The sequence below is a fragment of the Caldifermentibacillus hisashii genome, assembly GCF_039654145.1.
Taxonomy (GTDB): domain Bacteria; phylum Bacillota; class Bacilli; order Bacillales; family Caldibacillaceae; genus Caldifermentibacillus; species Caldifermentibacillus hisashii.
On sequence record NZ_CP155467.1, the window covers coordinates 1,147,672 to 1,205,342 of the forward strand.

The window sequence follows — 57,671 nt, forward strand, 5'->3', positions numbered from 1 at the left end:
GATCAATTCTGTATCGATTTGATACCGGGATGCAGCCTTTTTTGCACTTTTGATCATTTCAGCGCTAAAATCTACCCCTGTCACATGAACTTTCTCTTTGTTATAATGGGAAAAATTCGCGCCCACTCCAATACCAACCTCAAGAATGTTACCATAGGCCGAATTTATGATTTTCCTTCTCCTTGCAGCCATGTTTGGATTTTCCCGATTTTTTTCATACATCGTTACTTGCTTATCATACTTTTTAATTAAGTTTTTTTGTTTCATATGTTCCTCCAAAATTAAACCCAAACAGCAGTTATTGATAGATTATACCACAATATCAGAAATTTATTGGATATAATTATTTTTAAAAATTTATGAATTACAGAGGAATATGATAGACCATGTTTAAATAGAAGCATTTTTAATTAAGAGACAAGTTTTAAGCCAATAGTCGAACATAAAATAATCGCAATAAACAGGACCCTTTTCCAATTTCTCGACTCTCCATAAATAAACATTCCGATTAAGGTACCAAAAACGACACCGATTCCTGTCCAAATGGCATAAGCTGTTCCCATTGGTAAAAATCGTAATGAATAACCTAAACATAGCAGACTACAACCAAATCCAAGAATTAATAAAACGATCGTTTGCCAATTTCTCGTTTTCTGCAATTGATTGATCATCGCCACACCAAATGCTTCAAATAAGCCTGCCAAAATTAATGAAAACCAAGCCATCACATTTTTTCTCCTTCTTCAACTTGATGATCTGTGACTAATTTCAAGCCAATTACGCCGATTAATAATAGGAATATTAATAAGATTTTTTCCCACCTAAATGGTTCACTAAAGAAAAGAATCTCTGGAATCACCGTACCTACTGTTCCTAATCCGACAAAAACTGCGTAAACCGTCCCGGCAGGAAGAACTTGTGCAGCTGTGATCATTAGGTAATTGCTGAGAATTAGAGCCACTATTGTTCCTGTCCAAGTCCAAAAGCTATCAGCATGGGCTAAACCAATCACCCAAAATATTTCCAAAATAGCTGCTATAATGACTCGCATCCATTGTTGATTCATCAAAACGCACCTCCAGTTTTGTGCTACAAAAAAGCCCTGAGAGAAAACTGTTGAATTCAGTTTCTCCCGGGCTTTTATCCCTCCGTGGCACAGCTATAGAACTGTGAGTTTTCTCTCGGACCGGACCAACATAATCATTGCGGAACCCTAGAAAACAATTTTACCTATATACTTAAAAATTATTATACATGAAATTGAAGCATATTCAAGCGAAACTGGATTTCGTGAGTCCTTTTCATAAAATTCATCTTAGCTAAAACAACATAACAAATTTACGAATGAACATTGAAAGAATCCCGGGAAATAGGCAAACACACAATTCTTAGGTACAAGTTGATGGGTAGATGACTAAATGAATATGATGAAGTGAATGGAAAGGAAGAGGAGAGATGCTTATGTATCAAAGTTACAGCCCCTACTATGAGTATAATGAAAATAGTCGAACTGAGTATTACCATCCAATGTTGTACCCGATGGCAGACTATTTTCCGGCCGCCTATGATGAAAGACAATTTAATCTACCACCCTTTTTCCCGGGAGGAATTTTGGGACCACAGCAGGGTCCACCAAGCTTTTCGCCTCCAATCGGGCAACCTGGTGGGGGAGAACAGGGAGGCCCCCCAACTGGTGCACCTCCATCTTTTATCCCGACACAACAAGCGGGAGTATTTGCGGTAGATCCGGGTGGTATTCGTCGTTGCTTGTTTAGATACACCTATGTTTGGCTGAACAATGGTCAGCAATTCTGGTTTTATCCGATTTTTGTAGGTAGAAGATCAGTAGCAGGTTGGCGATGGATCGGGTTTACGTGGGTTTATTTTGGTATTGATTTGCGACAAATCCAATCTTTTACTTGCGTTTGAGAAAAATATGATTTTTCTTCAGCAAAAAGGTGCCATTCTGAAATAACGGATGGCACCCTTTTTACTTTATGTTCTTAAAGTATAAGATAAAGCTTTATCTGTAAATTTGGTTATAATGCTTTGGAATATTCGTGAACCATTTAACATAAATAAATCGAAACAAGACAATGGTTATAAGATGTAATATTGAAAAATAGAAGAGATTCCAATTTTCTGCTAGGAATAAAAGCTCCTTTTTTACTAAGAAATCATCTAGCAGCCATTTAAAAAATAACACTCCGGCAATCCAATACCATTTAAATTGAAACATTACCACAAATGTAATGAGGAACATGAATAAAAAGATGATTAGAGCATTTAGAGCCAAGGTATTTCTATAGGGATCGGAAAACCATTCAACTGAATAAAGATGGGTAGAAAAAACGACTAACAACAAGAATTGAAGGGTGTTGGAATAAACAGAGATCGTCAAGTACATAGTAATATATCGCACGACTCTTGTCGGATTTTTGAGCTTTTCATACCAGAACTTTGCTAAATAAAAACAAATAGGTAGTAGTAAAAAAGTAATCCATGTCCTCCACCAATGATGATCATATAGTTCAAATTTTATGAATAATTCCTCTATCCCTATAAATGATATGGTGGTGAGAATAATCATTACAAATGGATAATGAAAGGCAGCAATTACGCTGGCAGCTGTCGGTATGGCAAGTCCTTGTGAAACAATTGACCCAAGAGTGGAATCAAACCAAAAGGTCTTAATTAAATTTGGTTTATAATCATAGCCATGGAAGATGATCAATATAAAATAGTCGACAATATAGGCTAACCCGCTGATAAAAAAATAGGTTTGAACTAATCTTTTTTTCTCTTTATGTTTGATGATTGTAATGATAAAGACGATAAGGCTAATTCCTGATAATACGAAAAACCAAAAGTAATTGGGCGTATTCACGTCTAGCCTCCTATTGAATATTAAATATGGATGAATTTAACCAGTATTCTTAAGCAAATCGGAACTTTCCTAATTACTTATGCCAATTTCTGAGTAGATTATTGCAATATTTCTATTCTTTGTTATACAGACAAAAAATATCCTAACAAAAAACAGGAAAAACCGATTTATCAACGTTAAAAAATAGATTAACATGTCCAATTGACAAGGAAAATTGCCCTACCCTAATCACAAGAAACACGAATGTATGAACTATTCTAATCTCGAACCACAAGGACATATTTTAGTCACAAAGAAATAGCCTGTCATCAGAAAATTCACAACTAACCCTATCCAAAGAAACACATGCGGCTTGATTCCTTTATTTTGTTATCACAATCGCTTGTTTCCCCATCTGCTCCCAAGCTTGGATAAAAGCTTGTCTGTCCACTTTTTGATTCTTCGTTCCATAAGGGTTGTTCAAATATAGATATTCTTGATCAAATCCGGTTATGACCACACTGTGTTCGCTGAAGGTGATCTGTATTTCCCCTTGTGGCGTGTCCCAAGTTTGGAAATTATGTACCGGTTGAAATGTATTTGTTACAATTACCCAAACCGGCAACCCTTTTTGTAATTGCTTAATAACTTTTTCAAATGTTTCTCCTGTTAAATCTATGACTTTTTTGCCGGCATATTGAACAGCTAACTGATAAATCGGTTCGTGATATACAGCAAGCCCTGGTCCATCCTCCATATTGCCGACAAATCCGACATTTGGATTTCCGTAAAGACCATCGTCATATTGAAGTGGCACCTTAGCTATTTTTTCAGCCAATTCATTTTTTGTCACTTCTATACCGTGATAATTTAGTAACATGGCGAGACTTGTTACTTCACACCCATTGTATAGGCGGGGATGTTCCATTTGATTGATGAGTGGTACATCTATTTGAATTTTTTTAATGTCATCTGTGGCATTTTTTGTTGAGTCTTCCTGTGACTTGGTAAATAAGTTAATTTCTTCCACAAAATCAAATTTTTGATTGAAAATATATATGAAAACAATTAGGCAACCAATCACCAAGATTCCCTTTTTTTTCACCCAACTTCAACCTGCTTTCATCACAAATTCCCTTTATTTGTAAAGAGTTCATAAACTCTGCCTAAGGATTTTTATTCCCTTAATGAGGAGTCAAAATAATAAAAGTTTTAAAGGATAATTTGATCCGAGCCTATCCGAGGGATAACATGTTTTACGACTTGTATGGCCTCATCAATATTTTTTACATGTATTATTATTTTTTCCGAGTCAGGATATTGTGGCTCGATTTGTTTATAGCGTTTATCATAGTAATATTCCAAAAGTAACCGGACAGCTTGCTTATAATTTTCAGATTTAAGGTCTTGCTCAATTTGATTGGCAACCGGTGTGTGGATACGTGATTTTATTTTAAGAAAAGCGGCTAAACATTCCGATTGGTTATCCCATGGCCGATAATCTTCTAAAATTTCGTTGATTCGTTCTTTTATCGGTAATTCAATCATCAAAAAGTTACTTTTCCCTTTTAAATCCAATAAAAAATGCGGAAGGGTCACTTTACCAACCCGACTACTCTCAGATTCAAACATTATAAATGGTGCATGTTGTAATTCCCTTAGTCGATGGACGAGCAAAGCATCAAAGGTTTTCTGGTTGTTGGGACGCTGACCGATATGGCCAAAAATTGATCCTTTATGATTCGCCATTCCTTCCAGATCAATCACTGGATAGCCTTCCTTTTGTAAAGTCTGTAAAATTTTCGTTTTCCCGGTTCCGGTTAAACCGCTAAGAACATAAGCAACAGGTGGTAATTGGATATTCTCCAGCTGTTCGATTACCCATTTTCGGTAAGCACGGATCCCTCCGTCCAATCTATGGACATGAATATTCATTAAATCTAAAAGCGTTGCTGTAGTCCGACTCCGCATCCCGCCCCGCCAACAAAAGACCGTTTTTTCACCATTGATTGCCTTGAATTTCTTAATAAAATCAGGCAGTTTCGCCGAGATAATTTCCAAGCCGCGATCTCTTGCCGCTGTTTCACTAATTTGGGTGTAAATGGTACCGATTTCTGCACGTTCTTCATTCGTAAAAAAAGGAATATTGATACTAGTCGGAATGGAGAAATTTTCAAACTCAACGGGAGACCTGACGTCGATTAATGTCATCTGTTTATTTTCCATTAATGGGATTAATTCTGTGACCGTAATATTTGTAAACATTCGCTTTACCTCCAAAAAGGACCCTTCTATCCACTACTGTTAGTGAGTTAAAAACTCAGCCCGTTTTATGTTTTGCTCTACGGTTGTAACACTCTTTACACTATTGTTAGTGAGTTAAAAACCCTTCAATTTTTCCGGCAAGTAGAAAGGGGTTGTCCGTTATACGTTTGCATTGTAACTTTACAATCAGTGGGGGATATTGATTCCTCCACTGTTTGAAGTTGCATATTATTCAACAATGACATGTCCAACAGGTTCTACACTCACTTCACCGATTGTGTTTGCTTCCAAACCGGCATTTTTAAGGTCCGTTAATAATTGTTCTGCATCGTTTGCAGCTACACTCATCAATAAACCGCCGGAAGTAACGGCATCACATAATATATGGCGGTCGACTTGATCCATTGTATCGGGAAACGTAACCATATTTTGTACATGAGCGTAGTTATTTTTTGATCCTCCGGGAAGTACGCCTTGTTCCGCCAATTCACGGGCACCCTTAAGAATTGGAACTTGGTTTTTTCTAATTTTTAGACCAACTCTGCTTCCTTTAGCCATTTCAGTTGCATGACCCAACAGACCAAAACCTGTTACATCGGTACAAGCATGGACTTCATACTTTTTCATCAATTCTGCAGCTGTTTTATTTAAAGTAGTCATAACTTTAGTAACCCGTGAAATTTGTTCATCATTGAGTAAATCTCGTTTAATCGCGGTCGTTAATATTCCAACGCCGATCGGTTTTGTTAAAATCAGTTTATCACCGGGAACAGCTCCTGCATTTGTTTTAACTTGATCCGGATGAATCAAACCGGTTACAGCAAGACCGAATTTCGGTTCTTGGTCATCGATGGAGTGCCCACCAACCAACGTTACACCGGCTTCTTCCAGTTTTTCTTGGGCTCCTCGCAAAATTTCGGAGAGGATACTTTTGTCTAATTTACTAATTGGAAAGGCAACAATATTTAAAGCTGTTAAAGGTTTACCACCCATTGCATAAATATCACTAATTGCATTGGCAGCGGCGACTTGACCAAATGAATAAGGGTCATTAACGATCGGGGTAAAGAAATCCACCGTTTGCACAAGAGCGAGGTCATCGCTAATTTTATATACACCAGCATCATCACTTGTATCGAGACCGACAAGTAAATTGGGATCTTTTTTCGAAGGTGGCAATAATCGCAACACTTCTTCTAAATCACTTGGCCCAATCTTACAACCGCAACCGCCTTTTGTCGTTAACGAAGTAAGTTTTATCGCATTCATTTCTTTCATAACAATCCGACCTTCCAATAAATAATGAAATAAACACGCTTCTATTATACATCAATGTATCCGGATGATAAAAAGACTAATCAAAAGGAGGGGAATTATTTTATATCGATTAGGACAAGTTTGAGATAAAATGCTGATATTTATTTTTTTGAAATGAAGTGATGGGGACTAAAGATGCGTGAAATGGGACGGACGATTTCGCTGCATTGTTTTTGTATAATAATGAACCATTTGCAAACTCTATAAGTAGTTTCAAAAGGAAGGGGGAAAACGATGGATCAAACTAGAATAAAGCAAATATTATCTTCTCCAAATGATGTAGAAGTTACATATAATGGAGTTTCTGTCTGGGTTGATGAATTGAATGAAGACGGAAGAACGGCCACCGTCCATCTGAGAGGTCCTTTGGAAGAACGGACAGTGGTGGAAATTCGTGAATTAAAAGAGGAATCGTAATATTTTCTTCATAATTTTTTTATTTTACATGGGAATGATTTTTGAGAAAAAGATTCTGAATGTTACTTTTGGAAAAAAAGTTGCCGACGGATCATTTTGTACTTTTGATTGTTATAAATTGAAGAAATGAAAATAATATATTTTTTAATGGAGGTTCATGATATGGCACGCAATTTAAATGAAATTATGACATCAGATGTAGTAACGATTAAAGAATCACAAACGGTTCAAGAAGCCGCAGCATTAATGAGTGAGTATAATATTGGTTCACTGCCGGTCGTTAATAACAACGGGGAGATTGTAGGGATCATTACAGATCGGGATATCACGCTTCGTACAACCGCACAGGGAGAACATCCACAAACACTTGTTTCAGAAGTGATGACTGCACAACAAATTGTCAGTGGAACGCCAAATATGGATGTACATGAAGCAGCCGATTTGATGGCTAAGCATCAAATTCGCCGCTTACCTGTTGTAGAAAACGGCCAAATCGTCGGAATGGTGGCCTTGGGTGATCTTGCCACAGAAAATATTTATGCAAATGAGGCCGGAGAAGCACTACAAAGTATTTCTACACCTTCTGCACCGCAACAGTAAAAAGAGAGTTAAGTCAAAGGGAAAAAGGGGCTAACTGAATAGCTTCTTTTCTTTTGTGTTTGTTATCTGTAAAGACTACTATTTCGGTCCTGCGCTTTTGACTTCCCCTTTTATGCGGCAGATTGCTTAGTTGGTACATTTTTTTGTTTACGGAGCAGTGGAAAGAAGAACATACCGCTTGCCAATAAAATCATTCCAAAAAGAAATGTTTTTAAATCAGAGGTTCCGGCAAAAATGGCCCATGTCGAGTAAAGGGTGGCAAGACAGGCGATGATTCCATCCGACCACCTGCCAAAGTGATCCAAATATGTTTCCCCAGTCACAACTAATTTCAGTTGATATAAGGAGGAGATCAAATAAGGAACAAGAAAGGCAAGGGTAGCAATATAGATAACAAAATCAAAGGCGCTGGCCATCGAGTTTGAAATGGTTGAAAAAAGAAATACTTGGGTAAATGCGTTTGTCAGGATTAATGAAAAAACCGGCATTCCTTTTTTATTCTCTTTTGCAAAGGCCGGAATAAAAATCCCTTGTTTTGCTGCTTGATAAGGAACTTCGGAGCTTAATAAAATCCATCCAATGGTCGAGCCGAGTAAGCTGATAATGCCCAGGCCGGATAGTAAATAAGCACCAATTGGACCTAAAACTATTTCCATCGCATCAACTAAAGGCTTTTCTGATTGCACTAATTGATTTTGAGGAAGGATTCCCATTACTAATAAACTGATTCCGATATAAATAGCCAATGCCAACAAGAGACCGATTATTGTTGCCTTTTTAATATCTTGCTTTTTTTTCGCTCGTCCGGAAAATACGACGGCAGATTCAACCCCACAAAATGCCCATAACGTTGAAATTGCTGCGTGATAAACTTGGCCGCCTAAGCCAAGAGATAGACCTGTCTCCTCATATCTTGGGGCGTAAAGGGGCAATAAATTACTTTTTTCAAATGCAAATAAAGCAATAATGATAAACAGGAAGAACCCAATCACTTTTGCTGCGGTTGCAACAAAGTTCAGTTTTCCCGCACCATCCATTCCTTTTAAAATGATTATATGCAATCCCCATAAAAGGATTGAACAGACAAAAAATGTTAATAGATTTCCTGAATAAAGTGTGAATGGGCCAATTTCAACTATTACTAATTTACTATTCAATATTGGAAAGAATGTTGATAAATAGCTTGCAAAGGTTGTAATAATTGCTGCATTTCCGGCAAAATTTCCAATCCAATAACCCCATGAGGACATAAAACCGGATATAAGTGAGGTTTTTGAATTTTTCGGAAACAATTCCTTTGCGTAAATTTGCGGTCCTCCGTGTAACTCGGGCTTTCGTATCGCTAAATTTCCAACAACCAAAGCCAAGAACAAAACACCAAATCCGGTTACACCCCATCCGAGTAAAACACCTGCAGGGCTGGCGGCTTCCGAAAGTGTCCTTGGTAGCATAAAAATCCCCGAACCAACCATGTTTCCAACAACCAAAGCGGTTAAAATCCAGAAACTTATTTTATTTTCAGCCATTAACGGCAGACTCCCTTCAAGTTAAAAACCTGTTTCTCTATGCAAAATCCCTAATAATCATACAGAGTTTGCGAAACTCCGTCAATATAAAAATTTTTCCTGATTTAGAAGGATTTTTTTTACCTATGTCGAATTATTACTAAAAATGTCAGCTTAATGTCCCTCTCCAATAAAAGTGTGTAAGTTCATCCCCGTTTTTACAAGCACTTCTACAAATAAAATTTATTTAAAACTTCCATCATTCGTTTTTTAATACATGAAATTTTGTATAATAAAAATGAAAGGAACGAGTTAAGTTACGTATGGTTTATAAACTTCCGATTTTTTGGCTCAAACCAAAAAATGATTTTGTTTAAGAATTAAGAAAGTATAAAAATAAAAGTAAATAACTTGGGATTAGTTTTATTGTCTAGCTCCGAGCGCCAGCGACTGAGAAACTAGCTCCCCTTTAATGTGCTCCTGCGCCATAGCCTATTCGAGGAAGCGGATGTTCAGCTCGTCGCAAAGCTTCATGAAGTATATCAAGGAAGATTACTCATGAAGTTCACTCTAGGAGTAGCTTCACTACGATAAGTCAACATCGGCTCGTCCCTCACCGTGTTTCCTTTTCCTTAGAAAAAGCTACTCGCTTTTTCTTCGTGCGATGCTTATTCAAGGAAGATTATTCAAAGTCCTCGAAAATGCATTCGCATTTTCTTCGTGCGATGCCTATTCGGGGAAGCAAATCTGTTCTCATTGCGGGGCGCTCCAGTTTGTACGTCGCTAAGCGGACGCTCTACGCTTTTCTTATTAAATTCATTTTTGGTCGGGGCACGAAACAGTCAAATAAGTTACTGGAAATGCCGTTTGTCAGGGAAGGGAAAAATGGAAAACGTCCGGCGGAAAAAGGAGAAATGCAAGATTACTATAGCGGCATGCGGGACAGAAATTTTTTAGCAAGAACCTTCTCCACAATTAAAGAATATCGAAAATTCATTGAAGAACAGTACCATATTATTGCCGAAGAATGGGATAGCATTGTTAAAATCAATAGCTCAGAAGGCGGTGTAGAAGCTTTCTTTGATGATTGTAAAAGTACGAATCAATTATTCGACCGGCTGTTAATCCCAACAGTGGAAAACTCGATTGCCGGTCATGATCCGAAAATGTTTGCCGATATGTTTGAAAAGCGACATGAAAGCTTAAAACAATATAAAAAATTAAAGGAAACGATTGAAGAAAATAAACGCATTCAAGCTGAGTTGGAAAAGTATGTGGCAACCTTTGAAAAGCTTCATATAGCAAAACTTGCATACGACAAGACAAAGCAGCGAGCAAAAGGCATTTGGGAAGAAATCCAGATGCAAAAAAGCAATATGAATGAAGAACACCATGGAATGATGCAAACATTAGCAGAGTGGCAATCAGCTTATGATCATTACCAAGTTAAAAAAGCTTCCTACCAAATCGCCATAGAAAAATCGAAATTTACGGCGCTGGAAAAAGAATATGAAGAAGTTTATGCCAATTTTAGCCAAAGGGAAGAGGAGTTGGCCAATGTTAACAGGGACTATTATTCTTTAAAACTCGCCAAACTAAAATTGGAGTTAAAGAACTATCAAGACGAATTAACCATGATTGAAAAAGAAATCGAAAAGCTGGACCAAACAGAAGAATTGGAGGACCTTGAAATCCAGCTGGAGGAGGCAAAACGGTCATTGCTCGGCTACTTTGTTGAAACAATGGACGAGATTAAAAAAGAAATTTCTCAAGTTCAATACGAGTTGAACCCGATTCAGGAACAAATCGAAGCGATTCAAAAACAATTGGATGAAGCCGGGAAACTCGAATCGGAAAAACAAAAAGAAACAGCTGCGATTGAAAATCAGATTCGTACACGTCAAACGGATTTAGCAAAACTGGAACAATTGCTCCTTGCTAATCCGAAACAACAAAAGGTGGAAAGTGAATATAAACTTTGGCAAGACCGTTATCAATTTTTAGATGAAGAAGTCATCCGATTAACTGGAGAAATAAAACAATTGGAACATGAGCAAAAAGAAATCAGTAAAAGTATTGATGAACTGAAAACAGAACGGGAACAAGTGCAAAATTCTTTAAACATCATTGAGAATGACAGGGAAAGAATTGATTATGAACAGCGAATACTTATTGAAAAATTAAGTCTTCTCCGCCCCGGGTGGTCGTCTCTTGAGTCAATTTATGATCTGGAAAAATCAATTTTCTCTCGACTTGAGGAGTCGATTGATATTTTATCAAAAGAGAAAAAAGAGTTGCTATATAAAGAACGGATTGCATACCGATTGGTAGACGATTACGGTAAACAGCAACTGTTTTTCAGCGATTCCTATATTGATTCTCACATAAAATCGTGGAAAAACCAATTTGACTATCTTCTTACCGGTGTCGAGTACTTACAAACCCTTGATGAACATGAATACGAGAAAATGTGTTCCTATCCACTATGGTCACTTACACTCATCACAACGAATAAATCGAAACCGGCCTTACAAGAAAAATTGCAGATGTCAGCTGAACAATTGCATTTTCCAATCCAAGTAATGACGTTGGAAGAAGCAGCTACAGTTGATATCATGACGGATGACGTTCATACATGGGTGATTCCGCTTCATTGGCAAAAAGGAATGAACGAAGAGGCTTTTGACCATTGGAAAACAGAAATCAAGGAGCGGGCAAAAGCGGCAACCGATACTCGGGAAGCAAAAGAACAAGAACTGAAAAAATGGGAGACAGGCTTAAGAGATTTCCAACAATTTATTACCATGTACCCGTTTGAAAAAGTCCAACTATTAGATGAATCCCGTTCCGAACATATTCGAAAAATTGATGAAATGTCAAGAAAAATCAAGAATGAAGAGGAAAAGGGTGGGATCTGCCAAGAAAAAGGAAAACAATTTGCTGAAACGATTTCTGAATACAAAGAAGAAATGCAGGGATTGGAACGAAATTTGGAAAGGGCGATGGAATATTTTCAATACGTCCGTGAAGTAGAAGAGGCGAAGAAAAAGGAAAAACAACTAATGAATGAATTGGAAAATATTCAAAGAAAGATGACCCGTTGGAACCGGCAGTTGACTGATTATCAAATGCGGGAAAAATCACTGGTAGAACGAAAAAGGGATCTCGAGTCTAGTTTAAGATTCTATGAAAATCTTGATGAATATCAAGCTGTGCGTTCCTATAGTCCGATTTTTACCGGAGAAAGTAAACTGGCCATTCAAGAAAAAATGAACACGATTCAATTAAAATTGCAGAAAATCAGTAAAAGTTACGGAGAATGGAAAGCAAGACGGGAAAATGCCATTCAAAATATCAACCGAGTCCAATTAGATATGGACGAACTTCGGAAAGAGCAATCACAACTCAATGAAGAACAAGTTTTTCCGAGTGATGGCGAACAATTAATGGAAAACACACGCCGGCTAATGGTTCAATTAGCCAAAGAAGTTAAACGTTTGGACAAGATGAAAACAGAAAAATTGGCGGCAAAAGAAGGGCAAAAAGGAAAATGGCAATTGACGATTGACCAGTTTCAACGGAATTATCCTGATGTGGAAATAGTCGAGTTTACTGAAGCCACTCTCGATGAAGAAAAAGACCTTTTAGTACAAGAAAAACGGGATTTGGACGAAAAGAAACAATATATTGATACGCAACTGAGCCGTATTCAAAAAGAAATACAATCGATTAATGAAGCTGAACGGGAAATGGATCGTTTTATTGAAAAACATCATTTTGACGCACCTAATATTGAAGCGACTCCTTTAAATGCCGATGAGAAAATGGCGTTTACCTATCACCGAAAACCGTCTGTTCAATCGATAATCCGTGAACTGGAGTCGGCCCGAGAAAATGTTGACGGGGAAAATAAAAATGTCGGAAACGGGAAACAAACGTTCAGACAGTTTTGCCAAACCATTTCCGACTTTAAGATGCGAAAAATGGCGGAAAACGGCGTCGATTTTAAAGATACGTATGACGAATTACTCGAATTTCAGCGAAACATGGTCAAACGAATTGAAATAGCAATAAATTATGCCAACGAAAGTATTCGCAAAGAAGATGCCGCTCTTCAGGCATTTATCAACCAAATTCATACGCATTTAACAACCATTGTAGAAGAACTGCGGGAAATTCCAAGAAAAACAAAGGTCAAAGTAGGGGATGACTGGAAAACCATTTATTCGTTCTCGATTCCGGAATGGGAAGAAGAGGAAGGAAAAAAACGAATCAGAGATTATATCGAATGGATCCTAACTCAATTAGAATCAGAACGCTATATAAAACCGGATGGCAGTCAAGATGATATGAAAATAAGAAAAGATATCGAAATGTGGCTACAATCGAAGCAACTCTTGCAAAACGTTATGAAGAATGAAGCAATGAAAGTAAGCTGCCGAAAAGTAACGAATGAAAACAAGGTAACGACAAGATCGTATTCATGGGAACAAAGTAATGTCTGGTCCGGCGGGGAAAAATGGAGTAAAAATATGACATTATTTTTAGGAATTTTAAATTATGTAGCGGAAAAGAAAAAACAAAATCGCCCCAACACGAAACTTCATCGGGCCGTTATATTGGACAACCCGTTTGGTAAAGCTTCAAGCGATCACGTATTAAGTCCGGTGTTTTTTGTCGCCGAACAATTAGGTTTCCAAATCATTACGTTGACCGCCCATGCAGAAGGGAAATTTTTACAAGATTACTTCCCGATTATCTACAGCTGCCGGTTAAGGGAATCGAACGATAATAACAAACAGGTGATGACGAAGGAGCAATGGTTACACCGGGCATACTTCCAAGACCATGACCCGGTCGTCATCGAGCGACTCGGTCAAACAGAACAGTTGAGTTTGTTTGATATGTAGGGTGGATACGATTAATAAAGGACAACCCAAGCTAGGGTAGCGTTATTGGTTTATAGTTAAATATCTTTTGAGAACAACGTCAGGTATTCGTGTGATAAGGATGGAAGGGTTATTGGTTATTATCTTTTGAGAACAACATTGAGAAAAGTACTATCGGATTTGCTCTCTCTGATATGTACCTGTTTTATCCCGGCTTCTGTTTTGTGAAGTCGGGTCTTTATATGTTTGTTTGCCCCGGTAATTGTATTTATCGAAGCGATCTTTGAAGGGCTGATAAGTGAGAACTGCGGAGTGGTAATGGAGGGACTGAAGTGAATATTGGACTTCCCTATTGGCATACGTATACTTAGAGAATGGAAATTTACTAATATGAGGGGGATTCCATGGGTGATTCAAAGAACTTCAAGAAGTTGAGTGGGAATCGTAAAACAGATCAACTCAATCAGTTCCGTGTTACCAATAAAGGAAAGAGGCTAACGTCTAATGAAGGGGTAAAGATCTCCAACAATGAATATACATTAAAAGCAGGAGTTCGTGGTCCAAATTTAATGGAGGATATCCATTTCTTTGAAAAACAAATGCATTTCGACCATGAAAGGATACCTGAGCGAGTTGTACAGGCAAGAGGGTTTGGGGCGCATGGCGAGTTTGAATGTTATAAATCAATGCAGCAATATACAAAAGCTTGTTTTCTTCAAGAACGTGGGGCAAGGACGCCTGTTTTTGTCCGGTTTTCAAATTTGCAAGGAAATAAAGGGTCGAGTGATACAACACTAGGGCCACGTGGGTTTTCAACTAAGTTTTATACGGAAGATGGGAATTATGATTTACTAATGTTTTCGGTACCGGTCTTCATACTCCACGATGCCTATAAGTTTGCGGATGCGATTCATGCACTGAACCCAGAGCCCCATAATGATATCCCGCAAGCATCCTCTGCACATGATAATTTTTGGGATTTTGTTGTGAACAATCCGGAATCAACTCATTTCGTTATGTGGGCAATGTCAGATCGAACGGCTCCAAGAAGTTGGCGAATGATGCAGGGGTTTAGTATAAATACATTTCGTTTTGTAAATGAAAGTGGGAAATCAACATATGTCAGATTTCAATGGAAACCTGTCCTTGGTGTCCATTCTTTATTGTTAGATGAAGCACAAATCATTGCCGGTATTGATCCCGACTATCATCGCAGGGATTTGTGGGATGCGATTGAATACGGCGCATTCCCTGAATATGAACTAGGTGTGCAGATACTTGAAGAAGGGGGTTCGGCTGAATTTGATTTCGATATTTTAGATCCGACAAAGCTATGGCCGGAAGAGGTTGTCCCTGTAGACGTTATTGGTAAAATGACTTTAAATCGGAATGTAGATAATTATTTTTCAGAAGTAGAACAAGTGGCATTTAATCCGGCCAATGTCATTCCGGGAATAGATTTTTCAGATGATCCGATTTTACAAGGAAGATTATTTGCCTATAGGGACACACAAATGCATCGACTGGGTAGCCCAAACTTTAATGAAATCCCGATTAATCGTTCGGTTTGCCCGGTTCATAATTATATGCAAGGGGGATATATGAACCAATTCATTTCTGTTGACAGAGTAAACTACCAGAAAAATTCTCTGGCCAATAATTTTCCAGTTCCATCTCATCCAAGCGAAGGCGGCTATACGCATTATCCGGAGAAGGTCGAGGGCTATAAAGTTAAAGCTGTCCCTGATTCATTTAAAGATTACTTTTCTCAGCCAAAAATTTTCTGGAATAGTTTATCGTTTATTGAAAAACAACATTTGGTTCAAGCACTTTGTTTTCAACTCAGTAAAGTTCAAAGTCACTCAATTCGTGAGAAAGCTATACAAATGCTTAGCCATGTGGATGCAGGAATGGCCACCATGATAGCTGATTATGTAGGAATCGAGCCGCCAAGCGGAGTTAACCAAGTTTCAGTCACATCTCATTTCCCATCCTTAAGTATAGCAAATGCAACGAAATATCCAATAACGTTAAGAGTTGGCATTTTGATAGGTCATAATTTTGACGATGAAGAAGTAGGGGATATCATTCATGCACTCAAGAAACACGGCATCTTTATAGATTTTATTAGTGAAAAGCTGGGAACAATAACTGGAGTTGACGGAACAAAAATCACTGTCAGCCAAACTTTTTTAACAACAAACCCGAATTTATATGATGCACTTTATGTTGTTGGAGGAAGTTCGAAACGAGAAAAGAAATTCAACCAAGAGATGATGAATTTTTCCATAGAAGTATATAAACATTATAAACCAATCGGAGTTGCAACGAATGCTGAGAAATATCTTCCGGTATCGGGAGAAAATAATTTATTGGGCGTTGTATTTGCTAAAAATAATCCGAACTTTAAAGATGAATTTATTGCTGTCATTGCAGAGAGGCGATTTTGGGAACGGGTCTGACCCACGGTACAAGCTAGACCCGGCTAAAGGTGTCTGTCCCTTCGTACATGTAAATAGTTGAGGAAGACCGAATTTATAACTTCTGCGCTCATCAAAGTTCCTTAGCCACTTCGTACATGTAAACAGTTGAGACAGACCCTATCTACAAGAGCTGCAGTAATGATCCCTACCGTATATCGAAACAAATCCACAACAAGAAATCCTTTCCCTAAAATTAATGAGCCCAGTACAGTCCCCCGAATCTGATTAACCCAAACTGCTTGATACAGTTGACTAAATTCGATAGTATAGCTAAACAAAAAACTAAGAATAATAGCTGTTAACCGGCTCTTCCCCACGAATAGGAACCGAAAACCGAAATACACCATTCCAGCCCAAATTGTATCCCCGGCATTTTCTGCAATAAATAATGGGAGCAACTGACTGTACTTCCTCGATGCTAGCCCTAATAAGATGGTAATCACCACAGCAATCAAATAAGTGGATCGCGGGTGATGAGTAAAACGGTTCAAAAACCTCTTTTTTTTATGCAATTCGATTCCCCTTCGATATTGAGATTCCCACTATGTAAAATTTACTAATCACCTTAATCATTTGCCTGCTCCAGTCAGGCACCGCCGTATACTAATTGCTCATAAAATTTTTCATCTGTCCAATATGATGTTGATCATGCCAAATAAAATCGTTAACATATTGATGTATAGTAAATAGATTTCCGTCTGCATCTTCATGTGCTTTCATGAAATCTTCATCAGTAAATGATTTTAATAGACTTAAAATTTCCCTGCGATATTGAACCGCCTCCAATGATAATTCCTTCAAACAGCATTTTTAAATCGTTAATCCGTCTTTCTTTTTCTTTTGGCAACTTTACATAAACGCTACAGAGTATAATATTAACATAATCGTGATTCGAATTTTCAAAAATATTATATCATAACCAAACAAATGTTTCAATTAATTTCTGTTTATGTAAATATTTACACCATAGCTTCTTAAATATAATTTTAATCTGTTTCATTTGAACAAAATATTGCATCTGTGAGTCAAAATATATATAAATTATGAAATTTTGCTTAAGTTTTCATAAATGAATAATGAAATATGGCTTTAGTATTTGCCAAATTCAATTATAATGGAAGTAACAGATGTTTGGAAAAAAGTATGGAACGACAACAAGAAAGTGATTACACTAATATTATATATAACAATTGTTTATTGTGATTTATTGGGAAATGTAAATGATGATCAAATAAAAATAATTGAATAACTTTGTAGGGGTTTTAAAATGGAAACAGATAAACGGTTAATTGTAAATTCTAATAATGGCAATTTACTAAATGAATTAATCAAATCATTAAATGAGTGTGAATCTTTCTATTTTAGTGTGGCCTTTATTAATTTCAGTGGTCTTCAGTTACTTTTAGATTCCTTAAAAGAAGCGGAGTATAGAGAGATAAAAGGAAAAATAATTACTTCTACATATTTAAATTTCACCGAGGTCAAGGCGCTAGAGAAAATTCGTACCTTTAATAATATAGACTTAAAGGTATTTCATAATTTTGATGAAAAAGGGTTTCATACAAAAGTTTACATTTTTGAATATCAAGATACATTTAAAATAATCATTGGATCCGCAAATATTACGCAAAGTGCATTAAAAAGTAATATTGAGTGGAATGTTGAAATTGTCTCCAAAAATGAATCGAATTTTATAAAAGAAGTTTTAAAAGAATATAACTATTTGTGGAAAATAAGTGAAGAAGCAACTGATGAATTTTTAAACGAATATCAAAACTTCCTAAAGACAATAAACAAGTCAAGGCCAATGTCTCAATTAACATTTGAAAGAAATTATATTGTTCCCAATCGAATGCAAAAAAGGGCGATTGAAAGCCTTGAGCGATTGAGAAATTATGGAGAATCGAAAGCGTTGGTTATTGCTGCGACTGGAACAGGAAAAACATATATGTCAGCTTTTGATGTGAAAAATTATAAGCCTAAAAAACTACTATTTGTCGTTCATAGGGAAGAAATTTTAAAGAAAGCGCTGGAGACATTCAAATTTTTATTACCCAATGAAAATATTACTTTTGGATTGTTAACAGGAAATACAAAAGACAAGAATGCTGATTATATTTTTTCAACGATTCAAACTCTTTCTAGATGTTATCACGAATTTGGAAAAGAAGAGTTCGAATATATTATTTACGATGAGGCTCATCACACAACAAGTCCCAGTTATCAAATTGTTATGAATTATTTCATCCCAAAATTTATGCTAGGGATGACCGCAACACCTGAACGTAGTGACAATATGAATGTGTTTGAACTATTTAATAATAATGTGGCTATTGAAGTTCGATTACATGAGGCTTTAGAAGAAAATTTAATTATCCCTTTCCATTATTTTGGAATTACAGATATTGAGGGGATAGATTTAAGTGATGTGGATATTGACGATATTGCCGAAATAACAAAGCGGTTAAATGTAAATAAACGGGTAGATTTCATTATTGAAAGAATGAATTTTTATAGTCATGATGGGGACAAACGAAAATGTTTAGGGTTTTGCGCAAGTATCGAACATGCAAAGTATATGGCTGATGAGTTTACTAAGCGAGGTTATCCTAGTGTCTATTTACATGGTGAACATTCCCCTGATGAAAGAACTTATTTTATTAATCGATTAGAAGATGATAAGGATGAACTTCAAGTTATTTTTTCTGTAGATATTTTTAACGAAGGAGTGGACATTCCCTCAATTAATACCGTCCTCATGTTACGGCCGACAAGTTCTCCTATTGTTTTTATTCAGCAGTTAGGTAGGGGATTAAGAAAGCATGAAAGTAAGTCATTTTTGACGGTTCTTGATTTTATTGGCAATCACTCAAAGGTTTTCTTAATTGCAATAGCTTTGAATGGAAGTCGTTATTACGATAAAGAAAGCTTAAAAGTGGCAGTGTCTACAGGATTTGCCAATATGCCGGGTGCAACTCATATTCAAATGGATGAAATATCGAAAGAACGCATTCTCGAACAAATTGATCGGGAAAATTTTAATTCATTAAAATATTTACGTGAGGAGTATTTTGAATTTAAAAAAATGAATCAAAGGAAAATTCCTTATCTTTTAATGGATTATTTAAAATATGATGGCGCACCCGATCCAGTAAAATTTATTAATCGAGAAAAGACCTATTTACACTTCCTTGCAAAAACTGAGAAGAAAGAAGGAATCAAAAAATTATTACTGAATGATGCCTTTGAAAGAACTTTAAAAGATTTGTCAGCAAGACTACCTTTAAAGCGAATCTATGAGTTTGTTATTCTTAAAATTTTGCTTGAGCAACATGAAATTACGATGAAAGAGGCAAAAAGCGAGATTTTAAAACACGTTGAAAAGGTTGATGACGATAGTATTCGCCATGCTTTTGAAGTGTTGAACCAGGATTATTGTGATAGAGGACAAATTAATCGGGGTGCCAAACTTCTTGAAATTAAAAATGGTAAAGTGTCAAGAACAGAAATGTTTTATCTTGTCCTTCAACATGACCAATATCGTAAATATATAAAAGATGTCATTCATTATGGCATATTTAGATATGAGAAGGAATTCAAACGGGATTATTATGGTGTACCTCATTTCAAATTATATGAACAATATCAAATGATGGATGTCGCCCTTTTATCAAATTATCGCAAAGTATACAGTTCGTTTAGAGGATCCGGTCTCTTAACAAATGGAAATGAATATTTTCTTTTTATTGATTTGCATAAAGAAGCTAATATTAAAGAAAGTATTAATTACAAAGATAAATTTATTGATAGGCGGTATTTTCAATGGCAAACCCCAAATAGCACGGCACAATCTTCTGAAAGAGGGCAAAGTATTATTTTCAATCAAGTGCGGGGTATCCATCTTCATTTATTTGCTCGGAAATATCGGGAAATAGATGGAAAAACAGAACCGTATATTTACATTGGTAAGGGGAATACGGTTCATTATGAAGGAGAAAAGCCAATTACAGTAAAACTTGAACTGGAGCATGAAATTCCTGCCAATCTATATACTGAATTTACACAAATGGTATAGTCTTCTCGTATTTGAGAAGACTACTTTTCATTCATTAATAATTTTACTGCTGGGATATCTGCGGGTGCCCAAACAAGTGAATTTAGATTTTCCTTTTTTAGCCAAATGAATTTTGAATGTTCAACTGGTACAGGATTTCCTTCAATAATTTTTGCCTTTATTGCAATTAAATGAATAATAAAAGTTTCGTATTCATGAATGTTTTCATTATGAATATCAAAAGTCTCAATTTTACATTTAAATTCTTCTTCTATTTCTCGCTTTAGTGCCGTAAAAACATCCTCATCCGCTTCGACCTTGCCACCGGGAAATTCCCAATGATTTGAAATTGACATTTTCGGTGACCTTAATGCACAAAGAATCTCACCTTGGTCATTTTCTATAACGCCTGCAACTACTTTAATTTTCTTTTTCATAATAAATCTCCTCATAAAAAACTAGATATATTTATTATAATATACTCTTAGTTTCGTACCTAAAAATATTTGTGGTTAAAAATAAAAATAGCAATAAAAAAGCCGCATAAACACTGATTATTTGTTATGATTAGAGTACTAATCCAATGTTATGATTAGAGTACTAATCCAAAATAAACTAAAGGATATGTTTTATACAGGAAATAAGTAAGGAGATTTCAAACTCATGAGGTTTCCAATTATAGGGAGGCCATGTAAATTTTCAAATTCCGCTTCCTTTGCCACAAGGAGGGCTTTCCAAAATTATATGTTAATCGGAGGAAATCGACAAATAATATGAAAAATAAACGGACAAGGCCTATTTTCCTTATCCCGAAAATAATTATAAAGTTAAGAAAAGCAGGTGATATTCATGAGTGAGGAAGTCTTATCAATTCGTAATTTGCGTAAAAATTTTGGAGAGAAGGAAGTTTTGAAAGGGGTGGATCTGGACGTTTACCGTGGGCAAATTATCGGATATATCGGTCCAAACGGTGCGGGGAAGAGTACGACGGTCAAGATTTTGCTCGGTTTGGAAGGGGATTATTCCGGGGAAATAAAAATATTTGGCCGTGATATTTCTAATGGTGATATTAGCTATAAGAAAAAAATTGGGTATGTACCCGAGATGGCCGATGTTTATGATAATTTAACAGGTTATGAGTATTTAACATTTGTTGGCGAGCTATATGGGCTAAACCATGACTTAGTCGAATATAAGGCCAAAGGATTAATGGATCTGTTTGGCATTGGCGAGGTTTTTCATACGAGAATTGCTTCCTACTCAAAAGGGATGAGGCAAAAGCTGCTGATTATTTCAAGCCTTCTTCATAATCCGGAGCTGCTTTTTCTGGATGAACCGATTAACGGGTTAGATGCGAATAGTGTCATGGTCTTTAAGGAAATATTGGCTGAACTGGCTGCACAGGGAAAAACGATTTTTTATTCATCTCATATTATGGATGTCGTTGAAAAAATCAGCAGTCGTATTGTTTTGTTGAATGACGGACAGATTGTTGCAGATGGATCTTTTGCCGAGTTACAAAAGAAACAGGGCGGAACACTGGAAGAAATTTTCAATCAATTAACCGGGTTTCATAACCATGAAGAAATTGGAAGAAGATTCGTTTCGCTCGTTCAAGAGGTGTAATAATGGAGACGAGAGATTTTAAAAGATTAAAAGTGTTGGACAAGTTGCAATGGTTTTTTGACCGCATGGGTGTTAATTATTCGGTAATGAGGAAAATTTTACAAGTGAAGATGATTATGGATGAGCGTAGAGTCCCAACGATCTTCAACCAAAATAAGAAAAAAGACGGGACCGTGAAAAAAGAAAGCAATGGATTCATCAAATCGTTATGGGTCTACTTATTGATGAGTTTATTTTTGCTGCCGATTATTTTTTTAGGCGGGAATTATTTATTTCAAATGAGTTTGATTTTTGGGATCATCATGTTTATGGTGATGACGACGATGGTATCGGATTTTTCAACGGTGCTTTTGGATATTCGCGATAAAAATATTTTATATACAAGACCAATTGACCGAAAAACAATTAATATGGCGAAAAATGTTCATGTTATGTTTTATTTGCTGTTATTAACTGCTGCACTTGTCGGGATTCCGGTGCTGGCCGGTTTATTTCGGCACGGCGCGATCTTTTTCCTTATTACTGTTATTGAATTAATTTTACTAAATATGTTTATTGTTGTCATCACGGCGCTGATCTATATGGCAATTTTAAAGTTTTTCGACGGTGAGAAACTAAAGGATATAATTAACTATGTACAAATAATACTTTCGCTCTCGATTATGGTTGGCTATCAAGTTGTTGTGCGTTCATTTGAGCTTGTTAATCTTGATATTGTTTTTATTCCAAAATGGTGGCATCTTTTTATTCCGCCAATCTGGTTTGCAGCACCTTATGAAATGTTTTTAAATCACGTGTTCAGTCCGACAATGGTTGTTCTCAGTGTTTTTGCTGTACTGATCCCAATTGCTTCCTTTCTCCTTTATCTTCGGTTGATACCTTCATTTGAAAAAAGCTTGGAAAAACTGTCAGCACTTCAAGCGCAAAAAGAAAAGAAACGAGGGAAAATTGGAGAAAGTTTGCTGAAACTGATTTGCCGAGACCAAACGGAACGCGCGTCTTTTTGCTTTGCCGGCATCATGATGAAAACGGAACGCGATTTTAAGTTAAGAGTCTACCCATCGCTTGGGTTTTCAATTGTTATTCCATTTATCCTATTTTTTAACCAAATCGCCTCGCAACCTTTTGCCGAAACAGCTGCAAGCAACTTGTATCTTTCCATCTATTTTGCGATGATTGTCATTCCGTCTGTTGTACTAATGCTAAGTTTTTCCGGCAAATATAAAGGAGCCTGGATTTTTCAAGTGATTCCAGTTCAAAATATGGAAATGATCATTAGCGGGACATTAAAGGCGTTTCTGGTCAGGTTGTACGTTCCTATCTATGTCCTGTTAAGCGTGATTTTTGCCGCTATATTTGGCGTTCGTATTATACCGGATTTGGTCATTGTCTTTTTAACATCGTGTCTGTACACCTTAATTTGCTTTTTGTTCAGAAAAATTACCATGCCGTTTTCAGAACCATTTGAGGCAGCGAAAGAAAGTGATTCTTGGTATATTTTTGGCCTCATGCTCATCATTTTACCGTTCTTTGGTTTGCATTATTTAAGCTTATATCTTCCGTTTGGAATATATTTATATATGATTGTCTTGGCGGTGGCCCTCGTTTTTGGGTGGAGATGGGCGATAGGCTTGAAGTTGAAAAATGTCCGTGTGTAATCATGTATTTATTTGTGGAAAATATAAGGTTGATAAAAGCTAGTTCACTTAACTAAAAGATTTGGAGGGTCTGTCATCCAAATTTGAAGTAGAGACCCTCCCCGGGGTGTTTCAAAGCAACGGATTCCCTTTCATCCCTATCCATAGTTCAGACTGTTCTATTTGTGCGGCAAGTTGTAGGAGCCAGTCTTCTTTTCCTTTTGGCGCCATGAACTGGACACCGAGGGGAAGTCCGGCAGCAGTTAAATGAACCGGAACACTAATTGCCGGTTGTCCGGTTAGATTCGCCAGTTGAGTGAATGGGGTGTAAGTAAGACTGGCTTCGAACATATCATAGACAAGTTTTTGCTGTTCGACCTTAGTCAGCTCACCAACTTTCATTAGTTCGGCAATTTCTTTTTCTGTCTGGGTGAGTTCGCCTACTTTCGGTGCTGCGCTTGCTGTGGCGGGGGTTAAATAAAGATCATATGTACGATGAAACTCAGCCATTTGTGCTGCGGCCACATCCCATTCATCAAGGCTTCTAGTATAATCAGCTGCAGTCACCGATTTTCCTGCGACGGTCAAAACCCAGGCAACAATTTCCATATCCCCCGCAGTAATTGGCCTTCCGAGTGCCTCCTTGATTGACGCTACCATTCCGGCCATTTCACCACAATTCATGATGTAATAATTTTTTATTAAGCGGATTCCATCAACATTATTTGCTTTTTCTTCTACTTCATGACCTTGTTCTTCCAGCCATTTGATAGTTTTATACACGGCTAGACGCGCCTCCTCACTAACAGGGGTTCCAACAGGTGACTCCGTTGTGAACGCAATCCGGAATTTTCGCTTTTCCGGCTTTTCAACAACGTCCTTAAACTTGCCGGGGAATAACGGTGTTTGGTAGGCTGCTTCCGGTTGTACTGTTTGCAAAAGATCTAGAAGGGCGGCACTATCTCGAACAGATTTTGTTAAGGCAAAATCAATCGAGGCCCCTTGCCATTGCCGGCCGACACCGGGTCCAACCGGAGTTCTTCCCCTTGTCGGTTTTAAACCGAATAGCCCTGTAAAGGAAGCGGGAATCCGAATTGAACCGCCGCCATCACTTGCGCCGGCAATCGGAACAATCCCTGAAGCGATACTGGCAGCCGAACCACCACTCGATCCTCCTGGAGAATATTCGGTATTCCATGGATTCCGTGTTGGACCGTGGACTTCCGGTTCGGTAATATTTTTTAAACCAAATTCCGGCGTGTTTGTATGACCGATAAAAAGGAACCCGGCTTTCCGGAGCCGTGCAACAAAATTGGAGTCGCGTTTGGCGATATTATCAAGAAACAGTTTGGAACCGGATGTTAACGGCTCACCTTTAACAGCTTGAGATATATCTTTTAACACAATCGGAACCCCGGCAAATTCTTGCTCGCCAATCCGGAGTTCAGCTATTTCTTGAAATACTTTTTCTTTCCGTGTACGAATGACCGCGTTTAGCGTTGGATTAACTTCCTCTAACCGTTTAAAGGCGGCTTCAACTAATTCTTTAGGTGATACTTCCTTTCGTTTCACCAATTGGGCAAGACCAATCCCGTCCAAAGCCATATATTCATGCTTGTCCATATATTTTTCCCCCATCTTGCATTTTTGAAAAATCTTTCCAGTTCAATTGTAAGGGAAATGCATTACTTTTTAAAGGAAGGTGAATTTGCATATAAATGAAAACTCAATCAAAGCAAATTTTAGAGAAATTATTTGTCCCTCTCTGGCTTATGTTCCCAATGAAAACGAACACTTGCCTGACTAATATGAAATCGCCCGATAATCAAGCAATTCACACCTTCTACTGTTATTTAAAGTTTTTATTCTACCTTAACGGTTAAACAAATTTATGGGAAAAGTGAAACCAGCTTACATTTAATCCGTATTTTCGTTATATATACATAAACAATGACTTTTATAAAGGGAGAGGATAAAATTATTTAAAACTTTTAAATTGGTTAGCTTCCGATGAACCGTATTTTTCCTTAAAAAATATCAACTAATAAGGTTATATTATATTGTGCGGACCGAGTTTTAAACGAACGATCAGACGATTTGGAAGAACAATGTGAAGAACGATAATACGACAACAGAAGGGATAGTATAAATGAATAAACATAAAGAAAACGACTCTTTTTCTGATTTGAAGCCTTTTGAAAAGATTTTAGTTATTGTATCATTGATCCTTCTTGTAGTCTTGGCACTTTCCTTTATAATTGGAATTTTCTTTTTTGGCTTTGCCGGACTATTTCACATCTTTGGCGTTCATTATGAATCGATTCAGTCACTAATTCTTTTTGCAGTTGTATATTTTATAGTCGCTCTTATTCTAGATTTCCTATCGATTCTGCTTTTTGGTTTACTATCAACATATATAACAAACAAATTTAAATTATTTGTTACCCGGATGATTTTGGACTGTCTCTTTTCCTGGATTGCTCTCCATACAGTAGATGATGTAATGGAATCGATAACCATTCCACTAATGACTGAAATTGTTGTTGTGATTGTATTCTTTATTATTGAAGAAGCATTTGAAAATAAAAAAGACAAAAAGGAATAATAAAATAAAATTTACTTTTTTCCTAGATGATTGTGTTACTATATTTATTGACTTTTGATTTTTACATAATGCAGGAAGAAAAGGAGAAGTTCCATGAAGACAAAGTCGATTCAACTCAGTCATTTTCAACAAATGCTCTCTCAATTTATGGAAAAGCACCGTATTAAAGATTTAGTTAACGATTTTGATTTCCACCATGAAGCAAAGGTGTATCTTGGCAGCGGTCAGATGTTTAATGATTTTGGCCGACTAGGATTAGAATTGCTGGCAGATTTGTGTGAAGCGGTTCACTTAGATTATTATTTGCCGCAACATAATGATGAGATTAACAAAAAAGATGCAGATCATTTAATTACGAATGAGATGATTGCAGACGGTGATAATCAGCAACTAGAACAATGCCAATTTATGTTTAGTCATTTTACTATTCCGGAAGATAGCGGACTTAGTGCCGAGTGTGGCCGGTTTGCTTATATGCGGAAGGCCAATCCGGAAAAATATTGGGCCAGTGTGGCGATATTGGACGATATTCGCAGTTTAACAATTCCGAATCCGGAACAAAAAGGGATAGAAAACCAAGCAATTTATATGAATTCCTATACAGCCGGATTACCTGATTATATAGGTGAAACTTTATATGACTGTTTTCAATTTTTCTTTAAAAGTTATAAAGAACATAAATGATTGACTTATAAGGATAGTTTAACGACCTGAATTAAAAATAATCAGTACATACCAAAATCATCTAATTTGAATAGCAAATTTGTTCCATAGAGCCGTTCTATGAGACAGTTCAGCCCCAATTTCCGACGATTTTGTCCCATAGAATGTGATTCGGTCAATCCTATGGGACATTTCGATTTGTATTTCTTCTAATTTTGTTCCATAGAGCCGTTCTATGGGGCATTTTTACATATTTTTCCACTCGAAATGTTCCATAGAGCTGTTTTGTTAGACATTCTGTTCTTCCAAATCTTGTGTGATATTATCAGGGGATTTTCTTGGGTAACTAATCATCAAGACATAATTTAAAATACTTTATCGATCCGGACAGTTCCGGGGATATTATTGCCGATAGCTGTTCACTCCAAACAAATCTATTAATAAAATTTACAAAACCTTTACATTCACTTAATAGCTCATTTACAAAACATAATTATTCTCTAAATTAGAGAGAATATAAATGAGCATTGTGCAATTTGTGCATCTTGGGGGTTTTCAAATGATAGATAAAAGAAAAGGAATGGTTCTTATTACCCTAGTTTTAACAATTATATTATTCGCTTGTGGAAAAAATGAAGAAAAATCAGGAACAACAAATGGAAATGCTGCTACAATTTCCATTTCCGGTTCTACTTCAGTCGGACCACTAGCAGAGAAATTAGCTGAAAAATATAAAGAGAAGAACAATGTAAATATAGAAATTAACCAGATTGGCTCATCTGCAGGAATTACCAACGCCGTAAATGGTGTTTCGGAAATCGGTATGTCTTCCCGCGATTTAAAGGAGGAAGAGAAGGCGAGTTTACAGGAAACGGTGATTGCTTATGACGGAATAGTTGTTGTCACCCATCCAAGTAATCATGTTAAAAATTTAACATTAGCACAAGTAAAGGATATTTTTACAGGAAAAATTACCAACTGGAAAGAAGTTGGAGGAGATGATCTGGAAATTGTTGTTGTTTCCCGTGAAGATGGCTCAGGCTCCCGTGACGCTTTCCAAGAAATTGTCGGTTATTCATCCGGAGAATTGGTTAGAAATTCCATTATTGCCAGCGGAAACGGAAATATTAAAACAACCGTTGCAACAAACAAACATGCAGTTGGATTTATTTCATTTGAATATATTGATGAATCGATAAACACAGTAAGTATTAATGGTGTCGAGGCAACAGCAGAAAATGTTCTCCGGCAAAAATACAGTCTGTCCCGTCCATTTTTATTTGTTCATAAAGAGGAAAATCTTTCCGATGAAGGGAAAAAATTTATCGATTTTATATTAAGCTCGGAAGGTCAAAAAATTGTTAGGGAAACAGGAGCGATCCCTGTAAAAATGTAACCAAAAGATAAAGCAACATTTGTACTAGCAACCACGGAGGAGTAAACAATGTCAACCTTACCTGTAAAAAGAGAAAAATCAAATAAAAGAAAGTATTTTTTGGAGAAACTATCAGGGAAAGTTTTCCTGTTTTGTGCACTTCTTTCTGTTATTAGCCTTTTACTTATTATTGGATTTGTGTTTTTTAAAGGGTCCAAGCCGTTTATTGGGGAAGGATATAGTATCGTTGATTTTCTGTTCGGCAACGATTGGGTTCCAAGTGAAAATCAATTTGACATTTTTCCTATGATCGTTGCTTCCATTTACGCTACAATTGGTGCCCTTATCATTGGGGTTCCGGTCGGTTTATTTACCGCGATTTTTTTGGCAGAGATTGCTCCGAAAAGTATCGCAAAAATAATTTCGCCGGCCGTACAACTGTTGGCGGGTATTCCATCTGTTTTATACGGCGTTTTTGGGCTGGCCGTTATCGTTCCTTTTTTGCAAAATCAACTCGGTTTAATAAAAGGACAGAGTTTAATCGCCGTTATTCTCGTTTTAGCCATCATGATGTTGCCGACCGTTGTCACTGTTGCGGAAACAGCTATCCGGGCTGTTCCAAAATCATACCGGGAAGGATCACTGGCTCTAGGTGCTTCCCAGATTGGGACAATTTTTAAAGTTGTTGTACCATCAGCAAAATCAGGTATTATGACGGCCGTTGTTTTAGGAATGGGAAGAGCAATTGGTGAGACAATGGCAGTAATTTTAGTGGCTGGAAACAGTTTGATTATCCCAACCAGCTTGACTGACAGTATCAGGCCTTTAACAACGAATATCGCATTAGAAATGGGTTATGCCTTTGGGACCCATCAAGAAATGTTGTTTGCCACCGGGATCGTCTTATTCTCCTTTATTTTATTATTAAATTTTGTGCTGGCAAGAATCAGTTCGAAAGGTGGTAATTAAGTTTGAGAAAGCTTAAGGATCTTATTTTACTGGGGCAATTATGGTTAGCCGCTTTCCTTACAGTTGCAGTACTCGTAACCATTGTTGGCTTTATTTTTTACAAAGGAATTGGACTTATCAGCTTTGATTTTATTTTTGGTGATTATTCCCCATCAGGCGGGGGCGGAATTTGGCCAATGGTGGTGACAACGATATACACAATTGTCATTTCCTTACTTATCGCGACCCCGGTTGGTATACTCGCAGCTGTTTATTTGCAAGAATATGCCAAACAAGGAAGAATGGTCAGAATCATTCGTTTTGCGACCGAGAGCTTAACTGGAATTCCATCAATTATATATGGTTTGTTTGGGGCGGTGTTTTTTGTAACGACTTTAAAATTAGGAATGTCCATTATTGCAGCGTCCCTGACATTAACCATAATTATTTTACCGGTCATTATCCGAACGACAGAAGAATCGTTAAAGACGGTGCCGCAAAGCTATCGGGAAGGTTCGTTGGCTTTAGGAACAACAAAACTGCAAACTTTATATAAAGTAATTTTGCCGAGTGCCATGCCGGGAATTTTATCTGGAATTATTCTTTCCATGGGACGGATAATCGGTGAATCTGCCGCCATCTTTTTAACAGCTGGAACGGTAGCTGCCATGCCGGAAAGTATTTTTTCATCAGCACGGACGCTTACCGTCCATTCATATTTAGTCACACAAGAAGCCGGAGATATTGAGCTCGCAGCAGCAATTGGCATTATTCTTATTGCGATTATTTTAATACTTAATTTTTTCGCCACATGGATCTCAAAAAAATTGAATAAAGCCGATTATTAAAAAAGGAGACTGGGGTATGTATACAACAATACTGGAACCAAAAATGGTAAAAGATGAAAAGTCAACCGTAACAGAAACACCTGAAACGAAAACAAAAATTCATGTAGAGAATTTGAATTTATTTTATGGTGAAAAACAGGCTCTTTTTGATGTATCAATTAATATTAAAGAAAAAGAAGTAACGGCATTAATCGGTCCATCCGGATGCGGGAAGTCAACGTTTTTGCGAACGTTAAACCGGATGAATGACTTGATTGAAGGAGTAAAAATTAGCGGCAAAATTATTATTGATGATGAAAACATATATGAATCCAATGATGTTATTAAATTGCGCACGAAGGTTGGTATGGTCTTTCAAAAGCCGAATCTGTTTCCAATGAGTATTTATGATAATGTCGCATATGGTCCACGAATGCAAGGGATTAAAAATAAGGCTATTTTAAATGAAATAGTTGAAAACAGTCTTCGTGGTGCAGCGATTTGGGATGAGGTACAGGATCGGTTAAAATCTTCCGCTCTTGGACTTTCGGGTGGTCAGCAACAAAGAGTTTGTATTGCCCGGGCAATCGCGATGAAGCCGGATGTGATTTTAATGGATGAACCAACCTCCGCGTTAGATCCGATTTCAACTTTGAAGATTGAAGAATTGATCGCGGCAATGAAAAAGGACTATACGATTGTCATTGTAACGCACAACATGCAACAGGCGGCACGGGTATCGGATAAAACAGCCTTCTTCTTAAACGGTGAGATTATCGAATTTGATGAGACAAGCAAAATCTTTTCCATGCCAAGTGACCAAAGAACAGAAGATTATGTAACTGGTCGGTTTGGATGATCCTGTCTTACAGCGTGAGAACGTGTCTCGTGAGCAAAACAGCCGCAAAATTAGAGGTCATTGAAAAAGGGCAAAAAAGAATCGAGGAGGTTTCAAATGGTTGTTCGGGAGAGTTTTGATAGTAGTTTACAGGAACTGCAAGAAAAAATGATGGAGATGGGGGAACTGACAGGCACCTTAATAGAAAAGTCATTTATTGCGCTTCAAAATCAAGATATTGAGCTGGCTTTAAGGGTGATTGAAGATGATGATGAGATTGATGATATGCAAAATGAAATTGACCAATTGGCGATATGGTTAATTGTTAAAGAGCAACCGGTGGCCAGAGATATACGAAAGATTATCGGCGCGATAAAAATTCTTACAGATGTAGAACGTGTTGCTGACTTTGGGGTGAATATTGCAAAGTCAACCATCCAGATTGGAAATGTTCATTCGCTCATTCATTTAACAGATCTTGAATCTATGAAGAATAGATGTATCAGCATGTTGGAGAAATCGTTACAAGCGTTTTTTGAGGAAAATATCAGCCTTGCCAAAGAAGTAGGGGATATGGATGATCAAATTGACGACCTTAGTGATGCCAATTATAAAAAACTTAGCGCTTATTTAAGTGAACATCCTGAAGAAACAAACCAGCTTGTGCAATTAATCCTAGTTAATCGCCATCTTGAGAGAACGGCAGATCATATTACGAACATTGCCGAAAGTGCTGCTTATTTAATAAAAGGGAAGAAGTATGATTTAAATCCATAACTTGAATTGAGGACGGTTACAGCGGTATCTATAGTATCTAAAGAATTGGTCCCTTTTTGTTTTTAATGAAAACAATAAGGGACATTAACTTTTATATACTATGTTTCTCTTTTTTCGTTATATTGGCAGTTGTTTCATTATGGAGTGGAGTTTCTTTTTGTTTTGATCCCGAATAAAACCAACCGCCGACAGCAAGCGAAATCATGACAACCCAGAAAATCGAGTTCCAAATTGGTCCTTCAACAAATGAATGAGGAATGAGATGAACCGCATCATGGGCTAATGTATGAACCGCCAATTTGACACCGACCCATCCGACAATTAACATCGCTGCTGATTCCAGACTGGGACGCTCGGTCAGTAATCTGATAAATAAAGCTGATGCAAACCGAATAATGATTAGACCGGCAAGTGCACCCAATACGATGACAATAAATTGCGCTGTATCTATTCCACCAATATGACCGAAACTTGTCGCTGGAAGGGCAATTACTAATGCAACGGCCGCCAAAATAGAGTCAATGGCAAATGCGATATCAGCAAAAGCGATTTGAGTGACAACACCTTTGAAACTCTTTTCTTTTACCTTTTTCTCCTTATGGTCATTTTTGATAAAATGTTTAATTGCTAAAAAAATCAAGTAGGCTGCACCAGCTGCTTGGACTTGCCATACATTAAATAAAAATGAAATGATAAAAATTGCACCAATCCGGAAAGCAAATGCGAATGCTAAACCGATATTTAGAGCTTTTTTCTGTTGCTCTTTAGGTAGACTTTTTGCCATTACTGCTAATACTAGAGCATTATCAGCTGATAACAAGCCTTCCAATACTACTAATATTAATACAACTGAGCCATACTGTAAAAACAGTGATAAATCCATTTTCTACCTCCAAGTGATTTAATTATGATAAACGAACAAGACCTTTGAATTATGAGTAAATTTCATAATTCAAAGGTCTTGTTAACAACGCAAGGTTGCCAATAAAACCGATGGGGTCCACCCATGTAATGACGGCTTTATTGTAAAAACTACTCCCCTTTGATTTTAGGTAAAAGACTATATCAAAAACTATAACAAATTTACCGGATGAAATTCAATACTTTTTTATAATTTTTTATGAGTTAACACGATTTATATAGTGTAAAAGACTTGTTGAATTATAGAAAAAACTGTTGAACTTCATAACTTTCAAGTTAAAAATTCTCCAATCACTTTTGCTGATTAATAACTACGGTTGATTTTTTCCTCCTGTTGAAGGCCCCTTATTTTACTGCCGAATTTTTTCGCCTGATTACTAAACTTAAGAAAGCCGAATTCCTGTCGGCTCCTTGTATAATTTTTTATCTCATGGTAAATATGGTAAATCTTGCGTTAATTTTCCCATAACTTTTTTTGGTGCTAATCATTCCCTTATTTTTATGCGGTCATTTTTCCTATCCCTTTTTAACTACCAAAAACAAATCAAAACAAGAATATTTATATGTTTCCAAAATATTATATTGCAAAATAATAATTTTTCCATATAATTAGAATTAAGATAAATAAAACTATTATTCATAAAAATGCTAATTACATATTAAATTAGTAATAATACCTGTAATATAATCAGTCAATTTTTTGAACTAGAGGTGATGTCAATGGGTGAATCGTATCTTTTCTAAAGAAGGCGCCCGGAACCGGACAATAAGGCTAATCCAAGTTTTCCACCTTATTTTTAAACTTTTTTATTCTATAAGAAAATCACCCGGATCATGCAATAAGACTTGTCAAAGTATGGATGTTATTTTTTCACTCTTCAGATAGTAAATACAACCGAACGTTTACTTTCTTAAACGACCATTGATGCATAGTTCACCGAAAAACTTTATCGGCTGTAACAAAAACTTTCCTTGTGCACTTACTTAAATCTTAAATTTCCAACTAATTGGCATCCTTGCCAGAAATTTATACTTTTAAAAAAATAACTGAATCATCATTCAAAAAGATAGAGGTGTATTATGAGCAAATTAACCCATGCATCTAAAAAAGCACCATTATTAGAGGTTAATCATTTAGAAACAGCCTTCAAAATTGATCGTGAATATTATAATGCCGTAGATAACGTATCATTTACCGTCAAGCCTCGCCAAGTAGTCGGAATTGTTGGTGAATCCGGATGTGGAAAAAGTGTGTTGTCACTATCGGTAATGAGGCTTCTTCCAAAAGGAATTAGTGAAATTCGCAGCGGCGAAATATTATTTGACGGTAAAGATCTGGTGAAAATGTCAGAGAATGAGATTAATAATATTCGCGGAAAAGACATTGCAATGATTTTCCAAGAACCGATGACCTCATTAAATCCCGTATTTACCATTGGTTATCAATTACAAGAAGTATTGTTAAATCATATGGAAATTTCCAAAAAGGAAGCAAGACAGAAATCAATTGAATTGTTGAAAGGTGTAGGAATCTCCCGCCCGGATAAAATTGTTGACGAATATCCGCATCAATTATCAGGGGGCATGAGGCAACGAGTCATGATCGCGATGGCGATTGCATGTCAACCTAAGCTCCTCATTGCAGATGAACCTACGACTGCACTTGATGTAACCGTACAAGCCCAAATTCTCGAATTACTGAAAGAAATTCAAAGTGCAAATGACATGGCGATTATTCTAATTACCCATGATTTAGGCGTTGTTGCAGAAATGTGTGATGATGTTATCGTCATGTACGCCGGTAAGATTGTTGAGAGAACCGATGTGGATACTTTATTCTACAATCCGAAACACCCATATACGAAGCTATTAATGGGCGCAATTCCAAAAATGGATGAAGATAGAGAAGTACTTGAGTCTATTAAAGGAATCGTACCTTCGTTGAAAAATATGCCAAAGGTTGGTTGTAAATTTGCTGCGCGCTGTCCACATGCGATGCCGGAGTGCTCATTTGTCACTCCACAATTGGCTGAAACTGAACAAGGACATGAGGTAGCTTGTTTACTATATGAAACGAGCAGGCCTAAGGAGGGGATGAACGTACAATGAATAACGCACAACCAAAACTTACGACCAGTAATAAAAATCGTTTTAAAACTCTCTTAGAAGTTAAAAATTTAAAAACCTATTACCCTGTAAAAGGCGGATTTTTCAGAAGGACGGTTGCCAATGTCAAAGCGGTGGATGATGTTTCTTTTGAAATAAAAAAAGGGGAGACTTTAGGATTAGTAGGTGAGTCAGGCTGTGGTAAATCTACAACGGGCAGAACGATCCTGCGCCTCATCAATCCGACAGACGGGCAAATTATATTTGACGGTAAAGATATAACAAATATACAAGGCAGGGCATTGCGTGAAGCAAGAAAAGATTTCCAAATGGTATTCCAAGATCCTTACGCTTCCCTCAATCCAATGCAAATGATTGGTGACATTGTTTCTGAACCTTTAAAAAACTTTGGTAAGTCAAACAAAAAAGCATTAAAAGAAGAAGTTATGGACCTGTTAAATCGGGTCGGACTTCCGGAAGATGCCTATGAAAAATATGCGCATGAGTTTTCCGGGGGTCAGCGTCAACGGATCGGAATTGCCCGGGCATTAGCGCTGAAACCTAAATTAATTGTCGCCGATGAGCCGGTTTCTGCGCTGGACGTTTCTGTACAATCCCAAGTATTAAACTTATTAAAAGAATTACAGAAAGATTTTGGCTTAACATATTTGTTTATCGCTCACGACTTAAGTGTCGTCAAACATATGAGTGATCGGATTGGCGTTATGTATCTTGGAAACATCGTGGAGATTGCTGACCGTAATTCGATTTACAATGAACCGCTGCATCCGTACACACAAGCCTTAATATCGGCCATTCCTGAACCTGACCCAAGAAAAAGCAAAGAACGCATCGTTTTAAAAGGTGACGTTCCAAGTCCGGTTAACCCGCCATCCGGTTGTCCATTCCATACGAGATGTCCGATGGCAAAAGAAGAGTGTTCAATAGCTAAACCGACTTTAAAGGAGGTGAGGCCGGGGCATCAAGTAGCATGTATTCTTTACAATTAGCAAAAGCAAAAATTATTAAGGGGGAGAAAAATGAAAAAATCATTTCTAAAGCTAACAGCGCTAATGCTTGTTCTTTCGCTTGCATTAGCTGCGTGTGGCGGCGGGGACAAAAAGACAAGTAAATCTAGTGACGGAGGCAACAAATCAGGATCGCAAGACGGAGGCACTTTAACGTATGCGATGGAAGCTGAATTTAAAGGTATATTAGATGTCAACTTCTATGATAGTCAATCTGACAGTGAAATTTTAACTTTCAATACAGATCCATTGATTACATTTGATGAAAATATTAAAGCACAACCGAATATTGCTAAATGGGAAACGAAAGATAACAAAGTATTTAAGTTTACTTTCGAAAAAGGTGTTAAATGGCACAATGGTGATGAGTTAGTTGTCGACGACTGGATTTTTGCACTTGAAACAATTGCTTCGATTGGCCCGGATCATCAACGTTGGTCCAATGTTAACACGATTGAAGGTGCAAAAGAATTTAACGAAGGAAAAGCAGATTCCATTTCCGGTTTGAAAAAAATTAATGACTATGAAATTGAAATTACTTTCGACAAAGCTCGAGCAAATAACTTAGAAAATATTTGGCAATATCCATTGAATAGAAAACATTTTGCTGACCTAAAAGGCAATAAAAATATTGATGATTGGTTGGCGTCTGACCAAGTACGCGTTAACCCGATTGGAACCGGTCCGTTCAAAATCCAAAAAGTCATTCCGGGTGAGTCTGTAGAGTTAGTTCGTTTCAACGACTATTGGAAAGGAAAACCGAAACTTGATAAAGTTGTGGTAAAAGTGATCGACGGTTCATTAATCGTTGGTGAGCTTGAAAACGGCGGCGTGGATATGAGTGCCTTCCACCCATCATTACTCCCGGAAATTCAAAAATTAAAAAACGTGAAAATAGAAGAAGTTCCGGGTCTTTCTTACTACTATATCGGATTCAAATTGGGCACATTTAAAGACGGTAAAGTTGTAATGGATAAAGACAAATATGCAAACAAACAATTACGTCAAGCATTATTATATGCAATCGACCGTGAAGAGTGGGTAAAAGAATTCTTTAGCGGATTAGGTAATCCGGTCAATCGTCCAATGCCGTCAGCACATTGGATTGCTGCAGATAACAGTGAATTACCGGTCAACTACACTTATGATCCGGAAAAAGCAAAACAATTGCTGGATGAAGCCGGGTATAAAGATGTGGATGGAGACGGCTTCCGTGAAGATCCAAACGGGAAAAAGTTTGAAATCAATTTTGCTCATTATGATACCGGCAACCCGACATATGAGGCCCGTGCCAAAGCCATTACGCAATATTGGGAAGAAGTTGGAATTAAATCGAAGTTAACAATGACAGAAGTAAACCTCTACTACGATCAAATTGAAAAAGACCATGAAACAATGGAAGCATTCTATGGCGGATGGGGTACAGGTGCTGACCCGGATCCGTGGGCACTATGGGGTGACGATACAGTTTGGAACTATCCTCGTTGGGTCAATGAAGAAGCAAACGAGTTGTTGAAACAAGCTGTGGATGTTGAAGTCGTTGGTACTGATCAAGAAAAACGCAAAAATCTTTATGTAGAATGGCAAAAAATCTTTAACGAAGAAGTACCTGCACTGCCAATTATGGAGCTAAATGACGTTTATGCAATTTCTAACAAAGTTCAAGGTGTGAAAATTACTCCTGTAGGAACGAAAGATATGCATAAATGGTCGATTAAACAATAATGATGAAATGGTTCCTTTGATTGAAAGATAAGGAGAATGCATATGCTGAAATATACGCTTCGAAGAGTATTAGCTATGATTCCAATGCTTTTCCTTATCTCCATTATTGTGTTCTCCCTGGCAAAATTAATGCCGGGGGACTCACTTGGTGGAGAGATTGATCCGGCAAATACGGATCCGGAATATATTGAGCAGATGCGGGAAAAGCTTGGATACAATGATCCCATTTATGAACAATACTTTCGTTGGATTACCAATTTTGTTCAAGGTGATTTCGGTAAATCCACCCGTTACAAAATTCCTGCAAATGAAATAATTATGGAACGTTTACCGAATACAATCTTTTTAAGTTTGACCTCATTAATTATTACTTATGTTTTAGCGTTAGCAATGGGTATCTATTCCGGTCGGAAACCATATACACTTGGAGACAATACAATTGCAGCAGCCAACTATATCGGACTGGCCTTACCATCCTTTGTTGCAGGTGTGTTTGCCATTTATATTTTTTCTTTTCATCTTGGATGGTTCCCTTCCAATGGATCTGTTGATATATCAGTCACTGAGGGAACATTTGAATACTGGCTGAGCAGATTCCATCATGTGTTATTGCCGGCATTCGTTTTAGGACTATTAAATACGGCATCCTATACACAATTTTTACGTAATGATATTATCGAGAACAGTAGGAAAGATTATGTTCGGACAGCCCGTGCAAAAGGTACTTCAGAAAGCAAAATATATAATGTTCATATTTTTAGAAACTCAGTGATTCCATTAGTGACATTTTTAGGATTTGATATCGTAAACTTAGTCGGCGGAGCGATTATTACGGAAACGATTTTCACCTATCCCGGAATTGGACAACTTTTCTTAACTTCAGTAACGAACCGCGACTATTCTGTTTTAATGACATTAACGATGATGTTTTCTGTATTAACATTAGTCGGGAACTTAGTTGCTGATATCCTTTACGGTATTGTTGATCCGCGAATTAGGCTTGATTAGGAGGAATGGCAATGGAAATAATGACAGATAAAAATAGTGCCGTGAACATTAAGCCGCCGAAAAGTATGTCTCCATGGGCCATTGCTCGAAGAAAGTTTATTAGAAATAAACTGGCGATGATTAGTTTATGTTTCTTGGTTTTTGTTTGTATTGTTTCTTTTTTAGCACCATACATTACCACGCATGATATTACAAGAATAAATATGGGTTCATTTTCACTGGAACCTTCATCGGAGCATTGGCTTGGTACAGATAAGAACGGCCGGGATGTTTTTACAAGATTGTTATATGGTGGAAGAATATCTTTGTTTATCGGGCTTGCCTGTACGGCATTTGTTATTGTTACTGGGACGATTATTGGTTCCATAGCCGGTTATTTTGGAGGAACCATTGATAATCTGTTAATGCGGTTTACCGATTTTGTTCTAACATTTCCTTTCTTAGTTTTCGTTATCGTACTAAACGCGATCCTTCAAAATAAGGTTAGCGGCGTATGGGTATTGATCATGGTTATTAGTGGATTAAGTTGGGGCGGTGTAGCCCGGATTGTTCGGAGCAAAATTCTGGCAGAGAAAGAAAATGAATATGTCCTTGCAGCGATATCGATTGGATGTTCACCTTTTAAAGTGATTGTAAAACATTTACTGCCAAATGTTTTATCGACAATCATTGTTCAGGCTACAATTTTATTTGCCAGTATGATAGTTGCAGAAACCGGGTTAAGTTTCTTAGGGTTTGGCGTTCCATCTGAAACTCCAAGCTGGGGGAATATGTTATCTTTTGCAAATGAACCTGACGTACTACAGGATAAACCGTGGATTTGGATTCCTCCTGCATTAGCTGTTACCTTGACAATACTGTCCATTAACTTTATTGGGGAAGGATTAAAAGACGCGTTAAATCCAAAATCATATAGATAAAGTGAAACTTCCATCAGTGGGGATTTTTTATCCCCACTGATGGTTAGTAGAACCAATCGGGCACTTACGGGAACTTATCTTCCTCCTTTCCATCTTTGATTTTTCCAAAGCCATAGGGGAAGATTTAGTGACCGTTTGTGCGGGATAAAGTGAAACTTCCATCAGTGGGGATTCTTCATCCCACTGATGGTTAGTAGAACCAATCGGGCAGTTATAAACACTGATGAAATTTTACTTTATTTTTCCAAAATGGTATTTAAAAAGAAATCAATATGCTGTTCCAGTTTTTTCTCAACTTCAGCGGTGCCTTTTCCGTCAAATTTTAAAATATTGTATTCCGTAAGTAAAGAAAAAACCGGGTATTGATATTCGATGGCAAGTACTTTCGGATTATACGGCCGGATTTTTTTAAACTCGATGAATTTTGTAAACACAATCTCGAGGAATTCAATTGTTTTTCCATATAAATCATGTAAAATAATTTCTCTTGCCAATGGTGAACGAAATTGTTCCACTTGGAGAAGCCGCCACATTTTTTGCCCGGTTTCGTCTTCCATATATTTTTTGAAATTATGGAGACCGGCTCTTAAAAAAGATTCGACCGAATGTTTTTGCAAGATTTCATTCAGCGTTTCAAGAGGCGGTAATGTTTTAGAAAAATCTTCTCTAAAAAAGTTAAAAATAGATTCTAAAATTTCATCTTTACTGCTAAAGTGGTTATATAAAGAGCTTTCTTTAATCCCTACTTCTCTCGTAATTTCACGAATGGAAACCCCGCTGAAACCTTTTTGAGAAAATAAGTCCAAGGATATGTGAAATATTTTTTCTTTTGTGCTTATTGTCATAATTTCACCTCCATTTCATATAGAAGTAATGTTTATTCAGATGTATTTTAATGAGCGTAATGCACTAATTCCATTATAAGCTAACGATCGTTAGTTATAAAGTGTTTTGCCAATTAACTTAAATTTGCTTTTGTACTGAAGGAGAGGCAGGATTTATATGAATGAGGGAAAGCCAAAAATCCGTCGTAAAAAAAGCCCGGAACGAGGAGAAAACTAAAAAACGGTCATACTATTGGCCCAAAAAATCAGCCTCAAAAAGATGAAGCTGCTTTTTTGCTTTGGTATGGGGTACTATTTTATATACCTTTTTTTTCACAATATGTTTCAACTAGCTCCTCTATCTTTCCAAGATCAGGAGAATCTCCTGAAAAGGCAAATTTTAATTCTTCAACAAATTTTCCTTCATGGTAAACATGTATTGCTCCGTTTTGTTCAATCACGCTATATTCCGGTTCAAAACGATATCCGCCTCTTTCAATTGCACCCATTAATATACCAGCTCCTAGCAAGAACATTTACTATATTTGCAGCTAATCACTTCCCTCGTGATTGGCTTCTCTATTGAGGATTTCCTCACTTAATGCTGCATTTTCTAAACCTTTGTCACTAAATGCATTATCGCTATTTAACATATCGTTATATGCTCCTCGATCCATATCGGTATCACAATTTTCATACTGATTATCCTTGTTGTGATTGTTATTTCTCATATATTCACCCCCAACACTTTTTCTTTTGCTTAAAAGTTTTAACCAAAGCAAGTTTTAAGAAATAGCTAAACTTTCTTACCGCTGGATATAAAAGTTATTCTCTTTTAATAAAGAATAAATGCTCTTCAGGGAAATTTTCTTTTCATCAAATTCAATCTTCATTTCACCATCGTCCGTATCAATTAGAACTCTTTCAATTCCATCTTTTCCCTTTAACAGTTGTTGAATTTGTTGAATGGGGGTGTCAGATGTAGCGTTTTGAATAAAAATGGTTTCTTCAGCCATTTTATGTCGCTCCTTTAGTGAATTAAATTGAGTAACTTGAGTTTCGACCTTAGAAAACCAATCTCGCCAACAATTTTAGGCTAAGGTTCATTTTTGTCGACGAAACTTTGCCATGCGAAACTCAAGTAAGTAAAAAATCCAATCTGTTTATATAGTGTTTGAATCATTACCTAATTTATACTCCGGCAAATCTATTTTCTATATGAATAGCAGCTAAAAAGGCCATGACTATTCTGGAAAATACCGGGAAAGTAAAGTTTTTTATACCGGAAAAAGGCAATCAAAATCCTATGGGACATTTTGGCTTATTTTTATTGTGGAAAATTTATAATAACGAAAACAAAGGAAAATCAATGTCATGATAACTGTTGAGTTAATTTCCGGTGCTCCTTTATGAAATATTTACAAGTGTATTTTTTCTAATAAGGATTTAATACTAACTTTTAACTTTTAGAAAGAATTTAAAATAGAGGAGCCTAATTATGAGTGAAATACAACGCAAAGGACAAAATGAATATGAAGAAAAAGTACTAGCCTTAAATGGAATGGATAAAGAAATTCTTGATCAGGTCAGATTTGATGAAATAAGTGAAACAAGATCGATTTCATTAAAACCTGTGAAAGACCAAGTAATTGTCATTACTGGTGCCTCAAGTGGAATCGGGCTAGCTACTGCAAGAATCGCCGCGAAAAAAGGTGCGAAAGTCGTCTTAGCCGCCAGAAATGAAGACGCCTTGAAGGACTTGGTCAACGAATTAGAAAGAAAGGGTCATTCGGCAGTTTATGTAAAAGCGGATGTTGGTAGAGAAGAAGATGTGAAAAAAATTGCCGAAACAGCCATTAAGCAGTTTGGCAGGTTTGATACATGGGTGAATAATGCCGGGGTAACTATCTTTGGGTATGCAATGGAAGTCAGTATTGACGATATGAAACGATTGTTTGATACGAATTATTGGGGTGTGGTGTACGGGTCAAGGGTGGCTGTAAACCATTTTCAAGAAAGAGGTGTTCCGGGTGCGCTCATTAATGTAGGGAGTTTGTTTGGCGATCGGGGAACTTTGATTCAATCGACTTATGCCCCGTCCAAATTTGCTGTTCACGGCTGGACAGAAAGCCTCAGAATGGAATTAGAAAAAGAAAAGGTGCCCGTCTCTGTTACGCTGATCCATCCTGGGAGAATCGACACCCCTTACAATGAACATGCCAGAAGTTACTTTGATAAACAACCGGTACATAAAGGGATGGTTTACCCGCCTGAAGCTGTTGCAGAAGCAATTTTATTCGCCGCTGAACATCCGAAACGCAATATCTACATCGGATCGCAAGCGAGGGCACTGAAACTAATAGGAACGAACCTTCCCCGCCTTACCGACAAACTGATGGAACGCTACTTTCCTCAGACTCAATACGCCAATCGTCCATCCAACCGACCTGAAGAAAGCAACTTATTCAAGGCAGGATATGGAATGCATGAGCGAGGAACAAATATCGGGTGGAAACGCAATTCAAGTTTCTATGTAAAGGCAACGAAGTACCCGGTCATTACCGGATTTCTCGTCGTTGGGCTTAGTGCACTCGCATGGGTTGCCGCCAAACGAAAAAAATAAAATAAATTGGCAAAAGAATGATCTCGAAACCAAAATCAATGAAATGCTAAACGAAAAAATAAAAGTGGATGAAAGAAAGGTGTAGGTCCCTATGTCAACAAACCAAATTCCTCGTGATGAGGGAATGGATAACAGTCTCGCTCTGTTGAAAGAAGGCTATCTGTTTATTAACAATCGGGTGGAAAAATTCCAATCCGATATTTTTGAGACCCGCTTAATGGGGCAAAAAGTCATATGTATGAGGGGGAAAGAGGCAGCTGAACTGTTTTATGATGTGGACAAGTTCCAACGAAAATGGGCAATCCCCAATCGGATTCAAGAAACATTACTAGGGAAACGCGGAGTGCAAACGTTAGACGGTAAGCAGCATCTTATTCGAAAGCATCTGTTTATGTCACGACTTATATCACGTTTTCGGCACTTGCCTTATATGAGCACCCGGACCAAAAAGAAAAACTGAAAATTTATTATTGCATTTTATTGAAATTGTAATATAATAAACATATATTCACTAACGTTCGTTAGTCCGAAAGATTAGAATTCAATGTCCCTTGGGAAATTGTTAAAAGAGAGATTTTGTTTCAAAACGAACGTCCATATAAAGCAATTTTTAAATGAAATTAATGGAGTGATATAGATATGAACCCTTTCATTCAAACAGATCAATTTAATTATATTCGGTTTCAAGTAAAAAAACTTGTAAATGCTCATTCAACATCTAGTGATCAAGATGTGATTGCAGCTGTCAAATCGATGGTGACAGAAAATGTCTTCGCTTTAATACCTAATTTAAACGATGAGCAAAGACAGATGCTACAATCGATCACAATGGTGGATGATAAAGAGGCAGGAGAAAAATTTTTACTGCAGTTAAAACCGTTTGTGATTCCATTTCAAGTAACGGAACCAGGAATCAAGAAATTGTTTCCGAAAGTAAAAAAATTAAAAGTCCCGCCACTCGAAAAGCTGGATTTGCATGAAGTTGTCTACTTAAGTTGGCTGGATCAACAAACCAATAAAAAATATTTGGTATATAGGCGAGCAGGGAAATTGCTTGGAATTGAAGGTTCTTTTCAACCAATGAATCAAAAAGGTGTTTGTGCCATTTGCCACCGACATAGTGAGGTCGGTATGTTTAGTGTCAGAGAGAAGGGAAAAGCGTATGGAACTTTTATTAACAGAGGAAATTTTATTTGTACCGATAGTCAAGAATGCAACAACAATTTAATATCTTTAGAAAAATTATATGATTTTGTTGACAACATTCAAAAGTAGGTACTAACTTTTAAAAACCGAGGATGCCCCGTTTTTCGGATTTTCAAGGAATTAACGGGGCATTTTCGTATTTTTATTGAAATGATTTCATCGCTTGCTCCAATGCATTATGGGCTTGTCCAAAAGCTTCTGAAGGACCAGCATCCTCGGCTGTTTCCATTTGTGCCATGGAATGTTTAGCTTGGGTCAGGGCTGTAATCGCATCTTCAAGCATCGTCCCTTTATCGCCGTGTTGTTCTTTTGCTGATTGCAGTTGGCTAATCGCTTGGTCCAAGTCCACAGCTTCAGGATTGTTGTATGCATTTTCCAATTGTTGCATAACTTGTTCTAATATCTCCTTCACGTCAATCATCTCCTTTCCATATCGTAGTTTTACCTATTAAAACGACAGTATATCTGTTTAAATACAGCTTCCTGAGTCAAATACTCAACAAGTCATGGGTTTGTTTCTAATTTCACTCAAAACCATGTCAAGAAAAAAACTAAATAAATAAAAGCTCATAGACATCATTTAATTGGCGGGCCCGCTCGCTATCCTGTTCCTGACTCGAATAATCAATGGCTTCTTTTAAAACTTGATTAAGAAACTTGCTTTCATCTTCAGACAGGTCCCTGATAAACTGCTCTTCACTTGCATAATTTCCTTTTGTAATCTTCTTAAAAAGGCTCTTACCTACATTGCTGTTTTCTGTGTGAGGTGCTAAAACTTCTCGAACATATAGTAATGATTGTTCCACTCGAGACACTCCTTAAAAATGCTGTTTTTCGATAGTCTCAACAGATGATGACATATTATTCGTAAAAATGTCTTTAGTCATGTGACCTAATTATTCATCCGTAGAATTAGTTTGGTCCATCCATGTAATAATTTCCGGAGTATAGAGAAGTGCTGCATTAAGCTTTTCCTCTTTTATGGAAGGTTCTTGATGATTTTCTTTTTTTTGTTCTTTTTTCCCCGTTAAATCATAATCTTTCAACTTGTTCGCCTCCGTAAAAATATCGATAGTTGCTGCTGTTGTTATTTTCCCAAGATATGCAAATAAAATCCATAATCACAAAAATTAGGGGATAGAAAATCTCAAGCGTATAAAAATGTTAGACAAGGAAACGGGGCTAATAAAGTCTTGCCCCGAATTTATAGCCTTATATAAAGCAACAAAATCTTAACAACAGCGTCGAGGATATCCTGGGTCAACTACGACGTTTCTTGTAATTGGTTGAACAATATGTCTAGGTACGTTGACAATATTGGTTCTATTGATGTTTATAACAGGGTGGATATAAGGAACTTCACGCGGAACAAAGCGGTCACGGACAACATATTTTGGTGGACAAAAAATAGGTCTCACAGGTCTAGACAAGAGAAATCACCTCCATTTCATATATTAGTATTACATGTATATAATGGAATTTTTGAACCGGACAATTTCCCTAATTCTATACAAATTTTGGTTATCCACCGCTTAGCCCAATAAAAATTTTTCAGAAAGGGATTTATGTCACGCATTTCTCCTTAAAATTAAACAAAAGTAGCATTTTCCACGCTTGTAACGGAACTACCTAAGTTAAAGATTTTTACATTTCCATCATTTTTTCAGCTTTGTTATGATTTGGATAGGTGCCGATTACCTCTGTGATAAAAAATGTTATTATATGAGTATAACTTTTTACGGGACAAATGGTAATGGCATAAGATCACCATGTAATAATAGATCATTCACGTTTGGGGAAAATAGTGGATACTTTTTAGTTAGGTGGCTGACTTAATTCGTTTTTGCCGGGATTATCAATTGCAGCGACCAAATCGAAAATTAAGAAAGAGGGTGTTGTAGAATGCAAGCTTACTTATTTTTAATATTATTACTGGTTGCCGGATTAATTGTGAAAAATCAATCACTCATTGTATCCGTTGTTTTTTTGTTAGCGATGAAGCTTATTTTTAATCATGAAAAATTATTCTCCACCATTCAGACGAAAGGAATAAATTGGGGAGTTACCATTATCACCATTGCGGTATTAACCCCAATTGCAACCGGTCAAATTGGGTTTAAAGAATTATTTGCTTCGTTAAAATCACCATATGCTTGGATAGCCCTTGCTTCCGGTATTCTCGTTGCGTTGCTTGCTAAAAATGGGGTTGTCCTATTGGCGAAAGACCCACATATCACGACAGCATTAGTCATTGGAACCATCTTAGCCGTTACCTTATTTAAAGGAGTTGCAGTTGGCCCGCTTATTGGTGCAGGGATTGCTTGGTATGCAATGAAATTATTTGGAGTAAATTAATCGGTGTGTAAAATATAGATGATTCCGGTTTCATTATGGTCGTTTAATGATGGGGGCTGATAAAACGACCAAAGCAATACAAATATCTCCTTATATGTGCCGGGAAAGCGACAAAGTTTCAAGCTCAACTTTCCCGGCTAAGTTATGCTGGCGATTTATTTAGTTATTTCCTTGCAGATCCCAACCCCACATGGATAACCCCTATTGAGATGTAAGAGAATCATTTTTTAATAGCCGTAACCAACAAATGCTGCCCCGACAATAATTAACAAAATAAACAATACGACAATTAAAGCAAATCCTGAACCATATCCACCGCTAAAAGCTTCACCCATTAATCTTCACCTCCTGCTTCGTTTCACAAACAGCATATGTTTCATTTGAAAAAATGGTCTGGACACAAGCCCCATTAGAAAGAAAACTGGCAGGCAAATAAATGACTAACCTTTTTTCAGAAGGGTTCTTGACAAATAGTTTATGAAAAAAGAAGGCTTATGACATAATTGACTTATGCTTTAGCGATGGAATGGACACGACTTAATGAAATAAGGACCTTGAATAATTACATTTCTTTGGAAGCTCCCACTTCAAAATGGGCAAATAAGTCGCGGGTAGTTCACATAGATAAGATAAAAAAATTAATTTTCCCCAAATTTACTTTGTTTTATATAATGTTCCATTGCCTTATTTAACCACTCCTCTTCTTCTTTTGAAAATGGAGTAGGCGCCAATTTTTCCAGTTCATCATAATTGATTTCATCCAGATTGCCGGTTTGGGTGGCGAGCGTTTCCATAAAATTATCATCGAACAAGGAGAGTGTTGACTTCATATATTCCTCGATTAAATTGATAACTTCAGGACTGTCGACAGGGCTGCCAACCAATTCTTTTACTCGTTTAGTAAAATCAATGAATACATTGTCTAATTTCTGCATTTCGCCTTCTGTTTGGACATAAATCATATCAACAACATCTTTATCAAAATAACTTTCTAACCATTCCCGCTGTTTGTCTTCCGTTTGCATACTGCGAATTAAACTCATTAATACGACACTGTCAATTTCTCCGTGTTCATGAATAATTTTAATGGCCCGATCAATGGCACTGATGGACGTTTCAATTCTCTTTTTTTCTTTTTCAAATAATTTTTTCTGCATCGTCAATGAATCGACTAAATTCATATTAAATTTTTGCTCAGATAAGATTTCTTTAATTTGTTCAAGGCTGAACCCGATAAATTTGTAACTAATAATTTTTTGTAGCTTAATAATATCGTCTTCACTATATTTTCGATGCCCGGACGATTCATCTTTAGCAGGTGTTAATAACCCGATATCGTCATAATAGTGCAACGTTCGGATTGATACACCTGTTTTATCTGCAATTTCCCCAATTGAATAAAATTTTTTCTTTTCCATTTCTAATCCTCCATTCAGAAATTTTTTAAAGCTCTATTCTTACTATAAAGCCTAACGTAACTGTAGGTTCAAGGGAAATTTAATTATTTTTTTAACCAGCTTTATATAAATTGACTTTCTTATAAATGTTCGTTATAATTTGTCAAAACAATTCGATACTTGTTCAATGATAGGGAGAGTAATGATTGATTTTTTCGTTGATAGCGAGCCGATGTTGGTGGAAGATCGGTACGGAAGCAATCGTGAAACGCACCCTTGAGAAAGTTTATTGAAAGTGAAAGTAGGTAAACTCGGTTAAATCCGTTATTATTGCAAGCTGGCTTATTGGATAAGCAAGTAGAGTGGCACCGCGAGCAAAACCCTCGTCTCTATATTTTTATATGGAGATGGGGGTTTTTTAATGTTAAATGAAGGAGGGTTTGTATGGTTTTTAAAGAGGTTATTGTATTATCAATATTGTATTAAGGGAAGGATTGCGTTTATTGGGTATTGGGACACCGGAGCGAATGTAAAATTAAGTGCAGAAGCCGTGACATGCAGGAGTACCAATTATCGGATTTCCAATGAATTTAGCCAAAAAGGACCGGGCGTACTTTGCCCGGTTTTCTTACAATTAGAAGGTGAAATTCTGTTAAATTATTTCTCCCGCTTTCAGGATGTGGAAGAAAGGAATATAGTGTGTCCCAGCATCATGCTTAAGTCAACTATTTTCTGTTCAACGATTACTTGGATATTCGCGGAAATCCTCTTTCATACTGAACCGGAATGTCTATTTGTTTCTTCAATTGGACGGCTGCTTCCAATGTCCAGTACGGATTACGTAACATTCCACGACCGACGGCAACAAGATCGGCATCTTCATTTCCGATTATTGAATTTGCTAAGATTGGATCGTCTAATTTTCCAACAGCAATAACCGGAACATGTAAAGCCTGTTTGATCTGTCTGGCTAAAGGCACTTGATAACCTGCATGGACACCCGGTTGACCACCACTGCCAATTGGACCCTCTCCACCTGTACTAACATGGAAGAGATCAATACCTGCTTTTTGATATTCTTTGGAAAACTCGACTGCATAATCGCCACCATAGCCACCGTCAACATATTCAGCTGCTGAAATGCGCATAATCAGCGGCATATCGGCAGGAACTTCACTCTTTGCCGCCTCGACAACTTCTCTGCCAAATTTGGTTAAGTCTTTTCCGTATTCATCATGACGCTTATTTGTTAAAGGTGAATGAAATTGGTGAATTAAGTAGCCGTGTGCCCCGTGAATTTCAATCACATCAAAACCGGCTTTTACAGCTCGGCGGACGCTCATGCGGAATTTTTCCACCATTTCTTTCACTTCATCCGTTGTTAGTTCTCGTGGAGTTTTGAAATCATGGTTAAACGGAATTGGCGATGGTGCAACAGGTGTCGGGGCATCTTGAGCTTTTCGTCCGGCATGCCCAATTTGGATTCCGACTTTTGCACCATAATTATGGCAGGCTTCAATTATCCGTTGAAAAGCAGGTATCGCTTCATCTGACCACAAACCTAAATCATAATCTGTAATCCGTCCATCCGGTTCCACGTCCGTCATTTCGAAAATGATTAGTCCGGCACCACCAATTGCCCGACTTACGTAATGAACATAATGCCAGTCATTTGGAATACCATCTTTTTTGGTTACCGAATATTGACACATCGGGGGCATGACCACCCGGTTTTTTAACTTCAATCCTTTTAATTGAAATGGATCAAATAAATTCATGCCTTTCCCTCGCTTTCAAAACTAAAGAATATATATATTATATCATTTCATGACAAGAATATTGGCGGATATGCTTTTGCGTTATATTGAGAAAAATCCAAAAATCGGAGTATTTAGCTCGCATTCACGAGCAGCAAAATCCCCACCTCAAGATTTTCGCAAACAGCGCGGTAAATGGAATATTTTAGTAATTTTTTTATAATCCTTTATACTTTTAAACCTGAACCGATAATAAATACATAGACTGCTCTTATAACGAAAACGATACTTCTTAGTAAGAAGCTGCCTATTGCAAAAACTTCTAATCTACAGGAATTTCGGGAAACCGATCCGAATGTTTTTAACCATGTATTTTAGAAAAGAGGTAATGGATATATGGAATTATTATTGGATAACCAATCTTTAAATAACTCGGAATTTTATCATGTTGTACAACCAATCGTTAATCTTGTGGAAAAAAGAATCCATGGGTTTGAGTTTTTGCTTCGATCAAAGCAAATCCAAAATCCTGAGAAATTATTTGGCATGGCTGAGAAAAATCATCAACTAAATGAACTGGACAAAATATCGGTCTATAAAATTTTTGAAACGGTCGCAAATTCTAAGGGAGCTTTAGACGAATACCAACTTTTTATTAATGTTTATCCGTCAACAATGGTTGATCCGGACTTTTTAGAAAGCTTAAAAGAACTGGCTGCCGGATCAATGATTCATCCGAATTCCATCGTGTTTGAAATAAATGAAGCGGAGGAAATTTTGGATATCGAGTTTTTTAAAGAAACAGTTGTTAAATTGAAACAAATGGGATTTTTGATTTCGCTTGACGATATTGGGAAAGGTCAGGCGAATATGAAAAATTTAATTGAAATTGACCCGAATGTCGCAAAATTGGACTTGTACTTTTCTGAAGATTTAGCTTTCTCCCCGAAAAAACAAGATTTTATTTACTATTTTCATCAATTTTTAGGTCATCATGCAAAAATTGTACTGGAAGGGTTGGAGAAGGAAGAAGATTTGCAAGCAGCTAAACAACTAGGTGTATCTTATGGTCAGGGTTACTATCTTGGAAAACCACAGCCATTGGAATTTTATGTAAATGGATTGAATGACGAACGGACGAAATGAATGAAATATAATCTGAACGGTAGGTCAAAAGATTTTCAGATTCGAATACAGCCTTTTCCTGAATTATTATTGCGGTCCGCTTTAGTTTATGACAGAAGAAGGCAATTTTCGCAAGTTACTCCAGCAGAAAGTGAAGCAGTAAACCTTATTTCCATTATAAAAAAGATAAAAATTGAAAAAAATAAGTTGACATTGATAATGATTATCATTAAAATTGTAATTGATAATGATTATCATTTTTAATATGATAGAATAAACATTTACTAGTTAGACAGTACATAAAAATCAGGAAAGTGAACAGCGCCTATGAAGAAGAGATACCTACTCCTAGTACTGATTATCCTTTCGCTTATATCCCTCTTTATCGGGGTATCAGATATTTCAGTGATGGATATCTTTCATTTAACAGATAAACAATGGCAAATATTAGTAGTCAGTAGAATTCCAAGGCTAATTAGTATTATTGTCTCGGGGGCATCACTGAGTATTGCCGGGCTGATTATGCAAAGCTTAAGCCGCAATAAATTCGTCTCACCAACAACAGCGGGTACGATGGATTTTGCCCGACTGGGAATTCTCATCGCTATGATTGTTTTTGCCGGTGCCGGTTCACTTAGCAAAATGTTTGTTGCTTTTGTATTCGCTTTAGCAGGGACCTTCCTGTTTATGAAAATCTTAGAAAGAATTAAATTTAAGGATGCGATATTTATCCCGCTTGTCGGGTTAATGCTAGGAAATATTGTCAGTTCAATTGCAACATTTTTTGCCTATCAAAATGATTTAATTCAAAATATCTCATCATGGTTAATTGGTGATTTTTCCATCATTTTAAAAGGAAATTATGAATTAATTTTTATTAGTGTGCCACTCTTGTTTATTGCGTATCTTTATGCCAACAAATTTACAATTGCCGGAATGGGGGAGGATTTTTCAAAAGGTCTTGGTTTAAACTACCGTCAAGTAGTTAATCTCGGTTTAATCATCGTTGCTCTTATTACATCATCGGTTGTCTTAACCGTTGGGGTAATCCCATTTTTGGGCCTTATTATTCCTAATGTTGTTTCGATTTATCGAGGCGATCATTTGAAGAATAGTTTAGCCCCAACAGCAATTCTTGGTGCCATTTTTGTTCTGTTTTGCGATATTCTCGGTCGAGTGATTATTTATCCGTATGAAATTCCAATCAATTTGACAGTAGGTGTTATTGGCAGTGCAATTTTTATTTACTTATTATTGAGGAGACAGGCACAATGAACTACAAAACGAAAACTTGGCTTTTGGCTGCCCTATCTGTCATATTCATATGTCTCTTTTTATTTACTGATATAACCGGGAATTGGGAATATATATTAGAAAGAAGAACGTATAAAGTCGCTGCCATCATATTAACCGGGGTTTCCATTGCACTTGCAACTGTTGTATTTCAAACGATTACGCAAAACAGGATTCTCACACCAAGCATTTTAGGTTTAGATTCTCTATACATGTTAATTAATACGTTTATTATCTTTGTCTTTGGTTCAACCACATTAACATCAACCGATAAAAATATTCAGTTTATCGTTATTGTTGCCATTATGATTTTATTCTCTGGGTTGCTTTACAAGCTGTTATTTAAACGGAATGAACAAAATATATACTTTCTTTTATTAATCGGATTTATTATCGGTACATTCTTTGATAGCTTTTCGTCATTCATGCAAGTGCTAATTGATCCAAACGAGTTTCAAATCGTACAAGATCGAATGTTTGCATCATTTAACAATATAAATACGGATGTGTTATTATTAGCTACTGTTCTTATCATACTAACACTGCTCTTGTTTTTAAGATTCTTTAAATACTTAGATGTGCTTGCACTCGGGCGCGATCATGCCATTAATTTAGGAGTCGATTTCGATTATGTTGTAAAAAGATTGCTTGTCATTGTTGCCATACTCATTTCGATTTCAACAGCACTGGTCGGACCGATTACATTTCTGGGACTCCTAGTTTCAAATCTTGCCTATGAATTTTTAAAAACCTATCGACATTTCTATCTGTTGCTCGGTGCCAGCCTAATCAGTGTGGTTGCATTAGTTGGCGGACAATTAGTCGTTGAAAGGATTTTCACCTTCTCGACAACCTTAAGTGTCATTATCAATTTCATTGGCGGTGTTTATTTCGTATACCTCTTGTTAAAGGAGAATCGATCATGGTAGATATTAAACAGGTAACAAAAAGATATGGTAAGAAAGAAGTTATTAAAGATGTGTCTGTCAATATCGAAAAAGGGAAGATTACCTCATTTATCGGTCCGAACGGTGCCGGGAAAAGTACACTTCTTTCCATGGTCAGCCGACTCATTTTAAAAGATGAAGGGGAAATTCTCATTGACGGGGCCGATATTACAAAAAAGAAAAGCGGGGATTTGGCGAAAAAAATTTCCATATTAAAACAATCAAACAATGTAAATTTACGTTTAACTGTTCGGGAACTTGTATCTTTTGGCCGCTTTCCTTACTCTCAAGGAAAATTGTCAAAAGAAGATTGGGCATATGTTGACGAAGCGATTGAATATATGGAATTACAGGAAATTGAGGATCACTATCTCGATGAACTGAGTGGCGGTCAAAAACAAAGAGCGTATATTGCTATGGTTATTGCTCAAGACACCGAATATATTTTGCTCGATGAACCGCTGAACAATCTGGATATGAAGCATTCGGTACAAATAATGAAAACATTAAGGAGATTAGTAGACGAGTTGGGTAAAACTGTCCTCCTTGTTATTCACGATATTAATTTTGCTTCCGTCTATTCGGATTATATTGTCGCTTTAAAAAATGGTCAAATTATTAAACAAGGAACGACCGACGAAATCATTAATCGTCAAGTATTACGCGATATTTATGATATGGATATGCATGTCCAAAATATCCAAAATTGCCGGTTCTGCTTTTACTTTTCATAGATTTTTCGTGATTAAAAAAATAAAAAAAGAATAAGTGTCAGTATGGGTAGGGTGCGCGCAAAGGATATTGACACTTATTCAGCAAGAAAAAATATAAACTGATAATTATATTCTACCATGAATGAAAGACAATTTGTCTAGAAAAATGCTTTATCAAAAATATGAATCGAAACTTACTTATAACAAGGGGTGTTTGCTAATGAAAAAATATTTGTTTTCACTACTTTTATTAATCATAACGTTTGGCTTGGTTGCTTGTGGGGGTACAGGAAGTTCCGATAAATCCAGTGGGAATTCATCCGATAAGGAAGCAGGGAAAAAGAATGAGACCGTAATGATTAAACACGCTCTCGGTGAAACAGAAGTAAAGAAAAATCCCAAAAAAATCGTTGTATTCGACTTCGGTATACTTGATACATTGGACAAAATGGGAATTGAAGTAATCGGTGTTCCTCAATCCGGGAAAATCCCGCCGTACTTGGAAAAATATGCAGATTCCAAATATGAAAATGTCGGGAGCCTTGTTGAACCTGATTTTGAAAAGATTGCGGAAATCGGACCTGATTTAATTATTACTTCCGGACGGCAAGCCGAACAATATGATGAGTTCAAAAAAATTGCACCGACGATTAATATTCAATTGGATGCAAAAAATTATGTAGACTCATTTAAAGAAAACGTTCAAATCATCGCACAAATCTTTGATAAAGAAGATTTTGTGAAAGATGAATTGGCAAAAATCGATGACCAAATTGCCAAAGTAAATAAGGAAGTCACGGCATTAAATAAAAATGCTTTAATTGTGCTGGTTAATGAAGGAAAGGTCAGTGCCTTTGGTCCAGGTTCTCGTTTCGGACTTATTCACGATGTTCTCGGTTTTACACCGGCAGACCCAAATATACAAGTGGATGTTCATGGTCAAGGTATTTCCTTTGAATATATTGTGGAGAAAAATCCCGATTACTTATTTGTCATTGACCGGACGGCCGTTGTTGGCGGAGAATCTTCCGCTAAAGAAGTTATAGAGAATGATCTTGTGAAAAATACGACTGCATATAAAGATGGACATATTGTCTACTTGGATCCAAACTATTGGTATTTGTCCGGTGGCGGATTAGTGTCCGTATCTGAAATGATTTCCGAAATTGAAGATAGTATAAAATAATGAAAGAAAATTTTTAAAGATTCGTGCGCTTGGTTATTTGTAACTAGGCGTTTTTTTTTTGAGGTGTCTAGAAATATCCGGCAAATATAGTTTGTTAAAAATACCCATAAAGGTAGCCGCATAAACTTCCTTGTGAGCTTATACTAATACTTAAGTCCAAAGATTTCCCGTAACAAATGAATTCATATCCTTGCTGGAATTTTTTACTTTTGATAACGTAATAAAAGAAAGTTAGCGACAAAGAATTTTTTATAAATGGGGTAGTTTGATGAAAAAAATATACAGTAACATCATTGAATATCGTGGTACACATTATGATTTTGGATTTTTGCAAGGAGAATTGTTGCGAGATTCACTGCTCGTGAAAAATCGTGAAAAACAGTGGAAAGTACGAAGACCTCGTTTTACTGTACCGGAAGAAGAAGTGAAACGAGCCATTACAAGTGTTGCGCCGAAAATTTGGGAAGAAATTATCGGTTTACAGGATGCGCTTAAATGGCCGATGGAACGAGTCTTACGGGAGTTTGGCGGATATCGGGTGGAATATGTAAAATCCGGGTGTTCCATTGTTACCGGTGATAATTATTTAATTCGTAATTACGATTATCATCCAAAAACTTATGATGGGCGTTATACACTATTTCAGCCGACAGATGGCGGTTATGCCGTTGCCGGTCCGAGTCAAAGAATAACCGGAAGAATGGACGGAATCAATGAAAAGGGTCTGGCGATGGGGTATAATTTTATGAATCGAAAAAATCCGGGTGATGGGTTTGTTTGTAATATGATTGGACGTTTCATCCTGGAAACTTGTGCAAATGTTGACGAGGCCGTCTCGCTTTTAAAAGAAATACCGCACCGCCATTCATTCAGTTATATTGTCCATGATAAAAGCGGCATTACGAAAATAATTGAAACATCGCCACGAAAAGTAGTCGTGCGGGAAGGAAATGTCTGCACCAATCATTTTGAAATCATGGCAGAGGAAAATCGTCATTATTTGGTTGATTCAAAAAGGAGATTAGAAATTATTGAAAAGGAAAGACCAAGTTTAAGGGATGGCAAGGCAGCCTTTCGCTTATTAAACGACACAAATCGAGGTGTGTTTTCCAAATTATACGGCAGCTGGGCGGGAACGATTCATACATCTGCCTATTTCCCGGGTAAATTAATGGCATGGTTTGCATTAGGTGGTGACCAAGAACCGGTCGAGATTGATTTTGCATGTTGGCTGAAAGGGGAAAATCTCGAAACCCACCGCATTTATGGGGAAGTAGATACCGAAATTCCATTCGTTCATTTAGATGAAGGGGCCGATTGGTTCAACTAAGCATCAGTGGGGATAAAGAGGCCCATTGTTGAAAATTTCACTTTATCCCGCGCAAACGGTCACTAAATCTTTTTTCTGGGGCTTAAGAAAGAAAAGTGCCCGATTAGTTCAACTAAAACAATCAGTAGGGATGAAGAAATCCCCCTTGATGGAAGTTTTTTTACGTTTATGTGGAAAAATAGGATAAAATAGAATTTGGATATATTTTCAATTTGAAAGGAGATTTATCATGACAAACACAAAATGGACCGGATTTGTCGGAACATATACAAAAGGGGAAAGTGAAGGAGTTTATTCTTTTGTTCTAGATACAGATAAGGAAAAAATTATGAATGTTCAACTCGTTGCCAATTTGGAAAATCCGACATATTTGGCTATATGTAAGGATAATAAAAATTTATATGCCGTGGCTAAGGAAGGGGAACAGGGAGGAGTTGTCGGATTTCGAATCGACGAAAATACCCACAAACTTGTTGAATTGAATAAAGGGTTTACTGCAGGGTCCTCACCTTGTTATGTTGCAACAAATTCAGACGGTTCTTTACTTACAGCAGCATACTACCACCGCGGTACCGTTGAATTATATACATTGAATGAGGACGGTTCTTTGAATGAATTGAAATCCACTGTTGCCCATGAAGGGAAGGGGCCGAATCCGGAGCGGCAGGAAAAACCGCATACCCATTATGCTGACTTTACACCGGATGAAAAATATGTAGTGGCTGTTGATCTTGGTATAGATCAGCTAATTACTTATGAAATCGTTCAAAATGAATTAGTAAAGAAACAAACATTATCGCTTCATCCCGGTTGCGGTCCGCGTCATTTAACTTTCCATCCTAATGGTCGCTATGCCTATTTAATGACTGAAATTAGTTCAGAAGTTATAGTGTTGGAATATCATCATGAGGATGGCAGCTTTAAAGAAATTCAATACATATCCACCATTCCGGAAGATTTTCAGGAAAATAATCAAGGCAGTGCGATTCATATAACTTCTGATGGGAAATTTGTATATGTTAGCAATCGCGGACATAACAGTATTGCTATTTTTCAAGTAGATGGTGATACAGGGATGCTTTCTTTGGTTGATTTTGTCTCTTCAGAAGGGGATTGGCCGCGGGATTTTATTCTCGACCCAAGTGAAAATTATCTTGTCGGATCTAATCAAGAAAGCAATAATTTGGTTCTTTACAAGCGAGATAAAAATTCAGGTAAGCTTACCCTACTACAAAAGGATGTAAAAGTCGGCCATCCGGTTTGTGTTAAATTCATGAAATAAATTTTAAGTGGATAATTATCATAATATAAGAAAAACCAGGCTATTTTACCTGGTTTTTCTTTCAACATGAAATATGAATCAATTAATGGACACCTTTCATGAATTTTTCGATTTTTGGTGATAAGAGGAATAAAGTTATACTTAGTAATATCGCAATAACCCCGATAGTTCCGAAGTAAACCATTTCTGTTTCCGGTTTATAAAATTTTACGATTTGTGCATTAATTGCTTGT

The 57,671-nt window shown here is 36.9% G+C and carries 55 protein-coding genes, 1 riboswitch and 1 other annotated feature (2 of these 57 only partly in view); of the genes, 31 read left to right on the forward strand and 24 right to left on the reverse strand.

The genetic code is table 11. The features are described from left to right. The 3 genes from NSQ14_RS05370 to NSQ14_RS05380 all read right to left on the reverse strand — a co-directional run. Positions 1–267, reverse strand: the beginning of a protein-coding gene (locus NSQ14_RS05370; protein WP_251245512.1) for a class I SAM-dependent methyltransferase. The gene continues 360 nt to the left of window position 1, outside the view; 267 of the gene's 627 nt are visible here — the first part of the coding sequence; the start codon lies at positions 265–267; its stop codon lies beyond the left edge, outside the window. A 143-nt stretch (positions 268–410) separates the two neighbouring features. Then, positions 411–725 carry a DMT family transporter gene (locus NSQ14_RS05375; protein ID WP_034768856.1) on the reverse strand — a complete coding sequence of 105 codons (315 nt, stop codon included), beginning with the start codon at positions 723–725 and terminating at the stop codon, positions 411–413. Continuing rightward, complete coding sequence (locus NSQ14_RS05380; RefSeq protein WP_346216962.1) at positions 725–1,066, reverse strand: DMT family transporter; 342 nt, start codon at positions 1,064–1,066, stop codon at positions 725–727. The genes NSQ14_RS05375 and NSQ14_RS05380 overlap by 1 nt, the downstream gene beginning before the upstream one ends. A gap of 61 nt (positions 1,067–1,127) precedes the next feature. Next, a riboswitch (guanidine-I (ykkC/yxkD leader) is annotated at positions 1,128–1,228 on the reverse strand. A 233-nt stretch (positions 1,229–1,461) separates the two neighbouring features. On the opposite strand from NSQ14_RS05380, the gene NSQ14_RS05385 reads away from it, so the two are divergent. After that, complete coding sequence (locus NSQ14_RS05385; protein WP_235819462.1) at positions 1,462–1,929, forward strand: hypothetical protein; 468 nt, start codon at positions 1,462–1,464, stop codon at positions 1,927–1,929. 94 nt (positions 1,930–2,023) lie between these two features. Here the strand turns inward: NSQ14_RS05385 and NSQ14_RS05390 are convergent, their stop codons facing one another. The 4 genes from NSQ14_RS05390 to selD form a co-directional block, all read right to left on the reverse strand. After that, the gene (locus tag NSQ14_RS05390; protein WP_328188938.1) at positions 2,024–2,887 is read right to left on the reverse strand and encodes a hypothetical protein; all 864 of its coding nucleotides are present in this window, start codon (positions 2,885–2,887) and stop codon (positions 2,024–2,026) included. Positions 2,888–3,248: 361 nt separating this feature from the next. Next, on the reverse strand, positions 3,249–3,926 hold the full coding sequence (locus NSQ14_RS05395) for a C39 family peptidase (protein WP_404997114.1): 678 nt from the start codon (positions 3,924–3,926) through the stop codon (positions 3,249–3,251). A gap of 152 nt (positions 3,927–4,078) precedes the next feature. Beyond that, a complete protein-coding gene (gene mnmH / locus NSQ14_RS05400; RefSeq protein ID WP_251241201.1) occupies positions 4,079–5,131 on the reverse strand; it encodes a tRNA 2-selenouridine(34) synthase MnmH in 1,053 nt (350 codons plus the stop codon). A 228-nt stretch (positions 5,132–5,359) separates the two neighbouring features. Further along, complete coding sequence (selD, locus tag NSQ14_RS05405; protein ID WP_408912506.1) at positions 5,360–6,400, reverse strand: selenide, water dikinase SelD; 1,041 nt, start codon at positions 6,398–6,400, stop codon at positions 5,360–5,362. 282 nt (positions 6,401–6,682) lie between these two features. Between selD and NSQ14_RS05410 the strand changes: the two genes are divergently transcribed. Together NSQ14_RS05410 and NSQ14_RS05415 are read left to right on the forward strand one after the other, a co-directional pair. Continuing rightward, positions 6,683–6,865: an H-type small acid-soluble spore protein gene (locus tag NSQ14_RS05410; protein ID WP_034768868.1), complete on the forward strand. Its 183-nt coding sequence runs from the start codon at positions 6,683–6,685 to the stop codon at positions 6,863–6,865. A 162-nt stretch (positions 6,866–7,027) separates the two neighbouring features. Continuing rightward, positions 7,028–7,465, forward strand: coding sequence for a CBS domain-containing protein (locus NSQ14_RS05415; protein ID WP_034768870.1), 438 nt, complete (start codon positions 7,028–7,030; stop codon positions 7,463–7,465). A gap of 110 nt (positions 7,466–7,575) precedes the next feature. Here NSQ14_RS05415 and NSQ14_RS05420 read toward each other — a convergent pair whose 3' ends face one another. Continuing rightward, positions 7,576–8,991 (reverse strand): amino acid permease, encoded by a 1,416-nt coding sequence (locus NSQ14_RS05420; protein WP_034768872.1) that lies wholly within the window; start codon positions 8,989–8,991, stop codon positions 7,576–7,578. Positions 8,992–9,743: 752 nt separating this feature from the next. Here NSQ14_RS05420 and NSQ14_RS05425 point away from each other — a divergent pair. Together NSQ14_RS05425 and NSQ14_RS05430 are read left to right on the forward strand one after the other, a co-directional pair. After that, positions 9,744–13,880, forward strand: coding sequence for a hypothetical protein (locus NSQ14_RS05425; RefSeq protein ID WP_346216963.1), 4,137 nt, complete (start codon positions 9,744–9,746; stop codon positions 13,878–13,880). Between the two features lie 383 nt (positions 13,881–14,263). Further along, positions 14,264–16,321 (forward strand): catalase, encoded by a 2,058-nt coding sequence (locus NSQ14_RS05430; RefSeq protein WP_346216964.1) that lies wholly within the window; start codon positions 14,264–14,266, stop codon positions 16,319–16,321. Between the two features lie 101 nt (positions 16,322–16,422). On the opposite strand, the gene NSQ14_RS05435 is transcribed toward NSQ14_RS05430, so the two are convergent. After that, complete coding sequence (locus NSQ14_RS05435; RefSeq protein WP_340500182.1) at positions 16,423–16,854, reverse strand: DUF2809 domain-containing protein; 432 nt, start codon at positions 16,852–16,854, stop codon at positions 16,423–16,425. A gap of 91 nt (positions 16,855–16,945) precedes the next feature. Next, positions 16,946–17,128, reverse strand: coding sequence for a DinB family protein (locus tag NSQ14_RS05440; RefSeq protein WP_095141386.1), 183 nt, complete (start codon positions 17,126–17,128; stop codon positions 16,946–16,948). Positions 17,129–17,609: 481 nt separating this feature from the next. Between NSQ14_RS05440 and NSQ14_RS05445 the strand changes: the two genes are divergently transcribed. Then, positions 17,610–20,417 carry a DEAD/DEAH box helicase gene (locus tag NSQ14_RS05445; RefSeq protein ID WP_346216965.1) on the forward strand — a complete coding sequence of 936 codons (2,808 nt, stop codon included), beginning with the start codon at positions 17,610–17,612 and terminating at the stop codon, positions 20,415–20,417. Positions 20,418–20,437: 20 nt separating this feature from the next. Here the strand turns inward: NSQ14_RS05445 and NSQ14_RS05450 are convergent, their stop codons facing one another. After that, on the reverse strand, positions 20,438–20,833 hold the full coding sequence (locus NSQ14_RS05450) for a (deoxy)nucleoside triphosphate pyrophosphohydrolase (protein ID WP_034768884.1): 396 nt from the start codon (positions 20,831–20,833) through the stop codon (positions 20,438–20,440). Positions 20,834–21,245: 412 nt separating this feature from the next. Here NSQ14_RS05450 and NSQ14_RS05455 point away from each other — a divergent pair, with 412 nt between their 5' ends. Together NSQ14_RS05455 and NSQ14_RS05460 are read left to right on the forward strand one after the other, a co-directional pair. Further along, positions 21,246–22,022 carry an ABC transporter ATP-binding protein gene (locus NSQ14_RS05455; protein WP_095141388.1) on the forward strand — a complete coding sequence of 259 codons (777 nt, stop codon included), beginning with the start codon at positions 21,246–21,248 and terminating at the stop codon, positions 22,020–22,022. 2 nt (positions 22,023–22,024) lie between these two features. After that, positions 22,025–23,680 (forward strand): hypothetical protein, encoded by a 1,656-nt coding sequence (locus tag NSQ14_RS05460; RefSeq protein WP_346216966.1) that lies wholly within the window; start codon positions 22,025–22,027, stop codon positions 23,678–23,680. A gap of 111 nt (positions 23,681–23,791) precedes the next feature. Here NSQ14_RS05460 and NSQ14_RS05465 read toward each other — a convergent pair whose 3' ends face one another. Next, complete coding sequence (locus NSQ14_RS05465) at positions 23,792–25,282, reverse strand: amidase (RefSeq protein ID WP_346216967.1); 1,491 nt, start codon at positions 25,280–25,282, stop codon at positions 23,792–23,794. Positions 25,283–25,808: 526 nt separating this feature from the next. Here NSQ14_RS05465 and NSQ14_RS05470 point away from each other — a divergent pair. The 7 genes from NSQ14_RS05470 (at position 25,809) to phoU (ending at position 31,692) form a co-directional block, all read left to right on the forward strand. Next, positions 25,809–26,264 (forward strand): YrvL family regulatory protein, encoded by a 456-nt coding sequence (locus NSQ14_RS05470; protein ID WP_041845966.1) that lies wholly within the window; start codon positions 25,809–25,811, stop codon positions 26,262–26,264. A 93-nt stretch (positions 26,265–26,357) separates the two neighbouring features. Beyond that, positions 26,358–26,948, forward strand: coding sequence for a nucleoside 2-deoxyribosyltransferase (locus NSQ14_RS05475; RefSeq protein WP_244810440.1), 591 nt, complete (start codon positions 26,358–26,360; stop codon positions 26,946–26,948). 538 nt (positions 26,949–27,486) lie between these two features. Continuing rightward, the gene (locus tag NSQ14_RS05480) at positions 27,487–28,323 is read left to right on the forward strand and encodes a phosphate ABC transporter substrate-binding protein (protein WP_041845967.1); all 837 of its coding nucleotides are present in this window, start codon (positions 27,487–27,489) and stop codon (positions 28,321–28,323) included. Between the two features lie 48 nt (positions 28,324–28,371). Then, on the forward strand, positions 28,372–29,271 hold the full coding sequence (pstC, locus tag NSQ14_RS05485; protein ID WP_041848194.1) for a phosphate ABC transporter permease subunit PstC: 900 nt from the start codon (positions 28,372–28,374) through the stop codon (positions 29,269–29,271). A 2-nt stretch (positions 29,272–29,273) separates the two neighbouring features. Further along, complete coding sequence (pstA, locus tag NSQ14_RS05490; protein WP_095141391.1) at positions 29,274–30,098, forward strand: phosphate ABC transporter permease PstA; 825 nt, start codon at positions 29,274–29,276, stop codon at positions 30,096–30,098. Positions 30,099–30,141: 43 nt separating this feature from the next. After that, positions 30,142–30,936 (forward strand): phosphate ABC transporter ATP-binding protein PstB, encoded by a 795-nt coding sequence (pstB, locus tag NSQ14_RS05495; RefSeq protein WP_095141407.1) that lies wholly within the window; start codon positions 30,142–30,144, stop codon positions 30,934–30,936. Between the two features lie 96 nt (positions 30,937–31,032). Then, a complete protein-coding gene (gene phoU / locus NSQ14_RS05500) occupies positions 31,033–31,692 on the forward strand; it encodes a phosphate signaling complex protein PhoU (RefSeq protein ID WP_034768902.1) in 660 nt (219 codons plus the stop codon). Between the two features lie 91 nt (positions 31,693–31,783). Here the strand turns inward: phoU and NSQ14_RS05505 are convergent, their stop codons facing one another. Then, entirely contained in the window at positions 31,784–32,575 is a 792-nt protein-coding gene (locus NSQ14_RS05505; RefSeq protein ID WP_095141392.1) for a TerC family protein, read from the reverse strand. Positions 32,576–33,693: 1,118 nt separating this feature from the next. Between NSQ14_RS05505 and NSQ14_RS05510 the strand changes: the two genes are divergently transcribed. The 5 genes from NSQ14_RS05510 to opp4C are packed head-to-tail and all read left to right on the forward strand — an operon-like array spanning position 33,694 to position 39,400. Then, on the forward strand, positions 33,694–34,722 hold the full coding sequence (locus NSQ14_RS05510; protein ID WP_034768904.1) for an ABC transporter ATP-binding protein: 1,029 nt from the start codon (positions 33,694–33,696) through the stop codon (positions 34,720–34,722). After that, positions 34,719–35,729: a dipeptide ABC transporter ATP-binding protein gene (locus NSQ14_RS05515; RefSeq protein ID WP_346216968.1), complete on the forward strand. Its 1,011-nt coding sequence runs from the start codon at positions 34,719–34,721 to the stop codon at positions 35,727–35,729. Before NSQ14_RS05510 ends, NSQ14_RS05515 begins: the two co-directional genes overlap by 4 nt. Before the next feature lie 30 nt (positions 35,730–35,759). Next, the gene (gene opp4A, locus NSQ14_RS05520; protein ID WP_343156595.1) at positions 35,760–37,472 is read left to right on the forward strand and encodes an oligopeptide ABC transporter substrate-binding protein; all 1,713 of its coding nucleotides are present in this window, start codon (positions 35,760–35,762) and stop codon (positions 37,470–37,472) included. 42 nt (positions 37,473–37,514) lie between these two features. Further along, on the forward strand, positions 37,515–38,480 hold the full coding sequence (gene opp4B, locus NSQ14_RS05525) for an oligopeptide ABC transporter permease (RefSeq protein WP_041848201.1): 966 nt from the start codon (positions 37,515–37,517) through the stop codon (positions 38,478–38,480). Between the two features lie 11 nt (positions 38,481–38,491). Continuing rightward, positions 38,492–39,400 (forward strand): oligopeptide ABC transporter permease, encoded by a 909-nt coding sequence (opp4C, locus tag NSQ14_RS05530; RefSeq protein WP_251241179.1) that lies wholly within the window; start codon positions 38,492–38,494, stop codon positions 39,398–39,400. Between the two features lie 236 nt (positions 39,401–39,636). Here opp4C and NSQ14_RS05535 read toward each other — a convergent pair whose 3' ends face one another. The 4 genes from NSQ14_RS05535 to NSQ14_RS05550 form a co-directional block, all read right to left on the reverse strand. Continuing rightward, positions 39,637–40,245 carry a TetR/AcrR family transcriptional regulator gene (locus tag NSQ14_RS05535; RefSeq protein ID WP_052514556.1) on the reverse strand — a complete coding sequence of 203 codons (609 nt, stop codon included), beginning with the start codon at positions 40,243–40,245 and terminating at the stop codon, positions 39,637–39,639. Between the two features lie 296 nt (positions 40,246–40,541). Beyond that, entirely contained in the window at positions 40,542–40,733 is a 192-nt protein-coding gene (locus NSQ14_RS05540) for a YbxH family protein (RefSeq protein ID WP_034768921.1), read from the reverse strand. Between the two features lie 42 nt (positions 40,734–40,775). After that, positions 40,776–40,955: a hypothetical protein gene (locus NSQ14_RS05545; protein ID WP_034768922.1), complete on the reverse strand. Its 180-nt coding sequence runs from the start codon at positions 40,953–40,955 to the stop codon at positions 40,776–40,778. A 75-nt stretch (positions 40,956–41,030) separates the two neighbouring features. Continuing rightward, on the reverse strand, positions 41,031–41,240 hold the full coding sequence (locus NSQ14_RS05550; RefSeq protein ID WP_034768924.1) for a hypothetical protein: 210 nt from the start codon (positions 41,238–41,240) through the stop codon (positions 41,031–41,033). 545 nt (positions 41,241–41,785) lie between these two features. On the opposite strand from NSQ14_RS05550, the gene NSQ14_RS05555 reads away from it, so the two are divergent. The 3 genes from NSQ14_RS05555 (at position 41,786) to NSQ14_RS05565 (ending at position 44,122) form a co-directional block, all read left to right on the forward strand. Next, positions 41,786–42,847, forward strand: a complete 1,062-nt coding sequence (locus tag NSQ14_RS05555; protein WP_422674192.1) for an SDR family oxidoreductase — start codon at positions 41,786–41,788, stop codon at positions 42,845–42,847. 91 nt (positions 42,848–42,938) lie between these two features. Continuing rightward, a complete protein-coding gene (locus NSQ14_RS05560) occupies positions 42,939–43,307 on the forward strand; it encodes a hypothetical protein (protein ID WP_041848204.1) in 369 nt (122 codons plus the stop codon). Between the two features lie 179 nt (positions 43,308–43,486). After that, entirely contained in the window at positions 43,487–44,122 is a 636-nt protein-coding gene (locus NSQ14_RS05565; RefSeq protein WP_227139245.1) for a FusB/FusC family EF-G-binding protein, read from the forward strand. Positions 44,123–44,195: 73 nt separating this feature from the next. Here the strand turns inward: NSQ14_RS05565 and NSQ14_RS05570 are convergent, their stop codons facing one another. The 3 genes from NSQ14_RS05570 to NSQ14_RS05580 all read right to left on the reverse strand — a co-directional run bounded on the left by NSQ14_RS05570 (position 44,196) and on the right by NSQ14_RS05580 (position 45,099). Then, positions 44,196–44,465, reverse strand: coding sequence for a hypothetical protein (locus NSQ14_RS05570; protein WP_244810432.1), 270 nt, complete (start codon positions 44,463–44,465; stop codon positions 44,196–44,198). A 139-nt stretch (positions 44,466–44,604) separates the two neighbouring features. Next, the gene (locus NSQ14_RS05575) at positions 44,605–44,859 is read right to left on the reverse strand and encodes a sigma-G-dependent sporulation-specific acid-soluble spore protein CsgA (RefSeq protein WP_034768940.1); all 255 of its coding nucleotides are present in this window, start codon (positions 44,857–44,859) and stop codon (positions 44,605–44,607) included. Between the two features lie 90 nt (positions 44,860–44,949). Beyond that, a complete protein-coding gene (locus NSQ14_RS05580; protein ID WP_156103191.1) occupies positions 44,950–45,099 on the reverse strand; it encodes a hypothetical protein in 150 nt (49 codons plus the stop codon). Between the two features lie 856 nt (positions 45,100–45,955). On the opposite strand from NSQ14_RS05580, the gene NSQ14_RS05585 reads away from it, so the two are divergent. After that, on the forward strand, positions 45,956–46,408 hold the full coding sequence (locus NSQ14_RS05585) for a DUF441 domain-containing protein (RefSeq protein WP_041902086.1): 453 nt from the start codon (positions 45,956–45,958) through the stop codon (positions 46,406–46,408). Positions 46,409–46,635: 227 nt separating this feature from the next. Here NSQ14_RS05585 and NSQ14_RS05590 read toward each other — a convergent pair whose 3' ends face one another. The 3 genes from NSQ14_RS05590 to NSQ14_RS05600 all read right to left on the reverse strand — a co-directional run bounded on the left by NSQ14_RS05590 (position 46,636) and on the right by NSQ14_RS05600 (position 49,583). After that, positions 46,636–46,743 carry a YjcZ family sporulation protein gene (locus tag NSQ14_RS05590; protein WP_082025893.1) on the reverse strand — a complete coding sequence of 36 codons (108 nt, stop codon included), beginning with the start codon at positions 46,741–46,743 and terminating at the stop codon, positions 46,636–46,638. Between the two features lie 303 nt (positions 46,744–47,046). Beyond that, on the reverse strand, positions 47,047–47,826 hold the full coding sequence (locus tag NSQ14_RS05595; protein ID WP_041848206.1) for a MerR family transcriptional regulator: 780 nt from the start codon (positions 47,824–47,826) through the stop codon (positions 47,047–47,049). A 157-nt stretch (positions 47,827–47,983) separates the two neighbouring features. After that, positions 47,984–48,199: a binding site (T-box leader), on the forward strand. Between the two features lie 349 nt (positions 48,200–48,548). Then, the gene (locus tag NSQ14_RS05600) at positions 48,549–49,583 is read right to left on the reverse strand and encodes an NADH:flavin oxidoreductase/NADH oxidase (RefSeq protein ID WP_041845982.1); all 1,035 of its coding nucleotides are present in this window, start codon (positions 49,581–49,583) and stop codon (positions 48,549–48,551) included. Between the two features lie 375 nt (positions 49,584–49,958). On the opposite strand from NSQ14_RS05600, the gene NSQ14_RS05605 reads away from it, so the two are divergent. The 7 genes from NSQ14_RS05605 (at position 49,959) to NSQ14_RS05635 (ending at position 57,438) form a co-directional block, all read left to right on the forward strand. Further along, positions 49,959–50,708 (forward strand): EAL domain-containing protein, encoded by a 750-nt coding sequence (locus tag NSQ14_RS05605; protein ID WP_251245532.1) that lies wholly within the window; start codon positions 49,959–49,961, stop codon positions 50,706–50,708. 306 nt (positions 50,709–51,014) lie between these two features. Continuing rightward, positions 51,015–51,962 carry an ABC transporter permease gene (locus tag NSQ14_RS05610; RefSeq protein WP_227091289.1) on the forward strand — a complete coding sequence of 316 codons (948 nt, stop codon included), beginning with the start codon at positions 51,015–51,017 and terminating at the stop codon, positions 51,960–51,962. Then, positions 51,959–52,909, forward strand: a complete 951-nt coding sequence (locus NSQ14_RS05615) for an iron chelate uptake ABC transporter family permease subunit (protein WP_346216969.1) — start codon at positions 51,959–51,961, stop codon at positions 52,907–52,909. Before NSQ14_RS05610 ends, NSQ14_RS05615 begins: the two co-directional genes overlap by 4 nt. After that, positions 52,903–53,661: an ABC transporter ATP-binding protein gene (locus NSQ14_RS05620; RefSeq protein ID WP_034768951.1), complete on the forward strand. Its 759-nt coding sequence runs from the start codon at positions 52,903–52,905 to the stop codon at positions 53,659–53,661. The genes NSQ14_RS05615 and NSQ14_RS05620 overlap by 7 nt, the downstream gene beginning before the upstream one ends. Before the next feature lie 199 nt (positions 53,662–53,860). Beyond that, complete coding sequence (locus tag NSQ14_RS05625) at positions 53,861–54,826, forward strand: siderophore ABC transporter substrate-binding protein (RefSeq protein WP_251245533.1); 966 nt, start codon at positions 53,861–53,863, stop codon at positions 54,824–54,826. A gap of 268 nt (positions 54,827–55,094) precedes the next feature. Beyond that, a complete protein-coding gene (locus tag NSQ14_RS05630; protein WP_034768953.1) occupies positions 55,095–56,156 on the forward strand; it encodes a C45 family autoproteolytic acyltransferase/hydolase in 1,062 nt (353 codons plus the stop codon). A 229-nt stretch (positions 56,157–56,385) separates the two neighbouring features. Continuing rightward, positions 56,386–57,438 carry a lactonase family protein gene (locus NSQ14_RS05635; RefSeq protein WP_034768954.1) on the forward strand — a complete coding sequence of 351 codons (1,053 nt, stop codon included), beginning with the start codon at positions 56,386–56,388 and terminating at the stop codon, positions 57,436–57,438. Positions 57,439–57,520: 82 nt separating this feature from the next. Here NSQ14_RS05635 and NSQ14_RS05640 read toward each other — a convergent pair whose 3' ends face one another. Next, positions 57,521–57,671: the 3' portion of a peptide MFS transporter gene (locus NSQ14_RS05640; RefSeq protein ID WP_034768955.1), read on the reverse strand. It continues 1,343 nt past the right edge of the window; 151 of the gene's 1,494 nt are visible here — the last part of the coding sequence; the start codon falls outside the window, past its right edge; the stop codon is at positions 57,521–57,523.

Excerpts from the sequence above, each read along its gene's own strand:
- NSQ14_RS05560 (WP_041848204.1), top strand. The coding sequence starts at position 42,939 with ATGTCAACAAACCAAATTCCTCGTGATGAGGGAATGGATAACAGTCTC.
- NSQ14_RS05460 (WP_346216966.1), top strand. The coding sequence starts at position 22,025 with ATGGAGACGAGAGATTTTAAAAGATTAAAAGTGTTGGACAAGTTGCAA.
- mnmH (WP_251241201.1), bottom strand. The coding sequence starts at position 5,131 with ATGTTTACAAATATTACGGTCACAGAATTAATCCCATTAATGGAAAAT.
- NSQ14_RS05410 (WP_034768868.1), top strand. The coding sequence starts at position 6,683 with ATGGATCAAACTAGAATAAAGCAAATATTATCTTCTCCAAATGATGTA.
- NSQ14_RS05450 (WP_034768884.1), bottom strand. The coding sequence starts at position 20,833 with ATGAAAAAGAAAATTAAAGTAGTTGCAGGCGTTATAGAAAATGACCAA.
- NSQ14_RS05430 (WP_346216964.1), top strand. The coding sequence starts at position 14,264 with ATGGGTGATTCAAAGAACTTCAAGAAGTTGAGTGGGAATCGTAAAACA.
- NSQ14_RS05635 (WP_034768954.1), top strand. The coding sequence starts at position 56,386 with ATGACAAACACAAAATGGACCGGATTTGTCGGAACATATACAAAAGGG.
- NSQ14_RS05510 (WP_034768904.1), top strand. The coding sequence starts at position 33,694 with ATGAGCAAATTAACCCATGCATCTAAAAAAGCACCATTATTAGAGGTT.
- NSQ14_RS05550 (WP_034768924.1), bottom strand. The coding sequence starts at position 41,240 with ATGGCTGAAGAAACCATTTTTATTCAAAACGCTACATCTGACACCCCC.
- pstB (WP_095141407.1), top strand. The coding sequence starts at position 30,142 with ATGGTAAAAGATGAAAAGTCAACCGTAACAGAAACACCTGAAACGAAA.
- NSQ14_RS05610 (WP_227091289.1), top strand. The coding sequence starts at position 51,015 with ATGAAGAAGAGATACCTACTCCTAGTACTGATTATCCTTTCGCTTATA.
- opp4C (WP_251241179.1), top strand. The coding sequence starts at position 38,492 with ATGGAAATAATGACAGATAAAAATAGTGCCGTGAACATTAAGCCGCCG.
- NSQ14_RS05420 (WP_034768872.1), bottom strand. The coding sequence starts at position 8,991 with ATGGCTGAAAATAAAATAAGTTTCTGGATTTTAACCGCTTTGGTTGTT.
- NSQ14_RS05620 (WP_034768951.1), top strand. The coding sequence starts at position 52,903 with ATGGTAGATATTAAACAGGTAACAAAAAGATATGGTAAGAAAGAAGTT.
- NSQ14_RS05375 (WP_034768856.1), bottom strand. The coding sequence starts at position 725 with ATGGCTTGGTTTTCATTAATTTTGGCAGGCTTATTTGAAGCATTTGGT.
- NSQ14_RS05605 (WP_251245532.1), top strand. The coding sequence starts at position 49,959 with ATGGAATTATTATTGGATAACCAATCTTTAAATAACTCGGAATTTTAT.
- NSQ14_RS05590 (WP_082025893.1), bottom strand. The coding sequence starts at position 46,743 with ATGGGTGAAGCTTTTAGCGGTGGATATGGTTCAGGATTTGCTTTAATT.
- NSQ14_RS05465 (WP_346216967.1), bottom strand. The coding sequence starts at position 25,282 with ATGGACAAGCATGAATATATGGCTTTGGACGGGATTGGTCTTGCCCAA.
- NSQ14_RS05585 (WP_041902086.1), top strand. The coding sequence starts at position 45,956 with ATGCAAGCTTACTTATTTTTAATATTATTACTGGTTGCCGGATTAATT.
- NSQ14_RS05505 (WP_095141392.1), bottom strand. The coding sequence starts at position 32,575 with ATGGATTTATCACTGTTTTTACAGTATGGCTCAGTTGTATTAATATTA.
- NSQ14_RS05470 (WP_041845966.1), top strand. The coding sequence starts at position 25,809 with ATGAATAAACATAAAGAAAACGACTCTTTTTCTGATTTGAAGCCTTTT.
- NSQ14_RS05625 (WP_251245533.1), top strand. The coding sequence starts at position 53,861 with ATGAAAAAATATTTGTTTTCACTACTTTTATTAATCATAACGTTTGGC.
- NSQ14_RS05445 (WP_346216965.1), top strand. The coding sequence starts at position 17,610 with ATGGAAACAGATAAACGGTTAATTGTAAATTCTAATAATGGCAATTTA.
- selD (WP_408912506.1), bottom strand. The coding sequence starts at position 6,400 with ATGAATGCGATAAAACTTACTTCGTTAACGACAAAAGGCGGTTGCGGT.
- opp4B (WP_041848201.1), top strand. The coding sequence starts at position 37,515 with ATGCTGAAATATACGCTTCGAAGAGTATTAGCTATGATTCCAATGCTT.
- NSQ14_RS05565 (WP_227139245.1), top strand. The coding sequence starts at position 43,487 with ATGAACCCTTTCATTCAAACAGATCAATTTAATTATATTCGGTTTCAA.
- NSQ14_RS05415 (WP_034768870.1), top strand. The coding sequence starts at position 7,028 with ATGGCACGCAATTTAAATGAAATTATGACATCAGATGTAGTAACGATT.
- NSQ14_RS05385 (WP_235819462.1), top strand. The coding sequence starts at position 1,462 with ATGTATCAAAGTTACAGCCCCTACTATGAGTATAATGAAAATAGTCGA.
- NSQ14_RS05630 (WP_034768953.1), top strand. The coding sequence starts at position 55,095 with ATGAAAAAAATATACAGTAACATCATTGAATATCGTGGTACACATTAT.
- NSQ14_RS05455 (WP_095141388.1), top strand. The coding sequence starts at position 21,246 with ATGAGTGAGGAAGTCTTATCAATTCGTAATTTGCGTAAAAATTTTGGA.
- pstC (WP_041848194.1), top strand. The coding sequence starts at position 28,372 with ATGTCAACCTTACCTGTAAAAAGAGAAAAATCAAATAAAAGAAAGTAT.
- NSQ14_RS05380 (WP_346216962.1), bottom strand. The coding sequence starts at position 1,066 with ATGAATCAACAATGGATGCGAGTCATTATAGCAGCTATTTTGGAAATA.
- NSQ14_RS05600 (WP_041845982.1), bottom strand. The coding sequence starts at position 49,583 with ATGAATTTATTTGATCCATTTCAATTAAAAGGATTGAAGTTAAAAAAC.
- opp4A (WP_343156595.1), top strand. The coding sequence starts at position 35,760 with ATGAAAAAATCATTTCTAAAGCTAACAGCGCTAATGCTTGTTCTTTCG.
- NSQ14_RS05555 (WP_422674192.1), top strand. The coding sequence starts at position 41,786 with ATGGATAAAGAAATTCTTGATCAGGTCAGATTTGATGAAATAAGTGAA.
- NSQ14_RS05540 (WP_034768921.1), bottom strand. The coding sequence starts at position 40,733 with ATGGGTGCAATTGAAAGAGGCGGATATCGTTTTGAACCGGAATATAGC.
- NSQ14_RS05615 (WP_346216969.1), top strand. The coding sequence starts at position 51,959 with ATGAACTACAAAACGAAAACTTGGCTTTTGGCTGCCCTATCTGTCATA.
- NSQ14_RS05480 (WP_041845967.1), top strand. The coding sequence starts at position 27,487 with ATGATAGATAAAAGAAAAGGAATGGTTCTTATTACCCTAGTTTTAACA.
- NSQ14_RS05595 (WP_041848206.1), bottom strand. The coding sequence starts at position 47,826 with ATGGAAAAGAAAAAATTTTATTCAATTGGGGAAATTGCAGATAAAACA.
- phoU (WP_034768902.1), top strand. The coding sequence starts at position 31,033 with ATGGTTGTTCGGGAGAGTTTTGATAGTAGTTTACAGGAACTGCAAGAA.
- NSQ14_RS05515 (WP_346216968.1), top strand. The coding sequence starts at position 34,719 with ATGAATAACGCACAACCAAAACTTACGACCAGTAATAAAAATCGTTTT.
- NSQ14_RS05535 (WP_052514556.1), bottom strand. The coding sequence starts at position 40,245 with ATGACAATAAGCACAAAAGAAAAAATATTTCACATATCCTTGGACTTA.
- NSQ14_RS05545 (WP_034768922.1), bottom strand. The coding sequence starts at position 40,955 with ATGAGAAATAACAATCACAACAAGGATAATCAGTATGAAAATTGTGAT.
- NSQ14_RS05475 (WP_244810440.1), top strand. The coding sequence starts at position 26,358 with ATGAAGACAAAGTCGATTCAACTCAGTCATTTTCAACAAATGCTCTCT.